Raw genomic sequence first — 57,671 nt, 5'->3', positions numbered from 1 at the left:
TTAAAAATAATTATGAGTTAGACTGATTTTTCTTTTGTATTGAAACAAAGAATCAGTTGTGAAACCATACATTTTTACCTTCATTTTATGTGCTTTTTTTCTTTCATGCACTAGGCATCAAGAAACCATTGTAAAGTTCACAAGCAAAATTCAGGAAATACAAGAGTACTCTGAAGATCAGTTTGTTGTCAATGTTTCAGACATAATAACTGTAGACCAAAACACAACTTTCATAATCGATCAAGGGATTTCCAAATTGATCAAAACTACCCCAAAGTTAAAAACATTCGAGGTTATTGGAAATCGTGGGATGGGACCAAAAGAGATGATGAGTCCAAGCATAGCAGTGAGTTCATCAAATGGATATATCTATATTTTCGACCAGCAAAAAATGAAGTTGCTTTCTTACAGTAAAAAAGAAGGTTCGATCACTGATGAAATACCATTAAATCAACCATTAATGAATCAGGCCCTCGCCATTAAAGACTCTGTATTACTATTTACGAGCCCCATCGATCAGGAAATAGATATCAAAAGGTTTGATTTGAAAAACAAGAAACTACTTACTGGAATATCTCTAAATAAAGAATCCGCTAAATCCTTTTTTGGAAAGAGCATTTTCTTGTTTAATGACGGATATGTAACTGTCAAAAATTTCGATACGCCAATTATAGAAACCTATGATAAAGATTGGAACCTAGAATCCACTTTAAACTTATCAGAAAATGATTTGATCAAGCATTTTTTAGAGTTCGACACAAAAGATGGTCTAAAGACAAACGCTCCCAAAAGTTCTAAGAAAGCCTCAGCCAAAATCGTGGTGAGAGCGGCCAAGGCAAACCAAAATAGTTTATACCTTCTTATTTATTCAGTAAATGGCCAATCTGAAGTCAAAAGCAATATCATTTTAGAATTCAATTATACTGATCATCATTGGAACCATGTGAGGAATATTCAATTGCCAGAAGAAGGTTCTTATCAAACCTTCTCCTTCACACCAGATCAATCTAAAATCATTGCATTTGAAAAAACGAATGGAGTCTTAGAACTTTTAGAGATTAATGAATAAGCTTAAACATCTATTTCTAACCTTACTGTTAGTATCCTCTTCTCCTTTATTTTGTCAATTTCCAGCGGCTGTTTTCACTATTAATGACAAGCAGAATGTAGAAATTCTCTTTATTAATGATTCTGAAAAATTAGTTTATTATAGTTCAAACGAAGGACAATTCGTATCGCTATATAATACTAAAAATCAAATAGTTGACTTACTAAAATTAGATGATCATAAACTAGAAGACAAGCCGAATATCCTTATTTACCCTCTCAGAAAGGATAGATATTTTTTATCGACTCCCAATTATAGCTACAATCTAAGAATTAATGATTCAAGGTTAAAACTCGAAGATAAGCGACCTATTCCTCAAGGGCCAGCAGGCTCCGTTAAAAACATGTACTTTTTTGATGGCAATAAAGAGGTTAAGGTATTTCTTAACGAAGTTGAACAGTATAATATTTACATTGATTCTGCTGGAAAAACACTCGAAAAGAAAGAGACCTTTAATACGCCTCATCTTGGCAACATTAACACCTTCATAAAAAGACCAGAAAATACCCCTGAATTCATTTATTCACCCGAAACTCAAGAACTCTTTTTCCATCTTCCTACTGACATTTCGTTTCTAAGTGTGGATTTAAAAAGAAATTCCATCGACATTGGATTGATATATATGGAATACAAACAGCCATATACCTTCAGAAGATATTTTGATCAAATTACAAGCAAAAGGTATGTTGTAAAGCAAAATGACTCTAAGAATGAGTTCTTTAATGTTTCATCTTTTGAAGTCATAACCTTTACTGATGATTACAGGTCGGACGTCTTAAAATCGCCAATTTCCTTTGTTCCATCACAAATAGTGAACGGCAAACTACTTCTGAAAAAGGAAACTAATAGAAACAATATATCTCAAACTTCCTTTTTTCTTGTGCCCTTAAATCAGGCAAAAAAATCTCCTTAACACTTAATAGATTTGGCTAAACCATATTTCTGTTTTGTATTTTTGACCAATGAACCTCCGTATTCCATTTTTTATTCTGAAACCTACTGAAGGTCGTATTAAACCTTTTTGGGCTTGGTTACTGATTTCCTTCTTCACCGCTTTTTTACTTACCATCGTATTTTTGATTGATGGAATACCGCTTCTTTTAGAAAACTATCAATACTTCTCTTACTTCATTTTCACTTTTGGCTACATGTTCTTTGTAAGTAGAATTGTGAACAACAGCCATCAAAAAGGTTTCGATGAATTGCTAAGGTTAGGAAATCTAACTGAAGAAGAAGCTCACAAATGGAAAGCTCAGTTTAAGGATAAAGGAAAGATGATTAGAGAATCTTTGCTTGCTTTATCTGTCGGACTGGTTCATGCTTACTTCGTCAGTTTAAAGTCATTTTTTGAAGGTCCTGTAAGCTATCCTGCATTTCAGATTTTCTCTGCACTATGCACCATTTTTATGTGGATGGTAATCACTCAAGCCAGCAGTTTATTCATTCGAAACATGAATGTAATGAACCAGTTTTCTCAACAAATTGAGATTGACATTTTAAACACAGAACAATTGATGCCACTCACCAAAGCCGGAATTTCAAGCATTTTGGGTTTTATAGGCGCCTATAGCCTTTTCATTGTTCAAGGCATCAACATTGCAGATTTGACCAATCCAGCGATTTTGGTTGTCTTTCCTTGCATTCTCTGGATGTTAACGACACCCTTAAAGCGGGTTCGACCTCGAATTATTGAAGCCAAAGAAAAGGAAATCGAACTGGTCAATCAGGCTATTGAAGGCAACAAAGTTGCTTTGAGCCATTCTAGAATTCGGAAAAACTTAGAAAACATCAATGTAATCGACTTAATCAATTACAAAAAAATGATTCAGCAGGTACCTGAAATACCCGTCAACATTCCGACTGCCTCACGCTTCATTTTTTACCTTATCATTCCCGTTTTAACATGGATTGCTGCTTCAATGGTCGATCGCCTCATTGACTTTTTGATTCTCTAAAGCACGAATTCCATTCCTATCGCAAACGTTTGTTATTCTGAATGTTCAGATAAGCTCGGAAATCGTTTCCATGAACTGGCATTATTGATTAGTTTTCAGCATAAATCATCAACAAGCCATGGAAAAGTCAGATTTTAAGCTTCTCATTCTATCAATCATTCTCTTTTGTTCTTTCAGCCTTCAAGCCCAAAAGAAGGGAACTGAAATTAAGATAGAGCCTCCATATTGGTGGGCTAGCATGCCTACACAAGAGCTTCAACTGATGCTTCATGGCGATGATATCGGGCATTGGAGAGCTTCCATAGAACATTCATCGATTAGCATTCAGCGCCAAGTAGCGGGAGATTCTCCGAATTACCTTTTCATCTATTTGAACATTGGAGCCGATACACCAGCAGGCAATCTCACAATCAAATTAAAAAATGGAAAGAAAGAGCAAGTATTGAATTATGAACTAAAAAAACGCCTTGCTGATACCAATCGCAATCTTGGCTTTTCCAGTTCCGATGTTATTTACCTCTTAATGCCCGATCGTTTCGCTAACGGAAATCCTAACAACGACACCGTTGAAGGTATGATTGAAGCTGCCAATCGCGATATTCCCAACGGAAGACATGGAGGCGATATTGCTGGCGTTCAAGAGCATTTGGATTACATTAAAAGTCTGGGAATGACGGCAGTTTGGCTTACTCCTGTTTTTGAAAATGATCAGACTGTAGCCTATCATGCTTACCATGGCTATGCCGCTACTGACATGTATAAAATCGATAGACGCTTTGGTTCAAATGATGAATTTGAAGCTTTTGTAAAAGCCTGTCACGACAAAGGTTTAAAGGTGATTATGGATATGATTCACAATCATATTGGCGACCAACATTGGTGGATGAAAGATTTGCCTTTCAAAGATTGGGTTCACGATCAAAAGGTATTCGGAAATACCAATTATCGAGGTGTGGTGGCTTCCGATCCCTATGCTTCAGAATATGATTTAGACAAATTGCAGAAGGGTTGGTTTGTAAATGAAATGCCTGATTTAGATCAAAGAAATCCTCAATTGGCCGATTATCTGATTCAGAATACACTTTGGTGGATTGAATCTTCGGGCATCGATGGCATCCGAATGGACACTTACGTTTATCCTTACCCTGAATATATGGCCCGTTGGGCGAAGGAAGTGCTACAGGCCTACCCTACTTTTAATATTGTAGGTGAATCTTGGGTAGAAACCGTTACGCACGAAGCATATTGGCAAGAAGACAAAGACGGTGAAGGCGATGGCTACAATTCGCATTTGCCCAGCGTTACAGATTTCCAGATCAATTTTGCTTTGCGCGATGCCTTCAATCAAGATTTTGGTTGGGATACGGGCATAATGAAACTCTATTACGCTCTATCTCAAGACAGGCTTTATTCTGACCCCATGAAAAATGTGATTTTTCTAGATAATCACGACATCTCGCGCTACTTCACCACGGTGGGAAACAACATGGACAATTTTAAAATGGCCTATACTTTTCTAATGACTACTCGCGGTATTCCCCAAGTGTATTACGGAACGGAGTTGGCCTTTTCACAAGAAAACTTCAGCAACGATGGTTACAAACGTGTAGATATGCCTGGAGGATGGGCTGGTGACGACCGAAGTGTTTTCACTTCTTCTGGCAGAACCGAGAAAGAAAACGAAGCCTTCAACTACATTTCAAAACTCACGAATTGGAGAAAATCAAGCGAAGCCATTCACCATGGAAAATTGAAGCATTTCCTACCAGAAAACAATATTTATGTGTACTTCCGATATACCGAAAACGAAAGGGTAATGGTGGTAATGAACAATAATGAGAAACCAGCGAATATTTCCAGAAACAGATTCATTGAAATGTTACGAGGCTTTTCTAGCGCTACCAATGTAATGACTCAAGAAAAAGTGGATATTAGCAAGGATTTTAGCGTGGCAGGAAAATCCGCAGCGGTATTTGTATTGAAATAAACACTGAATTTGGAAAGTCAAGAGTTTCAAAATAGTTGTAACGAAACCTTTTACGAACAGCTTTTTCGAAAATTAGCTCCTAGCCTAAGGAGCTTTTTGTATTTCAGGTTTAAGGATTTGGAACGAGCCGAAGACATGGTTCAGGAAGCCTTTCTTACCCTTTGGAAGAACTGCGAAAAAGTGCTGCCCAATATGGCCAAGTCCTATTTGTACAAAGTGGGGCTAAACCAAATGATGAAAGCGGTTGACAAAGACAAAACCAAGCAGAAGCACATTCATTTTGTACAGAAAACTGTAAATGAGGAAGATCCTCAGTTCGCTATGGAATTCACGGAATTTGACCTGAGAATTCAATCAGCAATCAACGATTTACCAGATGGCCAACGGGAAGTTTTTTTGCTAAATAGAATCGAGAAAAAGACTTATACAGAAATTGCTGAAATGCTAGAAGTAAGTGTAAAAGCCGTGGAAAAACGCATGCACAAAGCCCTACTCAAACTCCGTGAGGTGCATCAAGGAATTTGAAGAAATAGCACTGCCAATTCACCCTTCAACGCCAAATTTCCCGTCATTTCGACTGCAAGGAGAAATCTTCCACGTTGAAATTTTGCTTGCGATTGAGTACAAGATTTCTCTTTCGTTCCTCTCTCGAAATGACGGAGTAGAATGCTTTTTCTTTCAAACAAGCATTTATGATTAGAACACTATCTCTAAAAGGCTGATTTATAAAGCTAAATCTGTTTTATCGTCATTTCGACTGCAAGGAGAAATCTTCTATATAAAGAAGCTCCGACTGAATTTCTGAACATTCGCTTGCAGCAAGGAATTCAAAAAGCTTAATTGGAAGACACCAATCATTTAATGCAAAAAGGAAATCAAGTAATGACTAAAGGAAAGGCCTTTTTAGTTATCGATATGCAAAAGGGCTCTTTTACACCTCAAACTCCGCGTTTTGATACACAAGGAGTAATAAGTCGAATCAATGAACTTGCTTCCATTTGCAGAACACTGAGTTTCCCTGTGATATTTATTCAACATGATGGATCAGGAACTGGAGAATTCGAAAAGAACTCTGAATCATGGGAGATTTTAGATGAACTCGAACTTCTAAAGGGTGACCTACAGGTTGACAAATATGCTAATGATGTTTTTTATCGATCTGAACTTCAGTCAAAACTTGAAATGCACAAAGTTGAAGAGCTGATCATAACGGGTTGCGCAACGGATTTTTGTGTGGAATCAACCGTTCAATCTGCATTAACCAAGGATTATCACATTACCGTGGTCGCCAACGGACATACAACAGCGGATAGACCGCATCTAAATGCGGAAAAGATAATTGAACACTATAATTGGGTATGGCAAAACATGATTCCTACTCAAGAAAGCATTCAAGTAAATGCTGCAGAACAAATAAAAGCGGAGTTGAAACTTCTATCACAGCAAAAGGAAAATTGAGAGAGTCTCCTCATTCCTCTAGTCAATTTCCATTTTTTTCAGAACTTGGGTAGGGTAAAAATGTCTGTAACGTATTCAGAAGCAAGAATATTATAAATGAGCACTGCTTTTAATGATAAAGAAAATTTTCTGGCCAAATGGATCAATAATGAGTTGAATCCTGAAGAAAGGGCAGATTTTGAGCAATCAGAAGAGGGAAAGGCATATTTAAAGGTTATTGACTCTGCTGAAAAACTAGCCATTCCTTCCTATGATGTAGAAGCTGAATTGGCAAAGCTAAAGGCCAAGCGATTAGCTAAAAAGTCAGGCAAGTCAATCCAAATGACATCGATTTGGAAGTTTGCTGCTGCGGCCGTTTTTATTTTATCAGTAACCTTCTATTTCATTTTTAGAGGTTCTCAAATGGTGGAGATCGAGGTTCCAAAAGGAATGAGTTAGGTAATTGAGCTTCCCGATCATTCCAGAGTCACCATCAATGCTAATTCAGTTTTAAAGTACAATTCTAAAACGTTTACCGAAAATCGAGAGCTTTGGCTTAGTGGAGAAGCTTTTTTCGAAGTTACCAAAGGATTGAATTTTGAGGTGAAAACTGATCAAGGCACAGTTAAAGTATTGGGAACAAGCTTTAATATTTGGCAGCGAGATCAAAATTTCGATGTGATATGCTACACAGGAAAGGTAAATGTTTACAACGCTAATACCAATGAAAACCTGCTGCCTGGCGATGGTTTAAGAATTGAAAAAGGAATACTTACGAAGAATTGGCGAAGCATGAGTGACAACAGTCCAGCATGGATTCGCGGGAATACGCTTCTGAATGATGTAAGTTTACAAACTGCTTTGAACGAATTGGAAAGCATTTACGATATTGATATAATATCTGATATTGATATCCGTAATTTGAAGTACAATGGCGCGTTTCCGAATTCAAATATTACAACCGCCATTGCTTTGGTTTTGTCGTCAAATAACATTGAATACAGCTATAATCCAGAAGAGAAAGAACTTAGGCTCACAGGCTTTGAAAATCAATAGAAAGCCTGTTTTCTTATGTTTGTTTTGGCTCGTATCCTTTTTGTTAAATGCGCAAAACAGCCCAAATTCAAACTCTATTGAAAAACCACTTCGCCAAGTCCTAAGCCAAATAGAAAGGCAATTTTCAGTCTATTTCTCTTACAATCCTGACGAGCTTAAGAACCATTCTGCACTATATTCCGAAAAGGAAAAACTTGAAGATGCACTTCGCGAAATTCTTTTACACACTGATTTAGAATTTGAAAAAGTTCAAGAAGGGTTTTATGTAATCAAGCGTTCTGAATCTAAATTTCTCAGGCTTCATATTGAAGATGCTGAGTTGGGTTATCCCCTAGGTTTTGCTTCTGTCCATCTTAAAAACAGTAACCTAGGGCAGGTTGCCAACGAAAAAGGCCATCTGAATTTGGTGGTTTCACAACCTAAAGAAGCTGTTTTAGAAATTTCTTACTTAGGGTTTGAAGTCAGTGAAATTAAAGTTGCCGAAGTTGCTAATATGGCCAATCTGACCATAAAACTTCAACCAGAACCCATCGCATTAGATGATTTTGAAATTAAGGAATACATCAATGTTGGTATAGCTTCCGATCCCAAAGCCAACAGTTTTAAAATTTTACCTCAGGAAATGGAAATTCTCCCTGGGCTTTCTGAGCGGGATGTGCTTTTATCGGCTCAAATCATTTCTGGAGTTGGCTCTAATGACGAATCTGCTTCTGGCATTAATGTTCGTGGAAGCGCGCGCGACAACACTTTGCTCTATTGGAACGGCATTCCCATTTACCATAGCGCTCACTACTTCGGAAATATTTCCAGTTTTATCCCTTCTTCTATCGGCTCAATGGACATTTATAAAAACTTTATACCCGTTCGCTATGGAGGTGCTTCTGCTGGTCTTATTTCGGTGAATTCTAGAAACGAAATTGATCAAACTACTCATTTTGAAGGAAGCGTGAACATGACACATGCTGATGCTTATGTCAAAACTCCATTCTTAAAAAATAAGGGCTCGATGATGTTTGCGGCTAGGCGATCGTACAATGATTATGTGCCCACTTGGACTTTCAACTCTTATACCGACAAGCTTTTTGAAAGAGAAGTCAGGGATGGCGAAGGTCCATTGGCCAAGAACCTTTTCCAAAGTGACCTGAATTTTTCTGATTTCAATTTCCAACTCAAGTACAAGCCTTCAGGAAGAACATCCTTCCAAACCAGCTTAGTACGCAGCAGAAGCCATTTTGGCTATGATGAAGATGATCCTGATGATCGTAGCAATTTGGAACAAAGGCACAATATTCGAAGTGAAGGCTTAAATATTACGGGTGACTTTAGGCTGACAGACCATTACGCTATGCAAGCAAGTCTCAGCTTTTCAAAATACAACATGAGCTATTTGTTGAGAAACCAGCGTAATCAAAACGACCCCACTGATGATGACTTTGAAGAAAGAAGTAATGACATCCGCAATATGGAATTCCGACTTTCCAACCATTATAAAATCAACCCAAAAAGTACGCTGGAATATGGTTTTCAATACAACAAGCTTCATGTTGAAAATGTGATTCAAGAGGAAAATGTATTTGAAGAAAATGGAGATGAGGATATTGATACTGAAGGAAATATAGTTGCGGCTTTTGCGGATTATAACTTAAAATTAAGCCCAAAATTGGAAATGGTTTTCAGCGGTCGGGCGACCACAATTAGCTCCATCAAAAGGTCTTATTTCAGCCCTCAGTTTAAACTCAATTACAACTTAACACCTCAGTTTATTTTGAAATCGAGCCTTGGGATTTATCACCAATATATGAGCACGATTAAGGAATCGAGGTTTACGCTTTCAAACAGTGTGGAACAACATTGGCTATTGGCCGACTCCAAAGCCTTGGTTCCAGTGATTATCAATAAGCAGAAAACTTTGGGTTTTGTATTCAATCAAGAAGCTTGGCTCGTGGATTTGGATGTGTATCAAAAAGACATTTCAGGAATTTTGGCTCGAAACCTGGGCTTTGATATTCCCAAAGAACAAGATTTTGAAAGCGGAAATGAGAACATCTACGGTCTGGACCTCACGGTAAGACGAAGATGGAAATATTTTCGAGCTTGGCTCGGCTATAACTATCAGCATTCAGCTGTGCAGTTCAGTCAACTTTATAATGCGCAAAGCTTTGCTTCCACACTTAACCTAAAACATCAATTCAGGATTTCTGGCACTTACAACTTGGGCAAATGGGAATTTTCACTGGGATATATTTTCAAGTCTGGCGCTCCTTTTACTTCAACAGACAATCTGAGGCTAGTAACTAAAAAAGAAGACGATAGAGATCGGAACACCTATTCTATTCAATATAGAAACCCGAACAATAGCCGTTTACCAAATTACCAGAGAGTGGATTTCTCTGTCTGGCATCGCTTAAACAGCGAAAGCAAAAAACTCAGAGGCGAAATTGGCTTCAGCATTATCAACTTAACCAACCGAAAAAACCTCTTCAACATAAGTTACTATGTGGAAGAAAACAGAAGAGGTCAGGTGGAAATTCTAGAACAACGAAAGTTCTTTCTTCATTTCACACCTAACCTCAGTGTTAGGGCCTGGTTTTAAAAAGGGAACCTACCCCTCATTTTCTTCTTTCACAAAGTTCCCATCTTTATCAAAAACCAGAACCAAATTATTGGTCAACTCTACTTTGTATTCACCTCTACCTTCGTGGTAGTGAGCTTTCTCGATTGCCGCGTCTGGATGATTCTCTGATATATACGCAGTAATAGTGCTTGGCAGATCGCTTTCCGCTACATCTTTGCAATCTTCGCGTGGCCCCTCGCCTTCCTTAGGCTCATGAGATTCTACAAACGTTCCGCTGGCATCGAATACCAAAGCTACATGAGAATCAAGCAAAACTCCATACTCTCCATCTTCACTGGTAGCGGCCAATTCTATGGTTGCGTCAGGGTAATTCGAAGAAATATAATCAGTAACAGACGCTGGTAAATCTGCAATTTCGATTTGTGTCCAATCATCAAAAGGTCTTCTTTTTTCATGATCAGAACCTTTGTGTTCTTTATCATCACCTTCTCTTGGCTCCTTTTCTTCCACAAAGTTGTCATCTGCATCAAAAACAACTACAATTCCACTTTCCAATCTTACATGAGTTTCATCTTCGTGAATTCTGGCGCTTTCAATCGCATCATCAGCATAATTGGTAGCGATGTAATCTTTAATAGCCTGCGATAAATCCTCAATGGCAATTGTATCTCCTTTTTCTTCGTGGTGGCCTTTACCTCTGCCCTTACCTCTTTCAACTTCTTCAACGAATTCTCCAGAGGCATCGAACACAAGCACTGTGTGCCCAGTGAGCTTCACCACATATTCGCTTTCATCAGTAAACCATGATTCTTCAATAGTAGCATCCGGATAGTTTTCAGCAATGTAGTCTATCACCGACTGTGGCAGCGATTCTGAGGCTACTCCATCCCAATTTTGAGTGTCGGTTTCGCTCGGATAATCGAGGCTTAATGCCGCAGAAGCTTCATCTACAGCATCGGGTGAAACTGCTTCAGTACAGGACATTAGCCCTACGGTAAGCGCGGAAATAAACAATACAACTAGGTTTCTTACTTTTTTCATTTTTCTAAAATTTGCGTTGGAATACTTGTCAAAAAAATCTGCTGTATTCTTAGGTTAAGAAGTGATAGAAATGGCTCGATCGAAAGTTGGTACCATTAAAATCAGACCTAAATACGATTGGTAAGAAGTTACCCTACCCTCTTTTAGAAAATTGTTGAAACGGGGTGTATTGGAATTGAAAGGGAGAACCAAAATGACTTCAGTTCTCCCCGAAAATTATTCGTATCGCAATGAATCTACCGGGTTTAGACGGGCAGATTTGATGGTTTGAAAACTGACAGCAATAAGCGCCACTATGGCTACCGTTAAACCAACCGAAGCGAAAATCCACCAGCTTATATGAATTCGATTGGCAAAATTGGTCAACCATTCCTTCATAAAATACCAAGCTACTGGGCAAGCCAAAACGAAAGCCACGATAATCGATTTGAGAAATGAACTGCTCAATAACCAGAAAATGCTCTGTACTCTAGCGCCATTTACCTTTCGAATTCCAATCTCTTTGGTTCTTCTTTTGGTTTCATGAAAGGCAAATGTAAACAAGCCAATTGAAGATAAAAGAAGCGCAACTACACTCAATGCCAAGTAAATCTTCCCCATGCGTTCTTCCTTTTCGTATTGTGCATCAATCTTCAACTCCATAGTAGAATAAGTAAAGAAACCACCAGGGTTCACTTCAGCATAAAGGTTTTCAAGATCACTCACTACTTCTGCTTCGGAACCTTGCTTATACCTCACCAAAATATCGGAATCCATATTGGTATAGTATGACAAAATCAGTGGTCTGATTTTTTGAGAAAGGTGCTCATAATGGTAATCTTTCACCACGCCTACAATGTCAAAATTCAGTTGCTGGGCCGATCGCATGTTTGTGGTAAGCTTTGTAGAATTAATATCCTCAATACCCAAAAATTTCATTGCAGCTTCGTTAATCACCAATTTCTGGTCACCATTCGTTTCTAAGGAATCAGCAAAAAACCTTCCTTGAAGCAATTCTATACCGAACAGTTCTGCATATTCAGGGTCCACAGGCATTGTATTAATGGAACTGTATTCATTCGATCCTCCAACTATTTTCCATGAACTAGGAAAAGCCAAATCGATAGGCATAGCACCTTGAGAAAGAGCCACAACATTAGGATTCTTCTCAATTTGGCCCATTACATATTTATACTGATTTGTCATTCTCAACTGCTCCAAACTATCTTGAGAACCAGTGGGCATAAGTTCGAAAAAGTCCGTTTTCAGAATATTAGACTGATTAAGTCCCGTATCCATATTCAGCATATAGCGCACTTGCAAAAACACCACTGAAGTGGATACAAGCAGCAAAATGGTAACGCTATACTGAAGGGTTGTCAAAAATCTCTGCGAACGAGGAATTTTAAGTAAGCTAGTCTGACCCGAAATGGCCTGCATTGTTTTAATACGATACGTTTGAACCAGAGCAACAATGATAGAAACGGAAATAATCAGGCTAATTGAAATAAAGATATCAGTTAGGTCAGTCCATGGTTGGGCATCTATATCAAGATTTAGAGTAGATATATATTTAGGGAAAACCAGCTGATATAAACCAAAAGCTGCAGTTGTTGCTATTAGCAAATAGAACAAGCGACTGACAATAATTTCAAAACCTAAGTCGAAACGGTTGGCACCAATCATTTGTTTCACTCCAATTTTCTTGGCCAAAGTAAGCTGTAAAGTGGATTGCAAATTGACAAAACTGATGAGCGTGATTAAGAAAATAACCACAGCCACAATCTCCATAGTTTGAAAGTTAGATTGATCTCCGTACTTATCGAAAAGTGAGATGTGGAAAGGTTGTTGCTTGTAAACTGTATTTAAAGGAATGGTGGAAATCTCGCTTTCTGGAAAACGTTCATTTTGACGACCAACAGCTGCAATTTGTTGGTTAAAAACTTCTCTATCGAAGTTTTCACTCACCAAAATTAAGTCTTGCGGCATTCTTCGCCACATATTTTTAGACTGGCGAGGCACAATAAAGTCAAAGCCAATTGAGCTATTTGAAGGGATCTTTTTTGTAATAGCTCCTACTTTATACGTTCCCGTTTGGTCGCAGCGAATTTCTACCAATTTGCCAATGGCATCTCCTTCAGGAAATAGTTTATCCGCAAAAGTTTTGCTCAACACAACACTTGACGGATCTTCTAAAACATGTTTATCTCCTTGTAGCAACTTGAAATCGAAAAAGTCGAAAAAGGTGCTGTCCGCAATCAAAGCCTTGCCCCCATAAGCCACTTTATTCTTGATCATTTTGATTTCATCCTTGCCATAGGTATGGATGGTGAGGCTCTTTTGAATTTGCGGAAACTGTCCGTAATCCAAACCAAAAATCCGTTGCACATGCAAAGGCGTTAGCTCTGCTTTTGGGTTCAATCGAGCTACCGCAATATGAATTCGATTGGAATTACCATGGAATTGATCCATTGACTTTTCATTTTGAATCCAAGCGTAGATCAACTGAAAACACACCGTACCAAAAACCAACGTGAGCAAGCTCATAGTGGCGACCATACGATGTTTAAAATAATTTCTAATTGAAGTTTTGACCAATAATTTGAACATGCCATAAAAATTGAGTTGATAAGTGCCTGAAAACCTACGAAGCAGGTTTGGCCTTAATAATTTGAGTGTTTCAAAAATGTAATGTCTCCTGGCTTGTGAGGGACTGTGACCTTCGAGGTAATCGTAGAAGATTTCCTCCATATCCCCTTCTATTTCTTCCAAATAACTTGGCTTTACTACTTGCTTGAGGAGTTTCAGCGGCCATTTTGGTGGAGAAACAGACGCTTTAGAATTCATAGATAAGTGAAATTCAAAGATGCATTTGGAATAGCGCTCCAAAGTTGCGAACGAATGTCTTTCATTTCGCTGAGCACATTTTTACCAGAAGCTGTTACCGAATAAATACGCTTTCTTTTGCCTCCTCTTTTCTGAGTAGCTTCACCAAAAAGCGAATCCAGATAGCCCTTTTCCTCCAAACGCTTTAAGGCAGATTGAACAGAGCCAACGCTTAAAGATTCTTTCAATCTTTCTTCCAGTTCACGCTTTATCTCTACGCCATACGCATCTTGCTCTAACACCAAAACCGTTAAGAGAACAAGTTCTTCAAACTCACCAAGTTTCGTCTTCTTCATTTTATATTATTCGTAATTGCCGTAAATATAGATAAAACTATTTTATTCGCAATTGCAGTTTTAATGAAACAAAGTATTAACCCACTCTGAAAAGAAATGTATTTTTATGTGGTAATCTTTCGGAAGAGGTGAATGACTGCAGAAATAACAAACAGTGCTAGAAAGAAATAGAAGATATAAATCGCAATTTTTACGGCCAATATCACAAAGGCAAAAACAGCTGCAATTACAGCCAAAGCAAAAAAGGTTAGTGTCCAGCGTATCATATTTTCAAAGTGTTTTTCCTCACTTACCTTGAAAATTATGCCATGTGGAATTCATTACTCCACACAAGAAAACGCAACTGAAACCGTAGAAACAAAGCAACAAAATGGGGAAAAATGGCTAAGTAAAAATCCTTCAGAGCTCGATTTCTCCCCAGCCTTTTGGCACATTATAGAGCAATTCCCCTCTCCTAATTTCTAAAGGCGAATCGATATTATTATGGTACAATTGGCCTGTTCCTAATCCTTGGGGTAAATTTGGTTGATAGGTAGACGTAAATTGAGAAATCGCATTCAGGCCCACGTTAGCCTCTAACATGGAGGTCATCCACCAGCCAATTTCCATTTCCTCAGCAATGTTAATCCATTCTTTACATGAAAGAATTCCACCTACTAAGGAAGGCTTTAAAATGATGTACTTCGGCTTTATTTGCGCCAACAAATCTCTCTTTTCAGAAGCTTCATGAATACCGATAAGCTCTTCATCTAAGGCAATATCTAATAGAGTTTCTGCACATAAATGAGCCATACTTTGTCTTTGACCTTGCTTAATCGGTTGCTCAATGGAATGAATTTCTAGAGAAGCCAATTGCTCTAACTTATCCAGAGCTTCTTCGGGAAAAAAAGCGCCATTGGCATCTACACGAAGCGTAATGTCCTGAGCGGAATATTGAGCACGAATTCCCTCCAGCAATTCTATTTCGGTTTGAAAATCGATGGCACCAATTTTCAGCTTTATGGTATTAAAGCCTTGTTTGAGTTTCTCATCGATTTGCTTTTGCATGAAAGTCCGATCTCCCATCCAAATCAAACCATTGATGGGTATTCGGTATTTTCCTTCCGCAAAATCATTTTGAAAAAGCACCCTTTTGCCTCCGTTGAGTAAATCGAGTAAGGCAGTTTCAATTCCAAACCTTACTGAAGGAAGTTCAGAAGGAACATTCAACTTAATAAAGTTCAAAAGCTCTTCTTCCGATTCAGGAAAATCCAATGCGGAAAGTTGGTCTAAAACTCTTCTCAGTTGATCTTCATAGGTTTCGCTATAATCAATGCTGAGCCCTTTCAGCGGACTGGCTTCTCCCCAACCTTCAATGGAAGATTGTCCCTTTTTCCATGCCTTAATAAACCAAGTTTCTTTCTCTGTGAAACTGCCTCGCGAAGTACCAGCTTCGAATCGAAATCTTAAAACATGCGGAATTACCTTAAACTCGACCTTCATTATTTACCCAAAAGTCGCTTAACGTATTTGCCAATGATATCGAATTCCAAATTCACCTTATCCCCTACCTTCAACTGGTTAAAACTCGTATGTTCATAGGTATATGGAATGATTGCCACACGAAATTTCCCTTCTTCTGAATTGAAACAGGTCAGGCTTGTTCCATTTACGCATATGGAACCCTTTTCTACGGTTACATTGCCCAATGCAGGGTCGTATTCGAAATCAAAAAGCCAGCTTCCGTCCTGTTCTTTAACTTAAGTCACCGTTCCAATCTGATCCACATGGCCTTGAACTACGTGCCCATCAAAACGCCCGTTGGCAATCATGCAACGCTCTAAGTTTACCAATCGGCCTTCGCTCCAATCTCCAAGATTAGTTTTTTGAAGCGTTTCATCAATAGCGGTAACTACATGTTCATCATCGCCAAGCTGCACCACAGTGAGACAAACGCCATTATGCGATACACTCTGATCAATTTTAAGCTCTTTGCTGATGGTGCTACTTACGGTAAAATGAACGTTGGTTCCTTCCTTTTCTACCTTCTTAATTTTGCCGGTAGCCTCAATAATTCCGGTAAACATATCTGTGATTTTCTGATTCAAATTTAACATGCCTTACTTAACTCCTTGCTCAGGATATTTGCCTGTTTTGGTTCGATAGAAGGCTTTCATTTTTTCAATATCAGCTTCTACATCGCCAGAAGGCATAAACATTGGGCCCATACCGGCAATCTTATTCTTATAATCTAAGAATCCCATTACAATGGGAACGTTTGCTTTGATGGCCGTATAATAAAATCCTGTTTTCCAATCTTCCCTATACTTTCGGGTTCCTTCCGGGGTAACCATCACCGCTAAGGTTTCATATTGATCGAAAAGTTCGGCCATGGCATCCACTGTGCTTCTACGCGCATCTCCTTTTTTCTTGGGAGAACGATCAATGGCAATGGCTCCCATTCGCCTGAGTATCCAACCCAGCGGACCAATAAGCAGTTCCTTTTTAATGGTATAACTCAATGGAACATCGAGGATATAAAAAGCTGCTCGAGCGTGTACAAAATCCCAGTTGCTGGTGTGAGGAGCAGCCGTAATGACAATTTTTTTTATGCCCTTTGGAAATTCACCTTCAATTTTCCAACCTGTAATCCAGAACCAAAATCTGGACAATAATTTCATCATGAGGCCTTAAGATATTTCGTTTGAGTTTTGACTGATAGCGTCCAATAGTAATTCTACTGCTGGACTTTGCTTTTCTTCGAACATACGATGTGTCGATTCATAACCGATTTCATAAATCTCGTTTGCCTTTTTTATATCGAAGGTTCCGTATTGGCGCAAGGCTTTGGGCTCTATCAATAAATCGCACGAAAGCTTGCTAATGGCCACATTCGCACTGATGCTTACCATGGAAATACGCTCAAAAATTCGCTTAGCTCCGCTCAATTCTTCTTCCTTAATAATAGGAGCTACATTGACGCCAATTACTACATCGCAACTTTCGCGGAGCACTTCTGTAGGCATGTTGTTTACAATTCCACCATCAACATATAAGTGGTCACCAATTTTCACGGGATCGAAGATGAAAGGAATGCAGCTTGAAGCCATCATGGCCTTTACCAATGGGCCTTCTGAAAACACATGCTTAGAACCTTCATTCAAATCTGTTGCGATGATTTTCAATGGGATTTTAGCATTGTCGAAAGTCTCACCATCCAAATACGTATTGAAAACTTCTTCGCTCTTGCTCATATTCAACAAGCCCGAAAAGCTCCAAGCAGGCCAAATAATTTTGAAGAGGTTGGTTTTCGAAATGATGTCTAACGATTCTGTAGGAGAATAGCCATGAGCATAAAAAGCACCTGCTATGGAGCCAGCGCTTGTGCCCGAAATTTCATCAATTTTGATTCCGATTTCGTCAAGCGCCTGCAATACGCCAAGGTGTGCAAATCCTCGGGCTCCCCCACCCGACAAAGCAATTCCTACTTTCATTTTAAAGAATTTCTGACAAAGGAAAAGTTCTATCCAACCTTACTCCCTTTTCTGTCTGTTTCACTGTGCAACACTCGTTTTGCGCATCATGTTCAAGAAAAAGTATGTATTCATTTTCAGCCGCTTCTTTCAAAAATTTCTCCTTTTCCGAAAGGGTTAATAAAGGTCGAGTATCATAGCCCATCACATAAGGCAAAGGAATGTGCCCGGTTGAAGGAAGCAAATCGGCCATAAACACGATGGTTTTATCCTTATACTTAATTTTAGGGAGCATCTGTTTATCCGTATGACCATCGGCCGTCAGAATTTCGAATTGTTCAAAAGGCGAAGAACCGTTTAAAGGAACAAAATTCAGATGTCCACTCTGTTCCATCGGTAGAATATTTTCTTTTAGGAACGAAGCCTTTTCTCTCGCGTTCGGAACAGTCGCCCATTGCCAATGATCTTGATTGCTCCAATATTTTGCATTAGGAAAATGAAGGTTCAACTTTTCTTTATCCTCGCCTACATAATCTACACCACCGCCACAATGATCGAAATGAAGGTAAGTCAAGAACATATCTGTTATCTCATCAGGAGAAAAACCTGCCTTCTTCAATGAACCATCCAAGCTGTCTTCTCCATGTAAATAATAGTGACTGAAGAATTTAGCGTCTTGTTTATTGCCAATACCATTATCAATTAAAATCAAACGATCGCCATCTTCTATCAAAAGACAACGCATGGCCCAAGTACAGAGGTTATTTTCATCAGCTGGGTTTGTTCTAGACCAAAGGGATTTTGGCACCACTCCAAACATTGCTCCACCATCGAGTTTAAAAAATCCTGTGTTGATTATGTGTAATTGCATGCATGCAATTTAACGAATCGGCTCGAAGGTAGAACTTGTAAAGCTGAGTTTTCCAAAGAGAAGCTTAGCGTTTCAACTCGCTGGCAATAGAATCTCTTAATGCAGTAGAATTCGACTTTACAGTTTCGTAGATCGAAATACGTTTTCTCATAAAATTCCAATAGCTGCCAATAAGGTTTATGGCGAGGTTTGTTTTTAGAGGTTCAATATTATCAACTCCGCCATCTCCCATCCTAAACCGAATATTCTCCAACATATATGGATAAATCTGATTGCTGGTTAGTTCTTTTAAAAAGTCGTCTATGAATTGAATTTCATCATAATCCACATTATATAAATCGGTTAATGCAGATCTGATCTCATAATTTTCGATAAGCCCAAGAGAGCCTGAGTTTACTAGTGAATGAAAAGTACCATCATTAGGATTGAAATAAGGAGCTGTATAAGTACTGGTTATGTAATCTTTTTTCAAACTATCAATAGGCAAGGCGCCATAAATAAAACCGAACAAAGCATAACTATTATCCCTCAGTACTTTGGAAGAATCGATGATAACTCCCATACTTTTGATGTCTTCGGTAAGGTCTTTCTTCAATGATTCCAGATAGTTGCGTTCCGTATCTCTATCTCTTTGATTTTCGCCCCATCTTTCTAAGCCAAAAGCTATACTGATACCGATGACCACTACCAAAAGTTCCAAAAAATAGTTTTTCCATTGGGTTTTACGTCCTGAAGCCATTTTAAAAAGTGTTGATGGTTGAATTCGGTTTTAAGCAATCATGGCTTTTACCTTACGGAAAATAGTCAAAAACAAAAAGACCACAAAGCAGTGCCTTGTGGTCTTAAATTCTTATATCAAAAATCAACTTATTCGATTACTTCTCCCATTCCAGAGAATTTCTCGATTCTGTTGTTGATTCTTTCCGTTGCATCTTGTGCTAAAAGAGGCTCTAGTTCTTTCAAAATGGTATTTTTCAGCTCATTGCACATCCATTTGATATCGCGATGCGCACCACCTAATGGTTCACTGATAATACCATCAATAAGACCGAAGCCTTTCATGTCGTCTGCAGTAAGCTTTAAAGCCTCTGCTGCTTGCTCCTTGTAATCCCAGCTTCTCCAAAGAATTGAAGAGCAAGATTCAGGAGAAATCACAGAATACCATGTGTTTTCCAACATTAAAACCCTGTCGCCAATGGCAATTCCCAAGGCTCCACCTGAAGCACCTTCACCTATAATGATACAGATTACAGGCACTTTAAGCATGAACATATCGCGAATATTGCGTGCGATTGCTTCGCCTTGTCCGCGTTCTTCTGCTTCAAAACCAGGATAAGCACCAGGAGTGTCAATTAGCGTAACGATAGGCACATTGAACTTTTCGGCCATTTTCATAAGCCTCAAAGCTTTTCTGTAACCTTCAGGATTAGCCATTCCAAAGTTTCTCATTTGGCGCTGCTTGGTGTTTCTACCCTTCTGCTGCCCAATAAACATTACGGTCTGGCCATTTACAGTACCCAGTCCGCCTACCATAGCCTTATCATCCTTCACCGTTCTATCGCCAAAAAGCTCGATAAAATCATCGGTGATACTATAAATATAATCAAGGGTATAAGGTCTTTCAGGATGGCGGGAAAGTTGTACTTTTTGCCAGCGGGTAAGGTTTTTATAGGTTTCCTCTTTCAGGGTTTGGATTTTCTTTTCCAAACTCTTAATGTCATCGCTCACATCTACCTTACTGTTTTCAGCCAACTGTTTCATTTCAGCCAGCTTCTCTTCTAGATTTACAATTGGTTGTTCGAATTCCAAAAGCATTGAATTAAAGATTGAAGGTACAAAATTAATATTTATCGCTAAGCCACCTTGTTAAAAGGTAATTTTTCGTCCGACACTCTCGATTTCTTCATTTTTGACTAATTTCAGCTAAATCTTTGACCATGCTTGCGACTAATCATCTTGCCACAATCAAAAATATTCTACTCTTTTTTATGGCCATCGTTATTGTGATGGTGATTAAAGAGTTGGCAGGTTTGCTTATTCCTTTGGCTTTCGCCCTATTTACCGGAATTCTTTTACAACCTGTTATCGCTTATTTAGATCGAAAGAACTGGCCCTACATGCTCAGCATTGTAGTGATAACGGTAATATCAATCGGTTTTATATTTCTGATTACCCTTATCGTTATCGACACGGGTTCTCAAATTGTCGATCAAAAAGATAAACTCCTTGAACAAATAGGAAACCGAGTAAACAGCCTAGTTGTTCAATTTGAAGGCATTCCAGGTTTCGACAGCCTTAAAGAAAGAGATTTCAAAGAAACTTTCTCCAGCATTCTTTCTGCTGAAGCTATGCTGAACACTTCTGGTCAATTGGCCAGCCAAGTGGGTACCTTCACTTTCAATTTTATTCTTTCCGCTATCTATTTAGTAGCTGTTTTGGGCAGTATTGTTCGCTATGAAAAATACATCAACTATTTAGAAGGCGATGATGATATTGGAAAACAAAGATTAACCAAAGCCTTTATTGAGGTTAAAGATGCCATTGGAAGTTATATGAAAGTGAAATTTTTCACCAGTTTGTGTACAGGGCTTTTCTTCTCACTCATCTGTTGGCTGTTCGGTATCGATTTCGTTCTTTTCTGGGGTTTCTTTGCTTTTATGCTCAATTTTATACCCACGGTAGGTTCTATTACCGCTACCATACCTCCTATTTTACTTGGGCTTATTCAAATTGATAGTACAGGAAGTTACATTTTCTTTATTGTACTACTTATTGCCACCCAGTTTGTTTGGGGCAACGTGGTAGAACCTTTTATGATGGGTTCTTCATTAGCATTGAATACGGTTACCGTAATTCTAGGCCTTGTAGTTTGGGGCTATATTTGGGGCGTTGCCGGTATGTTGCTTTCTGTACCTTTGATCGTTCTAGCACGTGTAATCCTGGCTCAAATTCCAGATGCAGATATGATTGTAAAGCTCATGGGACGAAGCCAAGTTAAAGAGTAAAAACTCTTTAACTTATGCGTAAACATGTAGAAAATCTCCGTCTTGATCTACATTATAGATAGTTAAGCCATTTCGGGCATCACTGTTTAAGCCAGAACCAGAAAGAGAAAATCGCGCACCATGTTCAGTGCAATACCATTCATCGTTTCGTAACCTAATCAGTTTCCTAGCTTCATGTGAGCACAATCGAGTTGCCGCTACATAACTTCCACTTGTGGTTCTGCCCACCACCACTTGGTTATTTACAACAATGTAGCCTCCATCTTGAAGTAAGTTGGCATTGGAAGTTTCTGTTAAATCCAGTGTAAAATCTACATTTTGAGCGCTTTGATCTGGCGTAACGTTATCGGTGGCGCATCCGCCCAAGCAAGTTGCTGTCAATGCAAAAGCGGCTCCAGCTCCCAATTGCTTTAAGAATTCTGATCGGTTCATTTTCAACAATTTTAAATTTTCACTTAAAAACTAAAGTTGACTCCAAGGCTGAAAATATTAGCACTCAAACTCGGAGATCGGGTATAGTGACCATATTTGAAGTCAATTTCCTTCCAAACCACTGTTCGATTTTTCTTCCCTACATTCTTGTAAGTTTTGATTCCATTAGCCGGACTGTAGCGAATTCCTAAACCATAATTATGGCTTTCCAAAGCTGATAAATCATAATCCGAAGTGTAATATTGGTCCGTTGTAATATGGGTTCCGTAAGCGCCAAAGTAGTTGGCAGCAGCTTGTGTGTGGTATCTGTAGAAAGGATAAACAGAGAAGAAGCGGTTGATTTTAACCGGAATTTCTAAAGAGGCGGTGTGCGATTCAACACCCCAATCATCCCAATAATATCGGTAATATGCTCTGAACAAAAAGAGATCGCTGGCATAATAATTCAATCGAAAGCCAATCGGAATTTTGATTCTATTGAAAGGTAGTTTCTCAACCTTCGGGCTTGCTTGATCAGAAAAGTAGACTCGGTGAAAAGGAGTGCTTAACAAACCTGATTGACTCACAAAATCTACGGAAACGCTGGCCTGCATTCTCTTATTAATTACCTGAGAGTAACTGGCCGAAACACTATATGACCTTCTCTGATCGCTATTTACCCATTGTTGGCTGCGTAACTCTGCTGGATAAATGAGCACCCATTTATCGATAAATGCTTGGCCAGATAAACCAAAGCTGCTATTTCCATCTTTAGAACTTCGATTGATGTAGCCTGAAAATTGAAAGGAGGTATAATCGTATTCCTTAGAGCCTCCAACTTTAAAACCGTATGTGGTTTGAAGATTCGGGGATTTGTTCCATCCGAAATTTCCATGAACGCGAACATCACTGCTTGAAGCAGATGAAACGTAGGCATCAATTTTATCGGTAGAAGCCGAGGAATAATAATCGAAGCCACCATCAAAACTTATGGTCGTGGTTTCATTCACCGGAATGTTCACAATCACTTTTGAAGTAACATCCGTGAGCTGTTCCGTACCAATACCACCTGTAACAGGTGAATTATTACCATCCTGAGCATAATAACTAAAGAGAACAGAAAGATCTGATTCCTTCAGTTTTTTTATCTCAAAAGCCGTAGTATCCTTTTGAGTATTTTGAGCCGACAGTTGCTGCGCTAGAGCAAATAAGGCTATAATAACAGGAAACTTTCTCATCAATTGCAGCCGCATCCTCCCCCAACTTTACCACCATTTGCACCTGATGCTCCTTCTCTATAAGACTGATAATTGATGCAGAAATAATCGATTTTACGTGCCGCCAAATCCATTTCCTGATCATTGAGATACACTTTTTGATAAGCCTTTACACTTGTGCAGGACTGAGCAGTGGCCATTGCCACTAAAATCAACAATCCCATTATGGTTCTTTTTTTCATAGCTTTTGATTCAGTTCTAAGTTTTCAGAAGTTTTTATCTGGTCTTGATCGGTCACAATCAGGCATTCCACTCCTTTCAGCTGATTGATCAGGAATAGTCCTCGTTCTACGCCCAACACAAACACACTCGTAGCTAAGGCATCGGCCAATTCTGGATTTGAAGTGATGATTGTAGCGCTTTTGATTCCCGTGGTGGGATAACCAGTTCGAGGGTCAATGATGTGTGCATAACGAACACCATCGAACATAACAAAGCGCTCGTAATCGCCAGAAGTAACTACGGCTCCATCGGCCACGGTAAGCCACGAAAGCACCTTGTTCTTATCTTTTGGGTCAGAGATAGCCACTTTGAAGGGCTCTCCTTTTTCATCTTTTCCCCAAGCAATCAAGTCACCAGCTGCATTTACAACTCCATTTTGAATGCCCAATGCCTTCATTTTTTCTTTGGCCCTTTGCGCTGCATACCCTTTTCCGATAGCACCAAAGCCAATTTTCATTCCTTCTTCCTTTAGAAAAACAGACTTTTCAGTTTCGTTTAAAATGATGTTTTCATAATTGATTTTTGAAGCGGCTGTTTTTACCAGTTCAGGACTTGGAAGCTTTTTCATCGATCCATCAAATTTCCAAATGCGATCCATGGAAGCGAAAGACATATCAAAAGCGCCATCCGTAATTTTTGAAATCTGCTGCCCCCTTTTGATCAGTTGAAAAAGTTCATCAGAAACAACAACAGGTTGAATGCCTGCTTGCCTGTTGATTTCGCTCGTTTGAGAAGATGGATCCCAAGAAGAAATCAACTTTTCAATTCTATCAATTTCTAAAATGGCTGCATTAATGGCCTTCCAAGCCTTGTCGACATCGGGATCAATAGCCGTGATCTCGAACCTCGACCCCATCAGTTTAAGTACTTTTTGATGCTTAAGCTGCTGCGCATAAGACACCATAGAAACCAAAAGCCCAATTACCACTAATGCTTTTTTCATGGTAATAAGGTTTTGAATTCGGAAATGTAATCTTGAGCACTTTTGGTTTTATCAAAGCCAAATTTGCCAATCACTTTTCCTTCAGCATCGATAAATAGAGCTAGGGGAAAAACGCCATCAGAATTATACTTTGCAGCTAGCTTTTCATTCAAAGCAGTTTGTTCAGCCGAAAGTTGATTCTTCTTTTTATAAGGAAAATCGGCTTTCACCAGAACAAGTCTTTCTTCAGCGAAAGCCACAAAGTCTTCCGTTTCGAAGAGTTGCTGATGAAGTTGAATGCAGGGCTTGCACCAATCTGAACCAGAGAATACGAGAAGAACAATCTTATCTGACTTTGAAGCTTTATGCAAAGCATTATCAAAATTAAAAGTCCAATGAGGTTCGGCTTGAAAATGGAAAAGGAAGCTTCCAAGTATAAGTAGGTATTTCATGACACACTGATTTATGTGCCTCAATACGATTCGGTAACCATCACCCTACCCCCAAAGTTGAAAGATTTATAAATTCTATTTATTCAGGGCACAGCAGTAAAGCCGAACTGACTTTACTAACTTTACAAGAAATTCATCCGCCAAACTTTATGACCGAAATCATTACCAAACTACTCTTTCTTATTGCTGTTATCGATCCTTTGGGTTCTGTTCCAGTGTATTTGGAAGCCACTAAACATCTTGATGTTACTCATAAAAAGAAAGTAGCAAAGCGAGCTTCGATTGTAGCTTTTTGTGTGCTTATGTTCTTCATTATCATTGGTCAGGTGATTTTAGAAGGCATGCAAGTCTCGCTAGATGCGTTTCAAATCTCAGGCGGAGTTATTCTTTTTCTGTTTGCGCTTACCATGATTTTCGGAGATGGAAAGCCTGAATCTGAAAAACACCTTATTAAAGATTACAAGCACGTTACCATTTTTCCCGTGGCTATACCTTCTATTGCATCGCCAGGAGCTATTATGGCAGTTGTATTGATGACTGATAACCACGTTTACTCTATTCAGCAACAGGCCATAACTTCTTTTCTGGTATTGGTGGTAATCGCTCTTACCTGCCTTTTATTGCTCACCGCTCGTTTGGTTCAAGAAAGAGTTGGAGAATATGGAATTACCGTAATCAGTAAAATTATGGGACTGATTTTAGCCTCATATGCGGTACAAAGTATTCTTTCAGGATTGAAAGATTTCTTTACTGGCAACCCACAGTTTACAGGGATTTAACCAATTAAACTCCCACAAAAACAGAAAGGGCATTCAAATCAAATTGAATGCCCTTTCTGTTTAATGTAAACCTCCCTCTTATTCCGCTCCTTTGAAAATGCTTTCAAGTTTCCTTTCGAGCTTTCTTCCTCTCAGGTTTTTACCAATTACTTTTCCTTCTGGGTCGAGCAAAAGGGCGAATGGAATGGCATTTACCTTGTACGTAATAGCCGCTTCTGATTGGAAATATTTAAGATCAGAAACGTGATTTGGCCAAATCAAACCATCTTCCTTAATGGCAGCTAACCATTGGTTTCTGCTTCTATCCAGCGAAACACTCATTACTTCGAAACCATCCTTGTTGTACTCGTTATACATGCGTACTACATTAGGATTCTCCTTACGACAAGGCCCACACCACGCAGCCCAGAAGTCTAGTAGCACGTATTTTCCTCTTAAATCAGAAAAACTCATAGTAGTGCCATCTGGTTTTGGAAGCGTGAAATCTGGTGCAACTTCGCCAATGCTTACGGCTGGCTTAAAGTAAGGTAGGTTCTCTACAAACATTTTCACGTGGCTAGATTCAGGCAATTCTTTGGTCAATTTTGTACCTAAACTGTCCAAAAATGGATACTCTTCTTCCTTATTGGTGAAGTAATCCGTGATTAGAATTGGCACAATGGAATCTTCCATTTCCCAAGCCATTGACTTTAGTTTATTTACTTTTTGAGCTTCCAAAGCCATTCCTTCATCAGTAAGCTCTTCCATTTTAAGGTTATCGCCAGACTGTTGTGCAGTTTTATATTTTTGGTTGAAGTCTTGAACTACTTTTGAGTATTCGCCCAAATAATCCATTACTTCGGCCAAGTAAGTCATATCCTTAGAACCTTTCGCTTCTATAAAATTACCACCTTGACCATCGGCATTCACCGTAATATCTTCATCATCTAATACAAGAATTTCGAATTGCTGACCATAAACATTGATTCGATAAAAACCAGGTTCGGCCACTGGAGTCACAATTTCAAATTTGCCATCATCATCGGCAGAAACTGTTGCTACATGTGTAGTTTGGCCTACTTCAAACTTTTCAAGAATGATTTCACCTTGAGGAATTGGGTTATTAATTTTCCCCGAAATTTTTACTGAACCATCAGGAGTACCGCAGCCCCAAACCGCAAAAACTACCAACAGCAAAAAAACAATACTTCTATTTTTAGTCATGATTTATGAAAGTTCTTTCTCTAATAATGATTTCACTTTTTGTGGGTCGGCTTTTCCAGAACTCTTTTTCATTACCTCTCCCATAAAGAGCCCCAACAGACCCTTTTTCCCTTTTTTATAAGCAGCCACTTTATCGGGCATTTGCTGTAAAACTTCTTTCACAAAGTTCAACAATTCATCTTCATCACCAACCATTAACAGGTTTAGTTCTGTTGCCAATGTTGACGCAGTTTTTTCAGAGTCTAACATGGCAGGCAATATGCGTTGCGAAGCCATTGAAAAACTGACTTTATTTTCTTCAACCAAGTTGATTAAACCAGCCAAACGTTCAGGGGAAAGGTTGATTTCTTCAATGGAAGAATTTCTTTCATTCAAAAGTCCCTTTAATGGCCCATTCAACCAATTTGCGGCCGCTTTATAGTTAGTGGTTAAACCACAAAGTGTATCAAAATAATACGCTATCTCTTTCTCTTCAGCCAAAAGCCAAGCATCGTAATTCGTTAATTCATAATCAGTTATGAATTTTACTCTATACGCTTCTGGCAAAGTGGGCATCTCATTCTTTATAGAAGAAAGCGCACTTTCGTTGACGATTACAGGAGGCAAATCAGGGCAAGGAAAATAGCGGTAGTCATTCATGGTTTCTTTAAAACGCATGCTTGCCGTTTTTCCAGAATCAGGATCGAAAGTTCTGGTTTCTATCACAATTTCTTCATCATTCAAAGCAAGCTCAAGCTGCCTTTCTATTTCGTGATCGATTGCCTTTCTGACATTGTTGATGGAATTCATGTTTTTGACTTCCACCTTGTTCCCCAATTTATCTGCGTTCAAAGGCATAATGGAAATATTGGCATCGCAACGCAACTCTCCATTTTCCATATTTCCACCACTGATTTCCAGAAAACGAACCAATCTTCGGATTTCTTGTAGGAAAGCTGCCGCTTCCTCCGACCAACTCATATCAGGATCAGTTACGATTTCGATCAGAGGCGTTCCTGCCCTATTTAAATCGATGAGCGTATCGGGGCCCTCATCATGAATGGATTTTCCTGCATCTTCTTCTAAATGAATATGATGAAGTTGAGCGTATTCTTTTTGCAAATCTTCACCCACAAGGGCCACCTGTCCACCTACACAAATCGGAGTTTTATCTTGAGTAGTTTGGTACCCTTTCGGCAGATCTGGATAGAAATAATTCTTTCTGGCAAAGTGGTTCAACTCGGTAATTTCGCAATGGCAGGCCAATCCCATTTTGATGGCCTTTTCCAAAACCGCCTCGTTTAAAACCGGCAACGTTCCTGGGTGTCCCAAAGAAATCGGGCTAACATGGGTGTTAGGTTCACCACCAAAATCGTTAGGATCAGAGGCAAAAATCTTAGATTCAGTATTCAACTGAACATGCACCTCTAAACCTATAACAGCCTTATAACCTGATTGATATAATCTATCTTGAATACTATGCAAGGTCAGCAAGTTTTGTTTTGGCTTCAGCAACAACCTGATCCAAACCTGAAACATCTTTTCCTCCAGCAGTAGCGAAGAAAGGCTGACCTCCCCCGCCTCCTTTGATGTGCTTGGCCAAATCGCGAACAATTTGACCAGCATTCAATCCTTTGCCCACAACATCATCAGTCAACACAACTGAAATCTGAGGGCTTCCATTGATATCTGCAGCCAAAACCGCGAAAAGGTTTTCTACTTCATTTCTCAGTTCGAAAGAAATCTTCTTAAGTGCATCGGCATTAGGCAAGCTCACTTTTTGAATGATTACATTCAGTCCATTTTCTTGACTAACATTCGACAACAGACCTTCTTTCAACTGGCCTGCTTGTTTATTATGAAGCACTTCAAGTTCTTTTGAAAGCTTTTTGCTTTCATCCATCAAACTTTGAATGGCTTTTGTAAGGTCTTTCGGGTTCTTCAATAAATCCTTAACCTCCCGCAAAAGCTTATCTTGACCGCTAACGTATTCGAATGCTTTCGGACCAGTTAAACCTTCAATTCTTCTAACACCAGCAGCCACGGCACTTTCTGAAACGATCTTCAATAAACCGATTTGGCCTGTTGCGGCCACGTGAGTTCCTCCGCAAAGCTCTACAGAGTATTCAGGATCAAATGTAATTACACGAACAAACTCTCCGTACTTTTCACCAAAAAGAGCGGTAGCACCCAACTTTTTGGCTTCTTCAATCGGAACATTTCTTTTTTCGTTCAGCTGAATATTTTGGCGAATATGATCATTGACAATTTTCTCAATCTGCTCGATTTGCTCTGGTTCAACCTTGGCAAAATGAGAGAAGTCGAAACGCAAAACATTATCAGAAACCAATGAACCCTTCTGCTGAACATGATCTCCCAAAACCTGTCTTAAAGCAGAATGCAAAAGGTGAGTAGCGGAGTGATTGTTTTTGATCAACTCTCTCCTGTTTGCATTAATTTCTGCGGTGAATTCAGCATCAGGTTGAGCTGGAATTTTATCCGTAAAGTGAACGATTAAATCATTCTCTTTTTGAGTATCTATTACTTTGATGGTTTCTGAATCATTCTTCAGAATACCCTTATCTCCTACTTGACCACCACTTTCGCCATAGAATGGTGTTTTATCGAGAACAATCTGATAAATCGTTCCCTTCTTCTCTTTAATCTCGCGGTATTTGATGATTTTGGCTTGGGTTGAACTATGATCATAGCCAACGAATTCAGAAGTTTCTTCATCCGCTACCATAATCCAGTCTCCTTTCTCTTGAGCGGCATCGGCCTTTGAACGCTGCTTTTGCTCAGCCATAGCGGCATTAAAACCAGCTTCATCAATACTCAAATCATTCTCTCTGGCAATCAATCCCGTTAAATCCACCGGGAAACCATAAGTATCGTAAAGTTCGAAAACTACTTGACCATCAATCACAGTTTCTCCAGAAGCTACCATGTTTGATTTTACTTGGTCGAGTTTTTTCAAACCATTTTCCAAAGTTCTTAAGAAAGACGATTCTTCTTCCTTAATCACCTTAGCGACAAATTCTTGTTGACTTACTAATTCATCGAAAACACCAGTAAACTGCTCCGCCAAAACTGGAAGTAATGCGTATAAGAATGGCTCTTTCAGATTCAAGAAAGTGTAGCCATAGCGCACTGCTCTTCTTAAAATTCTACGAATTACATAACCTGCTTTATTGTTTGAAGGCAACTGGCCATCGGCAATGGCAAAAGAAATCGCACGAATGTGGTCTACGATAACACGAATCGCAATATCTGTCTTCTCATTTTCTCCATACTTCACTCCTGATTGCTTAGAAACAAACTCAATCAATGGTGTGAAAACATCGGTATCATAAGTTGATTCTTTCTTCTGAAGTGCCATGGAAAGGCGTTCAAAACCCATCCCAGTATCAATATGTTGAGCAGGTAAGTTCACCAAGCTTCCATCTGCCTTTCTATCGAATTGCATGAAAACGAGGTTCCAGATTTCAACTACTTGAGGGTGGTCATTATTCACCAAATCTCTTCCCGAGACTTTGGCAACTTCGTCTTCTGGTCTAAGGTCGATATGGATTTCAGAACAAGGTCCACATGGCCCTGTATCGCCCATTTCCCAGAAGTTATCTTTCTTATTTCCGCCAATGATTCTGTCTTCGCTTACATGGGCTTTCCAGAAGTCAGCAGCTTCTTGATCGTACTTTAAATTCTCCGCTTCATCTCCCTCAAAAACAGAAACATATAATCTGTCCTTTGGTAGACCATACACATCAGTGAGTAATTCCCACGCCCAGTCAATGGCTTCTTTTTTAAAGTAATCTCCAAACGACCAGTTGCCTAACATTTCGAACATGGTGTGGTGATAAGTATCAATCCCCACTTCTTCCAAGTCGTTATGCTTTCCTGAAACGCGCAGACATTTCTGGCTATTGGTGGCTCGTGTATAATCGGCTTTGCTATTGCCCAAGAAAAGATCTTTAAACTGGTTCATCCCCGCATTGGTAAACATCAACGTAGGGTCGTTTTTAAGCACTAATGGCGCTGAAGGCACAAAATGGTGGCCTTTCGATTTAAAAAATTCAATGAATTTTGATCTGATTTCTTTGGACTGCATCTTGTCTAAGTTATTTGCGTATAAGCTAAAGCTTAAATTTTTCGTACCTTTGAAAATCTTTGCGTTTTCAAACGTAAGGGCACAAAATTAGGAGAATTTCAAAAAGGATTCTTAATGTCAAAAATAAAATATTACTACGACACCGAGACTTGCAAATATGAGCGTATCAAGGTCAGAAAACGCGATGTTGTCATCAATGCTCTCGGTTTTATTTCATTATCTGTGGTTTTGGCAGTTGGCATTGTTGTTATACTCAGCCAATATTTCGATTCACCGAAAGAAGTAGCGCTTCGCGAAGAAAATGAAGAGCTAAAGCTTTATTACGACTTGATGCAAGAACAGGTAGACAACATGGATAAAATGTTGGGTGTTCTTCAAGAAAAGGATGATAACGTTTATCGTGTGGTTTTCGAAGCTGAGCCCATCCCCGAAACAGTTAGAGAAGCAGGAACAGGAGGCGCGCTACGTTACAGAGAATTACTGGAAAGCGACTTAGAGAATAAAAACCTCGTAGTTAACACCTTAGAGAAGATTGATAAAGTAAAAAAGAAGATGTACATCCAAACCAAATCTTATGATGAAATCATGGATTTAGCCTTGGATAAAGAAGAATTCTATGCTTCAATGCCTGCCATTCAACCGGTATCAAATAAGGAATTAAGAAGGCTTTCTTCTGGTTTTGGCATGCGAACTGACCCTATTTTAAAGGTGAAGAAAATGCATTACGGAACAGACTTTTCCGCAGAACAAGGCACGCCAATTTATGCTACTGGAGACGCGACAGTTAAACGCGCTACCAAAAGTTTTACGGGTTTCGGTAATCATGTGGTTTTAGATCATGGATTTGGTTATGAAACACTTTATGGTCACATGAGCCGTTTCATTGTTAAGCCAGGTCAGAAGGTGAAGCGTGGTGAAATTATTGGTTATGTAGGAAATTCCGGAAAATCAACCGCCCCTCACTGCCATTACGAAGTTCACATCAATGGTGTAGCCAAAGACCCGGTGAACTATTTCTATAAAGACTTGAATCCAGAAGAGTACGAAGAGATCCTAAGGCTTTCTTCAATCGAAAACCAGTCTTTGGCTACTTATTCTAACCGTTAATTCATTTATGAAATTGACTAAAATCACGGCTCTTTTGAGCCTTATTTTGCTATGCTCTTTGGCTAATGGCCAAACTCTACGATTAAAAGCAGTTGGCGATATTATGCTAGGCTCTAACACCCCTCGCCCTGCCCTTCCACGTGGTAATGGAGAGGTGTTTGCTGATTCTATTGCCATCTATTTGGACAGCGCAGATGTGACTTTTGGAAACTTAGAAGGCGTATTTGTTACTAAGGATATCAAACCACAAAAGTGCAGTGCCGCATCGAGAGAAGCCGGCAGATGTTATGAATTTGGCATGCCCGATAAACTCGCTCCTGCCCTTAAGGATATGCACTTTTCGGTGTTGAGCATGGACAACAATCACAACTCTGACTATGGAGATGAAGGCGTTCTTTACACCAAAAAAACTTTGGATGGCATTGGCATTGACTATGCAGCCAAAATGAAGCCTATCATCATAGAAGTGGATGGTAAAAAAATTGGCGTTGCGGCTTTTGGTCATTCTGGCAATTCTTATCGCGTTTCAGATTTGGCTACTGCAAAGCGCGTAATCACTGAACTCAACGAAAAATGTGATTTAGTTATGGTTTCCTTCCATGGTGGAGCCGAAGGAAAAACAGCTCAGCATGTTAAAGACACCACAGAAATGTTTTATGGTGAGAATCGTGGCAACTTGGTTCAGTTTACACATACTGTAATTGATGCAGGTGCTGATGTGGTAATTGGCCATGGTCCACACGTTTTAAGAGCTATCGACATCTATAACAACAAGCTCATTGTATACTCTCTTGGCAATTTCTTAACTCATGGAAATGTGAATATCAGAGACGTAATGGGGCAAGCAGCCATTATGGACATTGAATTAGATAAAGAAACGGGAGATTTTGTGAGTGGCAAAATCATTCCAACCAAGCAAGTTGGGCGTGGTATTCCCGTTTATGATGCTTCTGGCCGTTCAATTCAAATCATCAAAAACTTGTCTGAAACGGATTTTCCTGAGTTAGCATTAAGCATTAGTTCCGAAGGAATTCTAAGCCTTAAACAATAAGGAATTTGTGATATGGAGCTTTCTCCAAAAAAGCTTATTATACATTACTTTTGAAAGCATAGCATTTCCACCTAACTTAAAGTAATTCTTTTACTTTTGCTTATAACACACTGATATGCCCTACAAAGAGAAACCCATAGAAAAGAAATATTTCACCATTGGCGAAGTCGCAAAAGAGTTAGGTGTAGCTACTTCACTGATTAGGTTTTGGGAAACTCAGTTCGATTTTATCAGTCCGAAAAAAAATAAAAAAGGCAACAGAAAGTATACTCAGGAAGACCTTAAAAAACTCAAGCTGGTTTATCATTTGGTAAAAGAGAGAGGTTTCACTTTACAAGGAGCACATGAGCATATTAAAGCTCATAAAGATGGCATTGAAACGGAAACCGAAATGATTGCTTCGCTGAAAAAGATCAGAGACTTTTTAGAAGAAATGAAAAACAGGTTGCCATGACCGAAGACAAGTTGTATCAAGTTGCGCTTTCGTTGGTTCCCAAAGTTGGCCCTACCCTTTCAAGGCAATTGATCAACTACTTTTCAACCCCACAAAACATTTTCAATACGCCCAAAGGCAAATTAGCCAAGGTGCCCGGAGTTGGTGAAAAGCTTGCTTCTCTTATCCCTAACCAGAAAGAACTTTTAGTCAAGGCAGAAGGAATACTAGAGAGTTCAATTAAGAAAAGCATTTCCGTTCATTTCTATAAAGAAGAAAACTTCCCTAAGCGATTGGTAAGCATTAGTGATGCCCCAATTGTGCTTTATAGTCGAGGCAACATCGATTTAAACCCTAAGCGGAGTATTGGTATTGTAGGCACGAGAAAAGCTACTAAATACGGCCTCAACATTACAGAAGAAATCATTAGGGAAATCAAGCCACATAAAGCCTCCATCATTTCAGGCTTGGCCTATGGCATTGATGTAAAAGCTCACCAATCTTCGCTTCAAGAAAACACACCAACCATAGCCGCGATGGCTTGTGGTTTAGATAGAATTTACCCTTCAGGAAATAGAAGCACTGCTGAGAAAATGTTGGAACAAGGTGGTTTGATTAGCGAATATCCTATTGGAACCGAAGCCGATCCTAGATTTTTTCCTGCCAGAAATAGAATAATTGCGGCAATGTCAGATGCTGTCATTGTTGTTGAAGCGGCTAAAAAGGGAGGCGCATTGATTACAGCCGATATTGCAGACAGCTACAATCTTCCTGTTTTTGCTGTGCCCGGAGAATTAGGCAAAACCTATTCCGAAGGTTGCAATTGGTTGATTAAATCTATGAAAGCGCAAATATTCACTTCATTCAGAGATGTAGTAGAAGTGCTTAATTGGGACGTTCATGCAACGGCCATTACTCAAAAGCCAGAGCTTAAGTACCAAAATCTTGAAGGCACTGAAAAACAAGTTGTCGAGGTACTTTTAAAGAACGGCCAGCAAATGCATATCGACCAATTATGCTGGCAAAGCGAACTTACTATGTCAGCTTTGGCCTCTATTCTACTTCAACTGGAATTTGCTGGCTACATCAAGCCCTTGCCGGGCAAAGAATACCGTCTGCTTTAACTATTGCTAATTTCTTCCCAAAGTATAACCACCTTTTTCCAACAGGTTGTAAACCAAATTGTGAATATTAGGACGCACATTCAAATCGTAAATCTTGCTATTGTAACGTGTCGGATGCACTCTATTTGAAAGAAAGACAAATAGCAATCCATTGGCAGGATCGGCCCAAACTAACGTGCCAGTGTAGCCTGTATGACCGAAACTTTCGGAGCTAGCTTTTTGCGCTACACTACTGGCAGAAAAACTATAGTTGATCAATGGCTTATCGAAACCCAGGCCTCTCCTATTGCCCGTTTCGCAAAACTGACATTTTGTGAATTCCTTAATCGTTTCAGGGCTCAAGTATTGCTGGCCGTCATAAATACCACCATTCATCAGCATTTGATAAACCTTGGCTAAATCTCGAGCATCAGAAAACAAGCCAGCATTGCCTGAAACGCCCAACATCATAGCCGCACCTTCATCGTGTACCACACCATGAAGCGTTTCCATTCTAAAGAAAGTATCGACTTCCGTGGGCACAATTCTTTCTAAAGGAAACTTCTCTCCAGCCTTAAACCCCAATGTTTCAGCACCTAAAGGAGTATAGAATTCATCATACAGAAATTGATCAAATGCCTTTCCAGATTCACGCTCAACTAATTCAGGAAAAAGATAGAAAGGTAAACCAGAATACAAATATTCCTTCTTATCGCTGACCTTACTGCGTTTGATCATCTTGTAGATTTTCTTCACTTTGAAGTCCTTATATAAGTACAATGGAGCATCTGAGATGCGGTAAGGAAACTTTCGGGAAGAATCAGACTTCACTGTATTCCATTTGTAATGACCGTTCTTACGTTGAGATTCAGACCAATATGGGATCCAAGCTTTTAAGCCAGCCTGATGAGCCAAAACATCTCTAATTGGTAAATCAGCTTTGTCGCCCTTTGCTATTTTGGGAAAGTAGTCACCAAAAGTCTTATTTAGGTCGAACTTACCTTCATCGTGAAGCTTCATGAGTGCCAAAGTAGCCGCTGTTGTTTTGGTAACCGAAGCTAAATCGTAAAGATCCGTATTCTGAACGGGTCTTTCATTGGCATATGTATGATAACCAAAGGATTTCTCGTAAAAGACGATACCGTCTTTAGCAATCAAAATTTGGCAGCCTGGAAAAGCTCCAGAATCCAAAGCTTGTTGAATGATTGAACTAATACCAGCCTCAAGCGCAGCACTATTAATTCCAACTTCTTCAGGCTTTCCATCGATTAGTTTATCGCTGATTCGTTCGAACTTTCGTTGAGGCAACTCCTTGGATTGAAACTGGGCTGACAGATTCAGAGACAGCAATAATAGCAGAAGGAAGAAAGGCTTGAAAAAATTAGTCATAAGCGAAGATACTAAGGCTAACGATAGCTACAAATGAAATTAAAGGGCACTTAAACTGTCCTTCAGCAATGCCATATGTTTTGTGTTTTCTCCGAAAGTTACTCGAGATCGATTAAAAGGATTTGTAAAACTTTTGATTAGCAAACCATCTCCTTTAGCCAAAACCACTATTTCATACCCCAAACTTCCTTTAAAGAAGTTTCGTGCTCTAAAATGCAGAGACATTGTGAGTTTTAAATTCTACTCTCCAAGCTTCTTGATTTGCTAAATTTAGGAGTGCCTTAAAAGCTTCTGATCTTTTGCCAGAAACATGCACTTTCTCCATTTTCAATCTGCTTCTTTGAAATAAAAAGACTAACAATGCTAGCGACAAAAAGCCAAGCATCAACCAAAGCAAGTCGATTGGAAATGCTAACGGTTTGCCAAGAATGATTTGTTTGAGAGGAATAATCAATCCAATTACCAATGTTGGTACAGCTAGAAAAATGGAAGGCGCAAAGTACATCAAGCCAAGCACGCCCTTTAAACACACTCTTTCCCTTTCAATAGATTTATCAAAATCGATGGCACTCATTAAGCGTATTTCGGAAATAAGTCATTGGCCATTATTAGGCTCTCTTTCAATGCTTGTTGGTTCAATCCCAACGACTCATTTTCACTTTGTAAAAAGTGAAGTAAAACTTCAGTGGCAATATTCCCGGTAAGATCATCTTTAGCCATTGGGCAACCTCCAAACCCTTTGAGAGCTGAATCAAATCTTCTACAGCCAGCCTGATATGCTGCTTCAATTTTTTCATTCGCTTTTAATGGGGTAGAATGGAAATGAGCACCAATTTCGGTAGTTGGGTATGCGGTTATGCTATTTTTAAATATTTCTTTAATCAACTGTGAATCAGCTACTCCTATAGTATCTGCTAAACTAATAATTTCAATATCGATATCGAGAAGTTTCTCTATAAACTCTGCCACAACACCAACATCATATGGCTCATTATATGGATTTCCGAAGCCCATAGAAATATAAGTAACCAGCACTTTTCTATTCTTTAAACATAGATTTTGAATTTCTTTCAATTGATCTAAAGCTTCTTGAATCGACTTGTTAGTGTTTCTTTTTTGAAAGGTTTCAGAGATGGAAAGTGGAAAACCCAAATAGGTGATTTCATCAAATTTCACAGCGTCCTCCGCTCCTCTTAAGTTAGCTACAATGGCCAAAAGCTTGGAGCGGCTACTTGATAAATCCAGTTGGTTAAGCACCTCTGCCGTATCCTTCAATTGAGGAATGGCTTTGGGTGAAACAAAGCTGCCAAAGTCAATGGTATCAAAACCAACTTTCAGCAATTGATTCAAATAATCAACCTTTATTTCGGTAGGAATAAACTCATGCAGGCCTTGCATGGCATCCCTCGGACATTCCACAATCTTCATAATTTCCTCCTTTTCTGGTTTTCGAGTTAAGACTTTTGAATTGAAAAATAAAGCCTTTCTACATTAAGCTTTTTAAGGCTTACTTCTTCCGTAGAAAACCCTGAACAAAAGTTTGAGAAGTTGTAGCGGATTCACTTCCTCCTTCAGGCTCTAATGTTACCACAAACGAATCAACAACTCCCGTAATCTCCTTTAGAGCTTGCACTTTTCTATTACAATCAAAAACACCAACATTTTCAGCCGTGCCTTCATTCACTGCCCACAATTGATATTGATAGCCTGATGGCGGTTTGGGCAATTCATCTGCACAAATTGAAACCTGTTGAGTTTCGTTATTCCAGAAAACGCTTGCCATGGCCTTGGGATGTCCATCAAGGCCTTCTAAACGAATGTGCGTATTATTTTGATTGAGCAAGTGAGAAATTCTAACGCTATCGGTTTGATATGACTGTTGCACGTTTTCAAAGCTTGATGAAAGTCTACTATTGTCTTCCAAAACGCCTTGAATACTTTGCCTGCTCTGTTCTAGTTGAAAGAAAAGGTAAATATTTAAAATAATGCTGAAGACAAAACCTGCTACAATCCATTTGATCCAGCTAGGCAAGAACCTTAAATTTCGAAGCGCAAGCTCATCGTTTGATTCCAAAATTCTGAGAAAATCTTCTCGCTCATCTTCTCGAATGTGATTTGAAAATGTTTCAGGAATTGTTCTTTCAGAATCCCCTCGCCTCATCGCGACTGTTTCCAATTCCTTTTTCAGAATATCTAAATGTGCTTTAACTTCTGGGTAAAGAGCCACAATCCTTTCCACTTCAAGCTCTTGTTCTTTATCAAGCTTTCGCGCCAAATACGACTCTAAAATTCCAGACGCTATATACTCCTTTACATTCATTCCCTATGTCTGACCTTTTCTCTTCAAAAAACTCACCCCAGCTGCTTTGCTCTAAAAATTGACACGGAAAGCCAAGTTGAGGAATTAAAATATGTTGAGCTTCAATTCTTCAACAGACTTCAAATGCAAATGTTTGAAAATCTTTCCAATCAATGAAAAAAGCGATCAAAATCTGACACAGATTCTCCTCACGCTTATGATCCGTATGATTCAAGTGCAAATTGATTTAAAATCCATTCAGCTGATGTCTCAATTCAAGCCGAATAGGTTATTTTGCCATCATGGATTTGAACGCGCTGAAATCTTCGCTTGAAGGAGAGTTATTTACCGATAATACGACCAGACGACTTTACGCTACAGACGCTTCGGCATATCGGGAATTACCAAAAGCTGTTGCCGTGCCCACAGGCAAAGAAGACCTCGTGAAGTTGGTGAACTACGCAAGAGAAAATAAAACATCGATCATTCCAAGAACTGCCGGAACTTCATTGGCAGGTCAAGTGGTGGGCAATGGCATTGTGGTAGATATTTCGAAGCATTTTCATCAAATCCTAGAAGTTAATGCTGAAGAAGGTTATGCTTGGGTAGAACCAGGCATTGTTCGCGATGATTTAAACAAGCACCTTGCTCCTCACGGATTTTTCTTTGCGCCAGAAACGTCTACTGCCAACCGTGCTATGATTGGCGGAATGATTGGCAACAATTCCTGCGGAAGTAACTCTGTGGTTTATGGCAGCACCCGTGAACATCTGCTCGAAGTAAAAACCATTTTGGCCGATGGAACCGAAGCTTGGTTTGGTCCCGTAGATAGTGGAGCTTTTTTAGATCGATGCAATGGCCTTTCGACATCGGGTCTGCTCCATAATCAGGTTTATTTTGAAACCCGAGAAATGCTCAAAAAACCTGAGCACCAAAAATCCATTGTTGAAGGCTTTCCTAAAGCTGACATTCCTCGAAGAAATACAGGTTACGCGCTCGATATGTTGCTACGCCACCAGCCATTCAACACTGACGGAACTGATTTCAATTTCTGCTCTCTGATTGCTGGTTCTGAAGGCACTTTATGCTTGGTTACAGCAGCAAAAATCAAACTTACTCCCCTTCCTCCCAATCACAAACAATTGGTTTGCATCCATTCTGAAACCATAGACGATTCATTAAAAGCTAACTTAATAGCACTTAAATACGGACCATCGGCTTGCGAATTGATGGATCACTACATTTTGGAAGCGACCAAGAGAAATGCCATGTATAAGGCAAATCGATTTTTTGTAGAAGGCGATCCTCAAGCCATTTTGGTGGTAGAATTAAATGGTGAAACTGAAGCTGAAACCAACCTTAAAGTAGAAAAGCTGATAGCCGATTTAAAAAGCTCTAATCACGGGTATGCGTACCCGATTGTAAAAGGAGAAGAAATCAAGCTAGTTTGGAACTTACGTAAAGCAGGTTTAGGCTTATTATCCAACATTCCTGGAGATGCTAAACCAGCACCCGTCATTGAAGATACCGCTGTTGATGTAAAGGATTTGCCAGCTTACATTGCTGAGTTCAACGAAATTCTGAAGGAAAACGGGCTCTATTCGGTCCATTATGCACATGCTGGTTCAGGAGAGCTTCACTTGCGTCCCATTCTCAACCTTAAAACAGCCGAAGGTCAAAGGCTTTTCAGAAAAATTGCAGAAGACATTGCCACTTTGGTAAAGAAATATAAAGGATCGCTTTCTGGCGAACATGGCGATGGCAGACTTAGAGGTGAATTTATTCCTCAAATGCTGGGTGAAGAAAATTATGAGTTGGTAAAGCAGATGAAACGCATTTGGGACCCAGAAAACATTTTCAACCCTAGCAAAATCGTAGACACTCCGCCTATGGATACCTTTCTCCGGTATGAGAAAGATCAAGAAACGCCAGAATTCAACACAACTTTAGATTTTAGTGAGCACGATGGCGTTTTACGTGCCGCAGAACTTTGTAATGGCTCGGGCGATTGTCGAAAAACTGAATTAAGCGGAGGAACAATGTGCCCGAGCTACATGGCTACTCGCAATGAGAAGGACACTACTCGAGCTAGGGCTAATATGCTTCGCGAAATGCTCACCCGATCCAAAGAAAGCAATCCATTTGCGAGCGAAGAAATAAAAGAAGTCATGGACTTATGCCTTTCTTGTAAAGGCTGTACTTCGGAGTGCCCTTCCAATGTAGACATGGCCAAACTGAAAGCAGAATGGCAACATCAATATTATAAAACCAACGGAATTCCATTCAGAACCAAACAAATCGCACATTTCTCCAAAAGCATGAAATTGGCGAGCAAGGCACCTTGGGCTTATCGTTTTGTTTTCGGAAATAAAGTTACTAGCAATTTAGCAAAGTCAGTTGCAGGTTTCGCTAAGGAAAGAAGTATGCCTGAACTTGCATCTCAACCATTAGAGAATTGGCTTAGAAAATCTTTTACCGCTACCAAATCCCAACGAAAGGTCTATTTCTTCTGCGATGAATTCACCAATTATAACGATGTAGAAATTGGTAAAACTACCGTTCAATTGTTGGACAAACTTGGCTATGAAGTCTTATTTGTGACTCATAAAGATTCGGGACGACCTCAACTTTCGAAAGGACTTTTGGATGAAGCCAAGCTTTTAGCTGAAGCCAATGTGAAAATCTTTAGCGAACTCGTTTCCGAAAAAGTACCTTTAATTGGAGTTGAACCATCTGCCATTCTCACTTTTCGTGATGAATACATAAGTCTCACCAGAGGTTCTGTGCAAGAAAAAGCCAAACAATTGGCCAAATACGTATTCACGATTGAAGAGTTTCTTGCTCGAGAAATGGACAAAGGAAACATTGCTTCAGACCAATTCAGCGAAACAAAAAAGCTGATCAAAGTTCATGGCCATTGTCATCAAAAATCGCTTTCCTCAATGGTTCCCACCAAGAAAATTCTTTCATTACCTAAAAACTATGACGTTCATATGATTCCATCAGGATGTTGTGGTATGGCTGGCTCTTTCGGCTATGAAAAGGAGCATTTTGATGTTTCGATGAAAATCGGAGAATTAGTACTCTTTCCAACGGTCCGACAGCAACCCGAAGAAGTTATTATTGCTGCTGCGGGGACCAGTTGTCGCCATCAAATTAAAGATGGCACGGGAAGAAAGTCACTTCACCCAGTTGAAATTTTATGGGAAGCCATTCAATAACTTATCACTAAACTTTCAACCATGTTAAAGTCAACCCAACAATTGCTGGAATACCTTCGTGAAGGTGGAAATTCACATTTTCTTGCTTCAGCTTTTGCCGATAGCATTATACAAAATGGAGATGTTTCTGATGCTTCAGAGATTCTTGAATGGCTGAAGACTTCTCCAGAACACACTTTAGCCACCAGCCTGTTTCCTATCATCTCGCATTTAGGGAACCCAATTATAGCTAATGGTTTCTACCAACTGTATTTTAATGATCAGAAGCTTAAGTTCAAAAACACGGAAGAAGCACTTGAAGTAGTTGGGAAGCTTCGGCTAGAAGAAGCAGAAGCAGCTTTGCATTTCTATGCATTTGAAAGTGAAAACCATTACCTCAATAAATATGCGGTGTTCGGCTTGCTACACTTCGATTGTACAAATATTCAGGATAGGATTTTAACAGAAATCGAAAATTGCTATGATAGAAATTTATTCCCTGAGTTCACCCCAGCTTTGGTTTGTAAGCTAGAGGAAAGAACCAATGAATTAGAAAAACTATACGAACTGGGTGACGAAATATGCTCCACTGATTGCAACGCTGGTATTATTTTAGGCTTTTCCCTCTGTGGAAATGAAGGTCTTCCCTACTTCAAAAATGCAATCAAATCTCCAAACTGGGAAGCTGACAGTTCCGCCACCGGAACAGCAAGAATAGTCTATTCTGGCTTAAAAAATTTGGGACTTACTATTACTTATCTATTTCATGAAGCGCTTGAACTCAGTGATGTTAATGAACAAAAACAGCTTCTTTGGACCATTTTCTCAATGATTGAGCTCAAAACTCAAGACTTCTCACAACAAAACGAAAGCTTTCTATCGCTCTATAAAGAGTTGTTCCAACCCAAACCTGAAGGCACTCAAAATCTCTTCGACTTAGCAGAAAAATTCGAGGTTCTGCAAAGGGTTTACGAATTAGAAAGCCTAATAGAATTCAGAATTCGGGAAGAAATCGGCTAACACATTCGAACTTGAATTTAGGATGAATTACTATTTCATTCTGAAAACAACTATTTTTGCACAATTGGTGTTACCCAATTTCAAAATCAAAAAACATGGCGAAAAGAGTTGTTGTTGGACTTTCAGGAGGTGTTGATTCAAGCGTAACTGCTCACTTATTAGTTGAGCAAGGTTACGAGGTCATCGGCATGTTTATGCGCAATTGGGTTGACGATTCAGTTATTATTTCTGACGAGTGTCCTTGGGTAGAAGATAGTAATGATGCCTTGGCGGTGGCTGAAAAGCTCGGCATTCCCTTCCATGTGATTGACTTAAGTGAGCAATACAAAGAGCGTATTGTTGATTATATGTTCAGGGAATATGAAAATGGAAGAACACCAAATCCGGATATTCTCTGCAATCGCGAAGTCAAATTCGATATTTTCTTAAAAGCAGCTTTGAAGCTAAAAGCCGATTATGTGGCTACTGGGCATTACTGCCAAAAAGAAACGATTGTTGAAAATGGAAAAGAAATTCACAGACTTTTAGCCGGGGCTGACAAAGGCAAGGATCAGAGCTATTTTCTATGTCAATTGAATCAAGAGCAACTGGGTAGAGCTTTGTTTCCGATTGGCCACCTTCAAAAACCAGAAGTTAGAGCCATTGCCAAAGAAGCTGATTTGATTACCGCTGAAAAGAAGGACTTGCAAGGGCTCTGCTTTATCGGGAAAGTACGTTTACCTGACTTTCTTCAACAACAATTGGCACCCAAAAAAGGTGAGATTCGTGAACTGGCAATTGATGCACCCAATTTTCAATCTACTTTAGAGAAACCCGAGTTTACTTCTAAAAAAGAAGAACTCGAATTTCTTTCACAACCATTTGAATACACGCCTACTGATGGAAAAATAGTAGGAGAACATAATGGAGCTCACTATTACACCATTGGCCAAAGAAAGGGTTTGGGTGTTGGAGGAACTCCTGAACCACTTTTCGTAATAGAAAAAGACACGGTGAACAATGTGATTTACACGGGTCAAGGAGAAGAACACCCTGGTTTATTGCGCAAAGGGCTTTTGGTAAAAAAGGAAGATGTGCATTGGGTAAGACCAGATTTAGCGCTTCAGCCGGGAGAGTCGAAAGTTTTCGATGCCAGAATTCGATACAGGCAACCATTAGAAAAAGCTGAGCTTTTTATGGAAGCAGAAGGTTTGTACGTGATTTTCGAAAATCACCAAAAAGGCATTGCTCCAGGCCAATTTGTAGCTTGGTACGATGGTGAAGAGCTGATTGGTTCAGGCGAAATTAACTGATATTAAGACATAAAAAATGGGCTAACTTTTTCAAAGTCAGCCCATTTATTTTCTACCCCTTTCTATTTTTCTGAGGTATATTTTTCTTTCACCAAATCGGGAAAGTGCTTCTTAAACTTTTTCACCTTCGGAACGGCCACACTAATAATGTATGGATTGCCAGGATTCAATTCATAATAATCTTGATGGTAATCTTCGGCCTTCCAGAAAGTCTTGAATTTCGTCACTTTGGTCACAATGGGCTTATCGTATTCGCCCGACTTGTTTAGTTTGTTGATGTAAGCCTCTGCCAATTCCTTCTGATGATCATTATGATAAAAGATCTCAGGTCTGTATTGATGTCCAATATCTGGACCTTGTCCATTGGCCTGTGTAGGATGGTGAGCCACAAAAAACACTTCTAACAGCTGTTGATAAGTAATCACCTTCGGATCATAGTAAATCTGAACCGCCTCGGCATGCCCTGTCTCACCATAACTCACTTGCTTATAAGTAGGTCGTTTTTCATCGCCTCCTGTGTAGCCAGAAACCACATCTTCAACTCCCTTAACACGTTCAAAAACTGCTTCTGTACACCAAAAACAGCCCCCCGCAAACGTAGCGACTTCCAATCCTTGCTGTCTCAGCGCTTCGACATCCACTTCGCTTTGTTGTTCTGATCCACTTGCTGAACAACCTGTCATGGTTAGGTTGATCAAAAGTGTCATCAGAATAGAATACATAGTATGCATTATAATTTTATAGGTTTAGTACAGTATGACAAACGAAGTGAGTAGCAGGATGGTTTTTACAGATTGTCGGCTAATATACCCTTTAGGTCAGCTGGTGAATAATTTACCGACTTAAGCGTTTTACTGTCAGCTTTTCTATACACCAAAAAATGACCGTCTGACTCCTCTATGTAGCTTTCGGTTCCATCCTTATCCATGTAATGCTTTTGAGTAGCCAAAGCTTCTTCCATGTTTTTGCAGGTTTTACTCATGTTTGAGCGCTGAACTTCGTCAAAAAGCTCTTTGAATTTTTCACCTAAACCAAACTCTAGAATAGCTCCTGAAAGCACATATTGAATATCGCAAAGGGCATCGGCTACTTCTACTAAATCCCTTTGCTGAATGGCTTCTTCCAACTCTTTCAGCTCTTCTGCAATAAGAGCAACTCTCAGTTTACAACGGTCTTCCGAAGGAATTTGAGGAGTTTCCAGAATCGGGTGTTTGAATGTTTTATGAAATTCTGATACTGAATTTAATGGTTTTGGTTCTTGCATAGGAATGAATAAAAAAGGCCTGTTGAATAACAGGCCAATGTTAAATAATTATTTGCTGTTGATAAACTAGTTAATGTCTTTTTTGAATTTTGGAGGCTCTTCCCCTTCAGGAACAAAGATCAAAGCAGCTGAATTCAAACAATATCTCAAACCTGTTGGAGCTGGGCCATCTTCAAAAACATGACCTAAATGAGAACCCGTTTTACTATCTACGACTTCATATCGAAGCATTCCCATGCTCTTGTCTTCCACCAATTTAATAGCGTCATCTGAAATTGGCTTCCAAAAGCTTGGCCATCCGCTTCCCGAATTATACTTGGTTTTGCTACTGAAAACTGGTTGCAAGCTGGCTGCAGAATAGTATGTTCCATTCTTATAAAACTTATCGTACTTTCCAGTAAAAGCTCTTTCGGTTCCTCTTTCTCTTAAAACATAAAATTGTTCAGGAGAAAGTCTCTCCTTCCACTCTTTCTCGGAAAGCTGAACATCGTATTTGGCATTTTCGCTCTTAACCGTGTCTTGGTAAATGGCTTCTTCATGCCCGGTTTGACTCTTTAATGAAATCAAACTTGTAGCCAGTAAAATCACCAACCCCGCTATCAACATTATTCTTGTTTTCATTTTTCCTCTGTTTGGTTTGCTAACCTTATGAACGATAAAATGGTTTGTAAAGATTAAACTCAATTATGAGAATTGTCTTCCAAACGATGCATTTCTTGAAAAATCTGATGTTTCTCCTTTTTGTGGTTGGCTAATGGGGTGAAAATGAATGGTTGGAGATTTGATTTTCTTCCATGGAGTCAACACGTTCAATGTTTTTTTGGAAAGCTGTTCAGTTTTCATTTTAGTTTTGGCATAAAGCGGTTGAGACTGATCAAACAAAATCACACAGGACCCTTCTCCTTTCAAACACCTCTTAATTTCTTGATAAGCCAAAATCTGAACTTCCTTTTCGTAATGATTTAAGAAATCAAAAGAAAATAGACCATCTATAGAATCTTCCTTAAAAGGTAATGCGTCAATATCGCCTAAAATAAAAGTGGTTCTGGCAGGCAGTTCCTTTTTTAAGGCTTGAATTCTGTCAAATGAAAACTCCATATGAAACTTATGTTCATATGCCTTTCCATAAGTTAGGTTATGAACGGAATCAACTTCTTGGGCAGCCAAACTCACAAAAACACGTCCGGAATTTGGCAAAACATTCGCCAGTTCTTTTAACTGTTCTTGATTAAGTACACTTTCGGTTTTCTTTACTGAATCTGATGAAATCTCAGATTTTCCAAAACCATATTTCTCGTAAAAAGCGTTGATCTTACTTTGGCTAGTTCTTTTTAAAGGATCTTCAATTCTGTTTTCCGAAACTATGGCAGTTTCCTTTTTCAGAAGAATCACATCATCTATAATAGGATAAATAAAAACCTGATTTTCAGTAACTAGCGCCTTTTCTAAATGAATATTAACAGGCGCTCCAGGATAAAAAAATAGCTGACCTTGATTAATTTTAGTTTGAACAGCATCTAATTCCTTAGGTGTCATTGGCCTAAGTGCTCGATTTGAAAAGGGGCAAATAAGAATTTCTTCCATCATATTCAACACACACAAGCAAGTTTACGCTATTCCTATACACTAACGTAAATAATTGCCCTACCAGATTTACATTATTGCCTGCGCTCATAAGAGCACAAAAAAAATTCCCTATTGGGAATTATGATGCAAAGATATAAATATTTTAACAAAAAGAAGCTTTTGGCATTTTCTTATGCCTGACCTTCTTGCTCGACCTTGATAGATTTATGACCAGCCATAAGCATGCTAGAGTAAATCAATTCTCTACCCACTGTGCTTACTTCGCTCATATATTTAACTAATCGCTCCGATTTTGCCTGCAACTCTTGAAGACGCCCTTCTGCGTATTTCAAAAGTCTCCCTCCTAATTCTTTTGTTCTTTTCATGGTCTTTTTGTAGTTAGTTTAATTCCAATTACCTAATCGATATAGGCTCCAAATTGTTTCAGATTACTTCGTATGTTTCTAACAATTACGTGAGCGGTTTACCATTAGTCAAAGTATGAGATTTTCGTATAACAGCGGAATACCCAGTTAGTGGTATTTTACTCGTTGTTAACTAATTACAGATACGATAAAAGAATGTGAGAGGATTTTCTTGATGTACAGAATTATGCAAAAAGTCCATATCCAATGGATTTAGGCTCACTTTCGAAATGAAGCATTTTGCGTTTGGCAAAGAACTGATTAATGATACGATGAATATCTGGCGTATCTGGATACTTTGTGATGATCGACCGAACATCTTCAATTGAACTGAAGCTCATTTCATGATCGTAGAAACCAAAGCCCAAGTACTTTCCGTTTTCTACCAAAGCCACCGACTTCTCGCTGGGGCTTCTACCCTGCCCAAGTAAACAATATGACTGAGAATCATCTTTGATCGCCTGAATAGCCTTAGCAAATCGCTGATTCTGTTCTTTTTGATCTTCGCCTCCCGTTTTAATAGAATAACCGAAATAGAGCATCATATTAGCTGGCAAACTGCAGAGTTCAGGATTCAACTCATGTTCTTTCACTAGTTCTATCAAATAATTTCTAGCTCTATCAAAAGAAGTAAAGCTTATTAAAGGAGGATTTCCCTTTACCATTTTCCCAATAGAAAGCCTCTGAAAACCGTTTCCATCTTGATAATGATAAAGACCATAGCGAGCCGATGAGTATTTCTGAGCCTTATTAAATACAGGAAAATACTTTTTGATTTCTGACGATTCCAGCAAAAATGCGATCATTTCATCTCCGCATTCTTCATAGGAAATATTATAGAGTTTATCCTTGAGCCCTTGTTTATAAACAACATCGGTGCTGGCAAAATGCCCTCGAACCCTCTTCTTTATATTGTTGGCTTTACCGACATAGAGAATTCGGCCATGTTCATCGTGGAAATAATAAACGCCTGTGGTTTCGGGTAAATTGTCGAATATTTCGCGCGATAAATGCGGAGGCAAATCCGCTTCTTTAGAATTCTTTTTCAGAAACGCATCAATATGACCTTCATCGCTAGCCAGAATTAAATCCATCAGTTCTGCCGTAGCTCTCGCATCTCCCATTGCCCGGTGGCGAGCATAATTAGCAATATTGAAATGATCGCACAACCGACCGAGGCTATAACTTTTCAAGCCAGGAAAGACTTTTCGTGAAAGCCTGACCGTACAAAGTTTTTTCAGGTTAAGATTCCCTCCCAACTCTTGAAATTCCCTTTTCAGAAATGAATAGTCGAAATTGACATTATGCGCCACGAAAATATTGCCTTCCAACATTTGATAAATTTCTTTGGCCACTTCGAAAAACCTTGGAGCATCGGCAACCATTTCATTTGAAATACCCGTGAGGTTGGTAATCCCCATGGGAATTCCCCTTTCAGGGTTAATCAAAGATTGAAATTCATCCACTACACGCTTGCCATCATGTATCAGTATTGCCACCTCTGTAATTTTTCCATAATTGGCAGAACTTCCTGTCGTCTCTATATCAACTATCGCGTACACAATTTCAAATTAGTGAAGATTTATTTTCAATTCGTATTTTCAGGCATATGAATGATATCCTTATCAAAAAATATTCTGGCGAACTGGTTCCTTTCGAACCACAGAAGTTAGAAAATTCCCTTTTCAAAGCAGGTGCAAGCCCAGAGTTAATTGCTCAAATTTTGGACAAAGTAAAATTGACTTTGAAAGAAGGAGTTTCAACTCGCGAAATTTACAAAAAGGCATATGCCGAACTCAGAAAATCATCGCTAGCGCTGGCTGGCAGATATAAACTCAAAAAGGCGATTATGGAACTTGGACCTTCAGGATATCCATTTGAGTCCTTTGTTGGGCATTTATTCAGCTATCAAGGCTTTAATGTTGAAGTGGGCATCACACTTAACGGAAAATGTGTTACTCACGAAGTAGACGTTTGGGCTGAAAAGGAAAACCTGGTCTATTTTATGGAATGCAAATACCATAGCCGACCGACTTATAAATCAGATGTAAAAGTGGCCTTGTATGTTCATTCGCGCTTCAACGACCTTGTGGCAGCCTACAAAAATCCCGAACACAAAACCTTCGCTGGCTGGCTGGTTTGCAATACCAGCTTTACAAGCGATGCCGTTCAATATGCAGAATGTAGCGGATTGAAGGTTATGTCATGGAATTACCCAGACAAGGGTAGTTTGAAAGATAGAATTGAAATCTCAGGCCTCTATCCTATCAGTTGTTTGGCTACATTAACACAGAAAGAAAAGCAAATTCTGCTGAGTGAAGACATTGTACTTTGTAAAGAGCTGCTAAATTCGCCTCATGCCTTAGAGCTTATCGACCCCAAAAAACGACATAAAGTCATAGAAGAATGTGAGTCGATCATTTAACCAATCCCGTTGTATGAAAATCTCAAAAAGTATAAAAACAGCATTTATCTTCAGCTTACTCACCTGCTACCTTACTAGCTGTAGTTCCTCTGTTACCGAAAGCCCGAATATGAATGAAATTTCAGAAGCTTATGTAAAGTTGGTGTTGAAAACTGGCCAATATGACTCCGACTTTGTGGACGCATATTATGGGCCTGAAGAGTGGAAACCAACTGAAGAAGTTTCTTCAGAAATACCTCCTGAATCATCTGTTCAAGAAGCAGATCAATTGTTAAATGAATTAGATCAAATTAATGCTAGCTCATTTTCTGATTTAGAAAAAGCAAGGTTTGGAATGTTGAAAAAGCAACTGACCGCTGTTCGCACCAAAATAGAAATGATGCGAGGGAAGAAGTTCGACTTTGATACTGAGGCCAAGCTTTTATACGATGCTGAGCCACCACATTATAGTACCGCACATTTCGACAGTCTTTTGGCTAATTTAAATGAGGCTTTACCAGGAAAAGGCTCAATCTCTGACCGATATGCTGAATATGCAAAGCAATTTGTGATTCCAAAAGACAAGCTAGATACGGTTTTTAAAGCAGCCATTACCGAAGCGAGGAAAAGAACCGATAAACATTTCAACCTTCCAGAAAATGAGAATTTCGTTTTGGAATATGTTACTGATAAATCATGGTCGGGCTACAATTACTATCAAGGAAAAAGTCAAAGTTTGATTCAACTCAACATTGATTTCCCCATTTATATTGAAAGAGCCATCGATTTGGCTTGCCATGAAGGCTACCCAGGTCACCACGTATTCAATGCTTTGCTGGAGCAAAACCTTGTTGACAGCAAGGGTTGGAAAGAATTCTCCGTTTACCCTTTATTCTCACCTCAATCACTTATTGCAGAAGGTAGCGCTAACTATGGCATCGATGTCGCTTTCCCAGGAGCTGAACGTATCAAATTCGAGAAAGAAGTTCTTTTTCCTTTAGCCGGAATTGATCCAGAAAAGGCAGAAAAATACTATGAAATTCAAGATTTGAGAGCAAAGTTAGATTATGCCGGGAATGAAGCAGCTCGTGCTTATCTAGATGGCGAAATCAGTAGAGAAGAAGCCGCAAAGTGGATTGAAAAATACTTGCTTTATGAACCGGACAGAGCTCTTCAGCGCACGCGTTTCTTTGATCAATACCGCAGTTATGTAATCAACTATAACCTCGGAAGAGACTTGGTGGGTGAATACGTTAAACATAATGGTGGAACAGTAGACCATCCCGAAAAGCGTTGGGAAGTTTTTAAAATACTTCTTAGCACACCCAATACCGCAAGTACTTTGAAATAGCATGCTTTCACTTGGAATTTGATTCTTTGAAATTATTTAGGTCCGAATCTATTGATAAATATTTGACTAGAAATAAACCCTACATTATATTAACTACAAAATTTAGCAAAACTAAATTTTGTAGTTAATTTTGATTTATGAATCGATCAGGACATGCTGATTTACCTCTTCATTATGGCACAGTGCCAAAATGGTTAGTCAATCGCATGACCGAACTTGGCCGCGCTATCACTGAGGTAGTAGTGATTGAGTACGGAACCACTGCGTTTATTGAAAAGATGAGTGATCCGCTTTGGTTTCAGTCTCTAGGTGCGGTAATGGGTATGGATTGGCATTCTTCTGGAATCACCACATCGGTGGTAGGTGCCTTAAAACGAGCCATTAATCCGATTTCGCACGAATTGGGAATTTACGTATGTGGTGGCCGAGGAAAATACTCCAGAAATACGCCTCAAGAACTGATTGATGTCGGTCTAAAAACAGGATTGAATGGGGACGAACTGGCCAAATCGAGTCGCTTAACTGCCAAAGTAGACAACACAGCAATTCAGGATGGGTTCAACATTTACCTTCATTCGTTTTTTGTCGAAAAAAACGGAAACTGGACTGTGGTGCAGCAAGGCATGAACGATAAAACCGCTTATGCAAAACGATACCACTGGCATTCTCAGGCATTTAACGACTATCTCAATTCACCACACACTTCTATAATCGGAAACCATCAAGGACAAATTCTCAACCTAACGGATAATGCTTCGGAGCCTACCAAAGCAGCCATTATTTCCATTTCGAAAGAGAAGCCTCAATTGATCCAAAAGGAAATTCAACGATACATTTGCATGCCTGCTCATCACGATGTTCGCGCAAAAGACATTGATCTAAAAAGATTGGGAAGCGTTTTGGCTCTAGCTCACGATTCAGATATCAGTAATTTTCAAGAACTACTTTTGTTACAAGGAGTTGGTCCAAGAACCATTCAATCTCTGACTTTAGTAAGTGAGGTTATTCATGGAACCCCATCTCGTTTTAATGACCCTGCACGTTTTTCTTTCGCCCATGGCGGAAAAGATGGACATCCTTTCCCAGTCCCTCTGAAAGTTTATGATGAAACCATAAACGTGTTGAAAAATGGAATTGAAAAATCAAAAATTGGTCATTATGAAAAACTAAAAGCGATAAAAAGCCTATCGAACATTGCTCAAAAGTTTGAAAACAACTTCAATCCAAACGAAGAAATGTTCGAAAAAGTGATCCAAAAAGAGCGAAATGAAAGCTACAAACATGGCGGAATGACCGTAAATGGGCCCGCACTTCCTCCGAAATCAGAACAGTTGAGTTTGTTTTAATTCTCTTTTATAAAAGCGGCCGTATCTTGATTAAACGCCTTCATCAAACCTTTGTAGAGTTCGGGATGCTTACGCTTTAGCTCATGGGGCTTTTCAAAAAAGTATTCTCCTGCCACAGCAAAAAAGTCCTGTTGACTGTTGCTGGCATAAGATCTGAACTCAGAATCCCCAGCTCTTACCTTCTCTATTTTCGAATAGATTAGCTCAAGCCATGGCAAAGCATAGCTTTTGTCTTCGAAACCAAGAGGTACTCCATCAATAAATCCATTCTCCTTGTCAAAAATATGAATGAACTCGTGCAAACCCACATTTTGCCCTAGGCTCTCTGGTTCAAATCCAGCGTGTAAGGCAGGTTGAGAAAGAATCATTTTATTTTCTAAAATCCCCGCCCCCACCATACCAGAAAATGCTTCATTCGGGTCGTCTAATTCAAAGTTGCTGTTGAAATTTGAAGGGTAAATAATAACCTCCTCCAGATGTTTATAAGTGCATTCTGGAAAACCAAAAAGGGGAATAACTCCACTGCTGGCAACCAAAATATGATCTTCAATCGTTAGGTTTACCTTTACACCAGTAATGGTCACTGAAGCTAAAAACTCACGTATATCTTCTTCAAATCGTCTTTGCTTAAGTGGACTTAGGTGTTTATAAAAATCTACTTTCGCATTTAGCACTTCCTTCCATTCCTCAGGAATAGGCACTTTTCTTACAAAATGACTAAAAAGACGCTCTCTGAACAAATAGAAAGAAAATCCACCGACCACACTTACACCAACAATAAAAATCTTAAGCATAAAAAAATCTTCTGATCTGAAGTTAAGGCAATTTTAGAATAATGGGATAATCATTTTACGCTTCTTATTGAAATTCAATCCTGTTTCGGTCATTCCTACCATCGAGAGAAATCTTCTATATTGAAATTTTGCTTGCGATTGAGCACAAGATTTCTCGCTCCTTCCTCTCTCGAAATGACAGAGTAGATAGTTTATTTCTTAAAAGAATCATTTTGGCTACAGTAGTAAAGTCCACCAAATTAAAAAAAGCTATGAAGCCTGCTTAACCGTCATTTCGACTGCAAGGAGAAATCTTCTACGATGGAATTTTACTTGCGATTGAGCACAAGATTTCTCGCTCCTTCCTCTCTCGAAATGACAGAGTAGATAGTTTATCTCTTTAAAAGAGATCATTAGCTGTTACAGTAAAGTGTGCCAAAGAATTAAAAAGAAATGAAGCCTGTTTAACCGTCATTTCGACTGCAAGGAGAAATCTCATACATTGAAATTTTGCTTGGGTTTAAGTACAAGATTTCTCTTTCGTTCCTCTCTCGAAATGACAGAGTAGATAGTTTATTTCTTAAAAGAATCATTTTGGCTACAGTAGTAAACTCCGCCAAAGTATAAAAGAGAAATGAAGCCTGTTTAACCGTCATTTCGACCAAAGGAGAAATCTGAAAAGAAAAAATTAAAACCTAATAATACCATCTTCTGGAGGCCAGGAGATAATCTCATTATTAAGAAAGTTCCAGTCTGGATTGAATTCGCTAATAAGGTTCTCCTTCTTTTCTCTACGCCATTTCTTTATTTCCTTTTCTCTCATTATCGCACCTGAAGACGAATGATGATATTCATACCATAAGAGGTAATAGCAATAATATCGACCGGTGAACGATTTGTGATTCCCTCTTTTATTATAATGTTCAACTAGTCGAATAGCTAAATCATTAGTCATACCTACATACAAAACAGATTTTGTCGAATTGGTCAATATGTAGACATGGCATCCCATAATATTTAAATGGATTTCAATATAAAACTATTCTAATTTTGATGGCATATTCATACTCAAAGTCATTTTGACCAGAGGACATTGAAATTTCACTTGCGATTGAGTACAAGATTTCTCGTTCGTTCCTCTCTCGAAATGACAGAGTAGACAGTTTATCTCTTTAAAAGGATCATTAGCTGTTACAGTAAAGTGTACCAAAGAATTAAAAAGAAATGAAGCCTGTTTAACCGTCATTTCGACTACAAGGAGAAATCTTCTACAAGAAAGCCTTCACTGCTATACTCAATTTGACAACTCAATGAGTTCAAAAAAAACCCGGACTTGGTTAACCTAGTACGGGGTTTCATATAAAAGGAGTTTCTTTTAAAAATCTCGATACTGAGAGTCAAGGTAAACATTGGCAGCTTCTTCTTTAAACCTTGCATTCTGGCTATCCCAATGCAATTTTTTATTCGGGAAACGCCCAGCTATGGTTCCTAACAGAATAGTTTCCGTTAAACGAGAAGCGTATGCAAATGGCGCACTGGTTTCTGCCTTGCCCATGCACGCATCAACAAATTGGTGGTAATGTTTCTTGCCCTCTTGTTCATAATTTCTCACAGGTTCACCCACATATTGAAAATCGGTCAGATCCAATTCCTGATATTCTCCCTTAACAATATGTCTTGGCAATTCCATAAAGTGAGGCAAGAGCAACCTTCCTTTTTCACCTATAAACATAGCTCCTTGGTCGGGCAGTTTATCACCATTAGGCAATCTCAAGTCCTTATGATCTTTCGGTGCGCCTTCCCCATCGTACCAAACCCATTTGAATTTCTTCGTGGTGTATTCTGTACCTGGAAATTCGTAGGTCACAATGTTGTGTTCTGGAAAACCAAAGTCATTGGGCTTTCTACATTGGTTTCTAATCGTTTTTGGAATATCCAAGGCTAAGGCATTATAAGGCGTATCAAAAATATGTACACCCATATCGCCCAAAGTACCACAGCCATAATCGACAATCTTTCTCCAATTCCCAGGGTGGTAGAAACCTTCTTTATAAGGTCTTTCAGCTGAAGTCCCAAGCCATAAATTCCAATCTAAGGTAGAAGGAACCGGATCGCTGCCTTCAGGAATTGGCCCATCGTAACCCCAGTTTTTCGGAGACCAAGCTCTTACTGTTTTTACCTTACCGATAATTCCAGAACGAATAAGTTCAGTAGCCAATTTATAATCGTAAAAGGAATGTACTTGAATTCCCATTTGTGTTACAAGATTCTTATCAGCAGCCAGTTTTTTCATGGCGCGTGCCTCTGTAACATGATAAGTCAGCGGTTTTTGGCAATACACCGGCTTGTTCATGTTCATGGCCATCATGGAAGCTGGCGCATGGGTATGATCTGGAGTTGATACTACAACAGCATCTATACTTCCACCCATTTCTTTGAGCATTTTGCGATAATCACTGTAAGTTTTCGCATTTGGATGCATCTTTTTAGCAGCCGCCAAATTATTAGCATCAACATCGCAAAGCACAGTTACTTCTACCGATGGATGCGAAGAAATGGCCTTCAAATCTTCCATTCCCATTCCGCCAACACCAATATGGGCAGTTCTTAGCTTATCGGCTGGCCCCAAAGCCCAAACAGAAGACGGCAAAACCGAAGCCGTTGTGATTAGTGCTGCGTTCTTTAAAAAATCTCTTTTATTCATTTTAACTGAATTGAAGTTTAAAGCTTTCTAATCTTAATATTTTTAAACCAAAGTGGACTGTCGTGGTCTTGTAAACCGATATAGCCTTTTTTGAAAGAGCCGTATTTCGGTGAATTCTTCCATTTACCAGCCGCTTTTCTTTCATACCAGTCGTCAGACCAAGGCACAAACGAAAGTAAAAGCTTTCCATTTAGCCAATGCTCCACTTTTTCTGGAGTGAAAACGATTCTTGAAGTATTCCATTCACCAGCAGGTTTCACGATTTTCTGTGTGGTATCAGGAACGTGCATAGCGTAGTCAGCACCTGTTTTTTGCCATTCTTCCAACTTGGCATTGTTGATTTCTTCCCACTTTAAATCATCCAATAATTGATACTCAGGAGAAATTTCTGCAGGCCCGCCTTCTTCATTTTCTTTTAAATGGTAGAAAATACCGCTATTTCCTCCTTCAGGAATTTTCCATTCCAATGACAATTCAAAATTATCGAACTCTTCTGCCCCGTAAATAATGTCATTTCCACCCTGCATGTCTTCCTCAAGGCGCTTTTCTGTATCGAAAGTCAAGGCTCCTTCTTCATCAATCGTCCATTGAGGTGGTAATTTATCTCCATTATATGCTCGCCATCCGTCAGTGGTTGTGCCATCGAACAGGTAAATCCAGCCATCATCTTTAGGTTTTTCAGTAGTAGCTTCTTCTGTCTTTGTGTTTCCAGAACCACACGAAAAAACCACAGCAGAGCATAAGGCGAGTAGAAAAGTTTTTTTCATCTTTTAAGTATTAGTTTTCGGTTATAGTTATCAAAAATTGAGATAGTATTTAAGCTTGATTTTATTCGCTGATTTCCTTCAGCTTGATGTTTTTCCAGCGCACTTTGATTCCGCCTCCATCGTGGATTTGTAAGGCAATACCGCCTTTTCCCTCTCCAATTTTCTCATCTACCAGATGTACCATTTCAGTACCATTCAACCACGAGGTAATCTCATCACCCACCACTCTAATCTTCATCGTATTCCACTCTCCCATCTTCAAAGCATCATCTTTTTCCGGTTCAGGCTGAATTAACCAGCCACGACCATACAACTCATAAATTCCGCCCGTGTGGCTTCCCGGAGGTGCCACCTCAACCTGCCAACCGCTTACAATAGTGCCATCTACCGTAGAGCGAATAAACACGCCACTATTGCCATTGGCTTCTTGTTTAAAATCTAATGTAAGCTCGAAATCATCGTAGAATTTTTCTGTAGAAAGGTAGCCATACTGCGCAGAAGGACCACTTTCGCAAATCAGTTCGCCATCTTCTACATACCATTTTTCTTCACCATTATTCACCCAACCGTCAAGGTTTTTACCGTTAAAAAGTTCTATGGTGTCTGATTTTTTGCTGCAGCCCAACTGAAATAGGGCTAAGAAGAGCAAAAAAATGGATGCTCTTAGCGGAAGTTTTACATTCATTAGGTTAAAATTTAGAAAGCTCAAAAAATTGCCGTGCTCAATCTAAAAAATAACTTGTTATAAACCGAGACACCATAAAAGAATTGACTGAATGGATATTCAAAGAATGATCTTTTGGCCTTACAGAGGAAAACAAAATTCAATGAAGAATTTTCACTTTGAAATTTCGAGATATTCCAAAATCGGTTTCCACTCGCTTTTTGCGAGAAAACAAAAAGGCCATCAGAAACTGACGGCCTTTTGCACTTTGAATCACCAGTGAATTATAATGTTTATTTGAGCAAGTCTTGTAAGAGAGTTTTAAAATCATTGGATTGATACATGCCTTGCCCATCGTGGCCAATACCATCCACTACGACTTTTGCAGAATTATGCTGACCACTATACTGACTTTCTAGCCAAGCAAAAATATGTTCTCCCCTCTTAAAACGGGAAGAGCCCAAAAGCACAGCACCACAATCATTCATATTTAATGCAGGATCGGCTTGCGT

56 protein-coding genes and 1 pseudogene (1 of these 57 running past the window's edge) are annotated in these 57,671 nt (G+C 39.2%); 21 read left to right on the top strand and 36 right to left on the bottom strand.

From position 1 onward, the window contains the following. Window positions 1–58: 58 nt before the first annotated feature. From ACXACJ_RS06925 to ACXACJ_RS06885, 9 genes are all read left to right on the top strand, one after another. Window positions 59–1,069, top strand: a complete 1,011-nt coding sequence (locus ACXACJ_RS06925) for a 6-bladed beta-propeller (protein ID WP_475133614.1) — start codon at window positions 59–61, stop codon at window positions 1,067–1,069. Next, window positions 1,062–2,021 (top strand): hypothetical protein, encoded by a 960-nt coding sequence (locus tag ACXACJ_RS06920; protein WP_475133613.1) that lies wholly within the window; start codon window positions 1,062–1,064, stop codon window positions 2,019–2,021. The genes ACXACJ_RS06925 and ACXACJ_RS06920 overlap by 8 nt, the downstream gene beginning before the upstream one ends. A 49-nt stretch (window positions 2,022–2,070) precedes the next feature. After that, on the top strand, window positions 2,071–3,063 hold the full coding sequence (locus ACXACJ_RS06915; RefSeq protein WP_475133612.1) for a hypothetical protein: 993 nt from the start codon (window positions 2,071–2,073) through the stop codon (window positions 3,061–3,063). Window positions 3,064–3,181: 118 nt separating this feature from the next. Next, window positions 3,182–5,050, top strand: coding sequence for a glycoside hydrolase family 13 protein (locus ACXACJ_RS06910; RefSeq protein ID WP_475133611.1), 1,869 nt, complete (start codon window positions 3,182–3,184; stop codon window positions 5,048–5,050). A 9-nt stretch (window positions 5,051–5,059) separates the two neighbouring features. Continuing rightward, window positions 5,060–5,575, top strand: a complete 516-nt coding sequence (locus ACXACJ_RS06905) for an RNA polymerase sigma factor (protein WP_475133610.1) — start codon at window positions 5,060–5,062, stop codon at window positions 5,573–5,575. Between the two features lie 315 nt (window positions 5,576–5,890). Further along, window positions 5,891–6,508 (top strand): isochorismatase family protein, encoded by a 618-nt coding sequence (locus tag ACXACJ_RS06900; RefSeq protein WP_475133609.1) that lies wholly within the window; start codon window positions 5,891–5,893, stop codon window positions 6,506–6,508. Between the two features lie 96 nt (window positions 6,509–6,604). After that, window positions 6,605–6,946, top strand: coding sequence for a hypothetical protein (locus ACXACJ_RS06895; protein WP_475133608.1), 342 nt, complete (start codon window positions 6,605–6,607; stop codon window positions 6,944–6,946). Between the two features lie 3 nt (window positions 6,947–6,949). Beyond that, a complete protein-coding gene (locus ACXACJ_RS06890; RefSeq protein ID WP_475135075.1) occupies window positions 6,950–7,543 on the top strand; it encodes a FecR family protein in 594 nt (197 codons plus the stop codon). Next, window positions 7,530–10,136: a TonB-dependent receptor gene (locus ACXACJ_RS06885; RefSeq protein ID WP_475133607.1), complete on the top strand. Its 2,607-nt coding sequence runs from the start codon at window positions 7,530–7,532 to the stop codon at window positions 10,134–10,136. The genes ACXACJ_RS06890 and ACXACJ_RS06885 overlap by 14 nt, the downstream gene beginning before the upstream one ends. A 9-nt stretch (window positions 10,137–10,145) precedes the next feature. Here ACXACJ_RS06885 and ACXACJ_RS06880 read toward each other — a convergent pair whose 3' ends face one another. The 11 genes and pseudogenes from ACXACJ_RS06880 to ACXACJ_RS06830 all read right to left on the bottom strand — a co-directional run bounded on the left by ACXACJ_RS06880 (window position 10,146) and on the right by ACXACJ_RS06830 (window position 20,458). Further along, complete coding sequence (locus ACXACJ_RS06880) at window positions 10,146–11,159, bottom strand: PepSY-like domain-containing protein (protein ID WP_475133606.1); 1,014 nt, start codon at window positions 11,157–11,159, stop codon at window positions 10,146–10,148. A 216-nt stretch (window positions 11,160–11,375) separates the two neighbouring features. Then, the gene (locus ACXACJ_RS06875; RefSeq protein WP_475133605.1) at window positions 11,376–13,985 is read right to left on the bottom strand and encodes an ABC transporter permease; all 2,610 of its coding nucleotides are present in this window, start codon (window positions 13,983–13,985) and stop codon (window positions 11,376–11,378) included. Next, the gene (locus tag ACXACJ_RS06870) at window positions 13,982–14,320 is read right to left on the bottom strand and encodes a PadR family transcriptional regulator (protein WP_475133604.1); all 339 of its coding nucleotides are present in this window, start codon (window positions 14,318–14,320) and stop codon (window positions 13,982–13,984) included. The genes ACXACJ_RS06875 and ACXACJ_RS06870 overlap by 4 nt, the downstream gene beginning before the upstream one ends. Window positions 14,321–14,424: 104 nt before the next feature. Further along, entirely contained in the window at window positions 14,425–14,586 is a 162-nt protein-coding gene (locus ACXACJ_RS06865; RefSeq protein WP_475133603.1) for a DUF1328 domain-containing protein, read from the bottom strand. Between the two features lie 133 nt (window positions 14,587–14,719). Further along, on the bottom strand, window positions 14,720–15,802 hold the full coding sequence (locus tag ACXACJ_RS06860; protein WP_475133602.1) for an o-succinylbenzoate synthase: 1,083 nt from the start codon (window positions 15,800–15,802) through the stop codon (window positions 14,720–14,722). Next, window positions 15,802–16,386, bottom strand: a pseudogene (locus ACXACJ_RS06855) (riboflavin synthase). Before ACXACJ_RS06855 ends, ACXACJ_RS06860 begins: the two are co-directional and overlap by 1 nt. Window positions 16,387–16,419: 33 nt before the next feature. Continuing rightward, on the bottom strand, window positions 16,420–16,983 hold the full coding sequence (locus tag ACXACJ_RS06850) for a 1-acyl-sn-glycerol-3-phosphate acyltransferase (protein WP_475133601.1): 564 nt from the start codon (window positions 16,981–16,983) through the stop codon (window positions 16,420–16,422). 6 nt (window positions 16,984–16,989) lie between these two features. After that, window positions 16,990–17,793, bottom strand: a complete 804-nt coding sequence (locus ACXACJ_RS06845; RefSeq protein ID WP_475133600.1) for a patatin-like phospholipase family protein — start codon at window positions 17,791–17,793, stop codon at window positions 16,990–16,992. Between the two features lies 1 nt (window position 17,794). Further along, complete coding sequence (locus ACXACJ_RS06840) at window positions 17,795–18,643, bottom strand: MBL fold metallo-hydrolase (protein ID WP_475133599.1); 849 nt, start codon at window positions 18,641–18,643, stop codon at window positions 17,795–17,797. A gap of 64 nt (window positions 18,644–18,707) precedes the next feature. After that, window positions 18,708–19,382, bottom strand: a complete 675-nt coding sequence (locus tag ACXACJ_RS06835; RefSeq protein ID WP_475133598.1) for a DUF6090 family protein — start codon at window positions 19,380–19,382, stop codon at window positions 18,708–18,710. Window positions 19,383–19,510: 128 nt separating this feature from the next. Then, window positions 19,511–20,458, bottom strand: a complete 948-nt coding sequence (locus tag ACXACJ_RS06830; RefSeq protein WP_475133597.1) for an acetyl-CoA carboxylase carboxyltransferase subunit alpha — start codon at window positions 20,456–20,458, stop codon at window positions 19,511–19,513. 122 nt (window positions 20,459–20,580) lie between these two features. On the opposite strand from ACXACJ_RS06830, the gene ACXACJ_RS06825 reads away from it, so the two are divergent. Continuing rightward, complete coding sequence (locus ACXACJ_RS06825; protein ID WP_475133596.1) at window positions 20,581–21,648, top strand: AI-2E family transporter; 1,068 nt, start codon at window positions 20,581–20,583, stop codon at window positions 21,646–21,648. A 12-nt stretch (window positions 21,649–21,660) separates the two neighbouring features. On the opposite strand, the gene ACXACJ_RS06820 is transcribed toward ACXACJ_RS06825, so the two are convergent. The 5 genes from ACXACJ_RS06820 to ACXACJ_RS06800 are packed head-to-tail and all read right to left on the bottom strand — an operon-like array spanning window position 21,661 to window position 24,932. Continuing rightward, window positions 21,661–22,080, bottom strand: a complete 420-nt coding sequence (locus tag ACXACJ_RS06820; RefSeq protein ID WP_475133595.1) for a Rieske (2Fe-2S) protein — start codon at window positions 22,078–22,080, stop codon at window positions 21,661–21,663. Between the two features lie 23 nt (window positions 22,081–22,103). Continuing rightward, window positions 22,104–23,297: a DUF3570 domain-containing protein gene (locus ACXACJ_RS06815; RefSeq protein ID WP_475133594.1), complete on the bottom strand. Its 1,194-nt coding sequence runs from the start codon at window positions 23,295–23,297 to the stop codon at window positions 22,104–22,106. Beyond that, window positions 23,297–23,518, bottom strand: coding sequence for a DUF4266 domain-containing protein (locus tag ACXACJ_RS06810; protein WP_475133593.1), 222 nt, complete (start codon window positions 23,516–23,518; stop codon window positions 23,297–23,299). Before ACXACJ_RS06810 ends, ACXACJ_RS06815 begins: the two co-directional genes overlap by 1 nt. Further along, on the bottom strand, window positions 23,515–24,501 hold the full coding sequence (locus tag ACXACJ_RS06805) for an FAD:protein FMN transferase (protein ID WP_475133592.1): 987 nt from the start codon (window positions 24,499–24,501) through the stop codon (window positions 23,515–23,517). Before ACXACJ_RS06805 ends, ACXACJ_RS06810 begins: the two co-directional genes overlap by 4 nt. Further along, a complete protein-coding gene (locus ACXACJ_RS06800) occupies window positions 24,498–24,932 on the bottom strand; it encodes a thioredoxin family protein (RefSeq protein WP_475133591.1) in 435 nt (144 codons plus the stop codon). The genes ACXACJ_RS06805 and ACXACJ_RS06800 overlap by 4 nt, the downstream gene beginning before the upstream one ends. A 149-nt stretch (window positions 24,933–25,081) precedes the next feature. On the opposite strand from ACXACJ_RS06800, the gene ACXACJ_RS06795 reads away from it, so the two are divergent. Then, window positions 25,082–25,711, top strand: a complete 630-nt coding sequence (locus tag ACXACJ_RS06795) for a MarC family protein (RefSeq protein ID WP_475133590.1) — start codon at window positions 25,082–25,084, stop codon at window positions 25,709–25,711. A gap of 78 nt (window positions 25,712–25,789) precedes the next feature. On the opposite strand, the gene ACXACJ_RS06790 is transcribed toward ACXACJ_RS06795, so the two are convergent. From ACXACJ_RS06790 to alaS, 3 genes are read right to left on the bottom strand one after another with little or no spacing between them, the layout of a single operon-like run. After that, window positions 25,790–26,914, bottom strand: coding sequence for a TlpA family protein disulfide reductase (locus ACXACJ_RS06790; RefSeq protein ID WP_475133589.1), 1,125 nt, complete (start codon window positions 26,912–26,914; stop codon window positions 25,790–25,792). 3 nt (window positions 26,915–26,917) lie between these two features. After that, on the bottom strand, window positions 26,918–28,378 hold the full coding sequence (gene gatB, locus ACXACJ_RS06785; RefSeq protein ID WP_475133588.1) for an Asp-tRNA(Asn)/Glu-tRNA(Gln) amidotransferase subunit GatB: 1,461 nt from the start codon (window positions 28,376–28,378) through the stop codon (window positions 26,918–26,920). Further along, a complete protein-coding gene (gene alaS / locus ACXACJ_RS06780; protein ID WP_475133587.1) occupies window positions 28,371–31,001 on the bottom strand; it encodes an alanine--tRNA ligase in 2,631 nt (876 codons plus the stop codon). The genes gatB and alaS overlap by 8 nt, the downstream gene beginning before the upstream one ends. A 114-nt stretch (window positions 31,002–31,115) precedes the next feature. On the opposite strand from alaS, the gene ACXACJ_RS06775 reads away from it, so the two are divergent. The 4 genes from ACXACJ_RS06775 (at window position 31,116) to dprA (ending at window position 34,716) form a co-directional block, all read left to right on the top strand. Beyond that, window positions 31,116–32,108, top strand: coding sequence for a peptidoglycan DD-metalloendopeptidase family protein (locus ACXACJ_RS06775; protein ID WP_475133586.1), 993 nt, complete (start codon window positions 31,116–31,118; stop codon window positions 32,106–32,108). A 7-nt stretch (window positions 32,109–32,115) separates the two neighbouring features. Continuing rightward, a complete protein-coding gene (locus ACXACJ_RS06770; RefSeq protein ID WP_475133585.1) occupies window positions 32,116–33,159 on the top strand; it encodes a CapA family protein in 1,044 nt (347 codons plus the stop codon). A gap of 115 nt (window positions 33,160–33,274) precedes the next feature. Then, complete coding sequence (locus tag ACXACJ_RS06765; RefSeq protein WP_475133584.1) at window positions 33,275–33,613, top strand: MerR family transcriptional regulator; 339 nt, start codon at window positions 33,275–33,277, stop codon at window positions 33,611–33,613. Continuing rightward, window positions 33,610–34,716, top strand: coding sequence for a DNA-processing protein DprA (gene dprA, locus ACXACJ_RS06760; RefSeq protein WP_475133583.1), 1,107 nt, complete (start codon window positions 33,610–33,612; stop codon window positions 34,714–34,716). The genes ACXACJ_RS06765 and dprA overlap by 4 nt, the downstream gene beginning before the upstream one ends. A 6-nt stretch (window positions 34,717–34,722) precedes the next feature. Here dprA and ACXACJ_RS06755 read toward each other — a convergent pair whose 3' ends face one another. The 5 genes from ACXACJ_RS06755 to ACXACJ_RS06735 form a co-directional block, all read right to left on the bottom strand. Next, window positions 34,723–36,084 carry a serine hydrolase domain-containing protein gene (locus tag ACXACJ_RS06755; RefSeq protein ID WP_475133582.1) on the bottom strand — a complete coding sequence of 454 codons (1,362 nt, stop codon included), beginning with the start codon at window positions 36,082–36,084 and terminating at the stop codon, window positions 34,723–34,725. Between the two features lie 39 nt (window positions 36,085–36,123). Next, window positions 36,124–36,309 (bottom strand): hypothetical protein, encoded by a 186-nt coding sequence (locus ACXACJ_RS06750; RefSeq protein WP_475133581.1) that lies wholly within the window; start codon window positions 36,307–36,309, stop codon window positions 36,124–36,126. Further along, window positions 36,293–36,658, bottom strand: a complete 366-nt coding sequence (locus ACXACJ_RS06745; protein WP_475133580.1) for a hypothetical protein — start codon at window positions 36,656–36,658, stop codon at window positions 36,293–36,295. Before ACXACJ_RS06745 ends, ACXACJ_RS06750 begins: the two co-directional genes overlap by 17 nt. Then, window positions 36,658–37,512: a hydroxymethylglutaryl-CoA lyase gene (locus ACXACJ_RS06740; protein ID WP_475133579.1), complete on the bottom strand. Its 855-nt coding sequence runs from the start codon at window positions 37,510–37,512 to the stop codon at window positions 36,658–36,660. The genes ACXACJ_RS06745 and ACXACJ_RS06740 overlap by 1 nt, the downstream gene beginning before the upstream one ends. A 79-nt stretch (window positions 37,513–37,591) precedes the next feature. Further along, window positions 37,592–38,404, bottom strand: coding sequence for an anti-sigma factor domain-containing protein (locus tag ACXACJ_RS06735; RefSeq protein WP_475133578.1), 813 nt, complete (start codon window positions 38,402–38,404; stop codon window positions 37,592–37,594). A gap of 281 nt (window positions 38,405–38,685) precedes the next feature. On the opposite strand from ACXACJ_RS06735, the gene ACXACJ_RS06730 reads away from it, so the two are divergent. The 3 genes from ACXACJ_RS06730 (at window position 38,686) to mnmA (ending at window position 43,895) form a co-directional block, all read left to right on the top strand. Beyond that, on the top strand, window positions 38,686–41,604 hold the full coding sequence (locus ACXACJ_RS06730) for an FAD-binding and (Fe-S)-binding domain-containing protein (RefSeq protein WP_475133577.1): 2,919 nt from the start codon (window positions 38,686–38,688) through the stop codon (window positions 41,602–41,604). 21 nt (window positions 41,605–41,625) lie between these two features. After that, the gene (locus tag ACXACJ_RS06725) at window positions 41,626–42,603 is read left to right on the top strand and encodes a hypothetical protein (RefSeq protein ID WP_475133576.1); all 978 of its coding nucleotides are present in this window, start codon (window positions 41,626–41,628) and stop codon (window positions 42,601–42,603) included. A gap of 95 nt (window positions 42,604–42,698) precedes the next feature. After that, complete coding sequence (gene mnmA / locus ACXACJ_RS06720) at window positions 42,699–43,895, top strand: tRNA 2-thiouridine(34) synthase MnmA (RefSeq protein ID WP_475133575.1); 1,197 nt, start codon at window positions 42,699–42,701, stop codon at window positions 43,893–43,895. A 62-nt stretch (window positions 43,896–43,957) separates the two neighbouring features. Here mnmA and msrA read toward each other — a convergent pair whose 3' ends face one another. From msrA to ACXACJ_RS06690, 6 genes are all read right to left on the bottom strand, one after another. After that, window positions 43,958–44,626, bottom strand: a complete 669-nt coding sequence (gene msrA / locus ACXACJ_RS06715; protein WP_475133574.1) for a peptide-methionine (S)-S-oxide reductase MsrA — start codon at window positions 44,624–44,626, stop codon at window positions 43,958–43,960. A gap of 56 nt (window positions 44,627–44,682) precedes the next feature. Continuing rightward, window positions 44,683–45,159 (bottom strand): pyrophosphohydrolase domain-containing protein, encoded by a 477-nt coding sequence (locus ACXACJ_RS06710; RefSeq protein ID WP_475133573.1) that lies wholly within the window; start codon window positions 45,157–45,159, stop codon window positions 44,683–44,685. Between the two features lie 66 nt (window positions 45,160–45,225). Beyond that, complete coding sequence (gene msrB / locus ACXACJ_RS06705; protein WP_475133572.1) at window positions 45,226–45,780, bottom strand: peptide-methionine (R)-S-oxide reductase MsrB; 555 nt, start codon at window positions 45,778–45,780, stop codon at window positions 45,226–45,228. Window positions 45,781–45,843: 63 nt separating this feature from the next. Next, entirely contained in the window at window positions 45,844–46,695 is an 852-nt protein-coding gene (locus tag ACXACJ_RS06700; RefSeq protein ID WP_475133571.1) for a class I SAM-dependent methyltransferase, read from the bottom strand. Between the two features lie 221 nt (window positions 46,696–46,916). Beyond that, window positions 46,917–47,111 (bottom strand): hypothetical protein, encoded by a 195-nt coding sequence (locus ACXACJ_RS06695; RefSeq protein ID WP_475133570.1) that lies wholly within the window; start codon window positions 47,109–47,111, stop codon window positions 46,917–46,919. Window positions 47,112–47,335: 224 nt separating this feature from the next. Continuing rightward, window positions 47,336–48,712, bottom strand: coding sequence for an exonuclease domain-containing protein (locus tag ACXACJ_RS06690; protein ID WP_475133569.1), 1,377 nt, complete (start codon window positions 48,710–48,712; stop codon window positions 47,336–47,338). 47 nt (window positions 48,713–48,759) lie between these two features. Here ACXACJ_RS06690 and ACXACJ_RS06685 point away from each other — a divergent pair, with 47 nt between their 5' ends. From ACXACJ_RS06685 to ACXACJ_RS06675, 3 genes are all read left to right on the top strand, one after another. Continuing rightward, window positions 48,760–49,575, top strand: coding sequence for an ATP cone domain-containing protein (locus ACXACJ_RS06685; RefSeq protein ID WP_475133568.1), 816 nt, complete (start codon window positions 48,760–48,762; stop codon window positions 49,573–49,575). A gap of 13 nt (window positions 49,576–49,588) precedes the next feature. Beyond that, window positions 49,589–50,905: a hypothetical protein gene (locus tag ACXACJ_RS06680; RefSeq protein ID WP_475133567.1), complete on the top strand. Its 1,317-nt coding sequence runs from the start codon at window positions 49,589–49,591 to the stop codon at window positions 50,903–50,905. Between the two features lie 137 nt (window positions 50,906–51,042). Further along, window positions 51,043–52,251 (top strand): DUF763 domain-containing protein, encoded by a 1,209-nt coding sequence (locus ACXACJ_RS06675; protein ID WP_475133566.1) that lies wholly within the window; start codon window positions 51,043–51,045, stop codon window positions 52,249–52,251. Here ACXACJ_RS06675 and ACXACJ_RS06670 read toward each other — a convergent pair. The 6 genes from ACXACJ_RS06670 to ACXACJ_RS06645 form a co-directional block, all read right to left on the bottom strand. Beyond that, on the bottom strand, window positions 52,248–53,045 hold the full coding sequence (locus tag ACXACJ_RS06670) for a M90 family metallopeptidase (protein ID WP_475133565.1): 798 nt from the start codon (window positions 53,043–53,045) through the stop codon (window positions 52,248–52,250). The genes ACXACJ_RS06675 and ACXACJ_RS06670 overlap by 4 nt on opposite strands. A gap of 667 nt (window positions 53,046–53,712) precedes the next feature. Further along, entirely contained in the window at window positions 53,713–54,036 is a 324-nt protein-coding gene (locus ACXACJ_RS06665) for a GIY-YIG nuclease family protein (RefSeq protein ID WP_475133564.1), read from the bottom strand. Between the two features lie 363 nt (window positions 54,037–54,399). Continuing rightward, window positions 54,400–55,728 (bottom strand): Gfo/Idh/MocA family protein, encoded by a 1,329-nt coding sequence (locus ACXACJ_RS06660; RefSeq protein ID WP_475133563.1) that lies wholly within the window; start codon window positions 55,726–55,728, stop codon window positions 54,400–54,402. 17 nt (window positions 55,729–55,745) lie between these two features. Then, on the bottom strand, window positions 55,746–56,495 hold the full coding sequence (locus tag ACXACJ_RS06655) for a 3-keto-disaccharide hydrolase (protein ID WP_475133562.1): 750 nt from the start codon (window positions 56,493–56,495) through the stop codon (window positions 55,746–55,748). 61 nt (window positions 56,496–56,556) lie between these two features. Continuing rightward, window positions 56,557–57,180, bottom strand: coding sequence for a 3-keto-disaccharide hydrolase (locus ACXACJ_RS06650; RefSeq protein ID WP_475133561.1), 624 nt, complete (start codon window positions 57,178–57,180; stop codon window positions 56,557–56,559). A 272-nt stretch (window positions 57,181–57,452) separates the two neighbouring features. After that, window positions 57,453–57,671, bottom strand: partial view of an Ig-like domain-containing domain gene (locus ACXACJ_RS06645; protein WP_475133560.1) — the 3' portion only. Its footprint extends 1,170 nt past the window's final position; the window shows 219 of its 1,389 coding nt (coding positions 1,171–1,389); the start codon falls outside the window, past its right edge — the gene reads right to left on this strand; its stop codon occupies window positions 57,453–57,455.

The sequence above is a fragment of the Roseivirga sp. AWQ4_251 genome, assembly GCF_056158225.1.
The sequence above is the reverse complement of the archived record's forward strand: the minus strand, read 5'-3'. Positions and strand labels throughout refer to the sequence as shown.

Bases quoted from the DNA above. Each gene is read 5' to 3' on its own strand.
- ACXACJ_RS06920 (WP_475133613.1), top strand. From the start codon at position 1,062: ATGAATAAGCTTAAACATCTATTTCTAACCTTACTGTTAGTATCCTCT.
- ACXACJ_RS06915 (WP_475133612.1), top strand. From the start codon at position 2,071: ATGAACCTCCGTATTCCATTTTTTATTCTGAAACCTACTGAAGGTCGT.
- ACXACJ_RS06910 (WP_475133611.1), top strand. From the start codon at position 3,182: ATGGAAAAGTCAGATTTTAAGCTTCTCATTCTATCAATCATTCTCTTT.
- ACXACJ_RS06895 (WP_475133608.1), top strand. From the start codon at position 6,605: ATGAGCACTGCTTTTAATGATAAAGAAAATTTTCTGGCCAAATGGATC.
- ACXACJ_RS06880 (WP_475133606.1), bottom strand. From the start codon at position 11,159: ATGAAAAAAGTAAGAAACCTAGTTGTATTGTTTATTTCCGCGCTTACC.
- ACXACJ_RS06875 (WP_475133605.1), bottom strand. From the start codon at position 13,985: ATGAATTCTAAAGCGTCTGTTTCTCCACCAAAATGGCCGCTGAAACTC.
- ACXACJ_RS06870 (WP_475133604.1), bottom strand. From the start codon at position 14,320: ATGAAGAAGACGAAACTTGGTGAGTTTGAAGAACTTGTTCTCTTAACG.
- ACXACJ_RS06865 (WP_475133603.1), bottom strand. From the start codon at position 14,586: ATGATACGCTGGACACTAACCTTTTTTGCTTTGGCTGTAATTGCAGCT.
- ACXACJ_RS06860 (WP_475133602.1), bottom strand. From the start codon at position 15,802: ATGAAGGTCGAGTTTAAGGTAATTCCGCATGTTTTAAGATTTCGATTC.
- ACXACJ_RS06850 (WP_475133601.1), bottom strand. From the start codon at position 16,983: ATGATGAAATTATTGTCCAGATTTTGGTTCTGGATTACAGGTTGGAAA.
- ACXACJ_RS06845 (WP_475133600.1), bottom strand. From the start codon at position 17,793: ATGAAAGTAGGAATTGCTTTGTCGGGTGGGGGAGCCCGAGGATTTGCA.
- ACXACJ_RS06840 (WP_475133599.1), bottom strand. From the start codon at position 18,643: ATGCAATTACACATAATCAACACAGGATTTTTTAAACTCGATGGTGGA.
- ACXACJ_RS06835 (WP_475133598.1), bottom strand. From the start codon at position 19,382: ATGGCTTCAGGACGTAAAACCCAATGGAAAAACTATTTTTTGGAACTT.
- ACXACJ_RS06830 (WP_475133597.1), bottom strand. From the start codon at position 20,458: ATGCTTTTGGAATTCGAACAACCAATTGTAAATCTAGAAGAGAAGCTG.
- ACXACJ_RS06825 (WP_475133596.1), top strand. From the start codon at position 20,581: ATGCTTGCGACTAATCATCTTGCCACAATCAAAAATATTCTACTCTTT.
- ACXACJ_RS06820 (WP_475133595.1), bottom strand. From the start codon at position 22,080: ATGAACCGATCAGAATTCTTAAAGCAATTGGGAGCTGGAGCCGCTTTT.
- ACXACJ_RS06815 (WP_475133594.1), bottom strand. From the start codon at position 23,297: ATGAGAAAGTTTCCTGTTATTATAGCCTTATTTGCTCTAGCGCAGCAA.
- ACXACJ_RS06810 (WP_475133593.1), bottom strand. From the start codon at position 23,518: ATGAAAAAAAGAACCATAATGGGATTGTTGATTTTAGTGGCAATGGCC.
- ACXACJ_RS06805 (WP_475133592.1), bottom strand. From the start codon at position 24,501: ATGAAAAAAGCATTAGTGGTAATTGGGCTTTTGGTTTCTATGGTGTCT.
- ACXACJ_RS06800 (WP_475133591.1), bottom strand. From the start codon at position 24,932: ATGAAATACCTACTTATACTTGGAAGCTTCCTTTTCCATTTTCAAGCC.
- ACXACJ_RS06795 (WP_475133590.1), top strand. From the start codon at position 25,082: ATGACCGAAATCATTACCAAACTACTCTTTCTTATTGCTGTTATCGAT.
- ACXACJ_RS06790 (WP_475133589.1), bottom strand. From the start codon at position 26,914: ATGACTAAAAATAGAAGTATTGTTTTTTTGCTGTTGGTAGTTTTTGCG.
- alaS (WP_475133587.1), bottom strand. From the start codon at position 31,001: ATGCAGTCCAAAGAAATCAGATCAAAATTCATTGAATTTTTTAAATCG.
- ACXACJ_RS06775 (WP_475133586.1), top strand. From the start codon at position 31,116: ATGTCAAAAATAAAATATTACTACGACACCGAGACTTGCAAATATGAG.
- ACXACJ_RS06770 (WP_475133585.1), top strand. From the start codon at position 32,116: ATGAAATTGACTAAAATCACGGCTCTTTTGAGCCTTATTTTGCTATGC.
- ACXACJ_RS06765 (WP_475133584.1), top strand. From the start codon at position 33,275: ATGCCCTACAAAGAGAAACCCATAGAAAAGAAATATTTCACCATTGGC.
- dprA (WP_475133583.1), top strand. From the start codon at position 33,610: ATGACCGAAGACAAGTTGTATCAAGTTGCGCTTTCGTTGGTTCCCAAA.
- ACXACJ_RS06755 (WP_475133582.1), bottom strand. From the start codon at position 36,084: ATGACTAATTTTTTCAAGCCTTTCTTCCTTCTGCTATTATTGCTGTCT.
- ACXACJ_RS06750 (WP_475133581.1), bottom strand. From the start codon at position 36,309: ATGTCTCTGCATTTTAGAGCACGAAACTTCTTTAAAGGAAGTTTGGGG.
- ACXACJ_RS06745 (WP_475133580.1), bottom strand. From the start codon at position 36,658: ATGAGTGCCATCGATTTTGATAAATCTATTGAAAGGGAAAGAGTGTGT.
- ACXACJ_RS06740 (WP_475133579.1), bottom strand. From the start codon at position 37,512: ATGAAGATTGTGGAATGTCCGAGGGATGCCATGCAAGGCCTGCATGAG.
- ACXACJ_RS06735 (WP_475133578.1), bottom strand. From the start codon at position 38,404: ATGAATGTAAAGGAGTATATAGCGTCTGGAATTTTAGAGTCGTATTTG.
- ACXACJ_RS06730 (WP_475133577.1), top strand. From the start codon at position 38,686: ATGGATTTGAACGCGCTGAAATCTTCGCTTGAAGGAGAGTTATTTACC.
- ACXACJ_RS06725 (WP_475133576.1), top strand. From the start codon at position 41,626: ATGTTAAAGTCAACCCAACAATTGCTGGAATACCTTCGTGAAGGTGGA.
- mnmA (WP_475133575.1), top strand. From the start codon at position 42,699: ATGGCGAAAAGAGTTGTTGTTGGACTTTCAGGAGGTGTTGATTCAAGC.
- msrA (WP_475133574.1), bottom strand. From the start codon at position 44,626: ATGCATACTATGTATTCTATTCTGATGACACTTTTGATCAACCTAACC.
- ACXACJ_RS06710 (WP_475133573.1), bottom strand. From the start codon at position 45,159: ATGCAAGAACCAAAACCATTAAATTCAGTATCAGAATTTCATAAAACA.
- msrB (WP_475133572.1), bottom strand. From the start codon at position 45,780: ATGAAAACAAGAATAATGTTGATAGCGGGGTTGGTGATTTTACTGGCT.
- ACXACJ_RS06700 (WP_475133571.1), bottom strand. From the start codon at position 46,695: ATGACACCTAAGGAATTAGATGCTGTTCAAACTAAAATTAATCAAGGT.
- ACXACJ_RS06695 (WP_475133570.1), bottom strand. From the start codon at position 47,111: ATGAAAAGAACAAAAGAATTAGGAGGGAGACTTTTGAAATACGCAGAA.
- ACXACJ_RS06685 (WP_475133568.1), top strand. From the start codon at position 48,760: ATGAATGATATCCTTATCAAAAAATATTCTGGCGAACTGGTTCCTTTC.
- ACXACJ_RS06680 (WP_475133567.1), top strand. From the start codon at position 49,589: ATGAAAATCTCAAAAAGTATAAAAACAGCATTTATCTTCAGCTTACTC.
- ACXACJ_RS06675 (WP_475133566.1), top strand. From the start codon at position 51,043: ATGAATCGATCAGGACATGCTGATTTACCTCTTCATTATGGCACAGTG.
- ACXACJ_RS06670 (WP_475133565.1), bottom strand. From the start codon at position 53,045: ATGCTTAAGATTTTTATTGTTGGTGTAAGTGTGGTCGGTGGATTTTCT.
- ACXACJ_RS06665 (WP_475133564.1), bottom strand. From the start codon at position 54,036: ATGGGATGCCATGTCTACATATTGACCAATTCGACAAAATCTGTTTTG.
- ACXACJ_RS06660 (WP_475133563.1), bottom strand. From the start codon at position 55,728: ATGAATAAAAGAGATTTTTTAAAGAACGCAGCACTAATCACAACGGCT.
- ACXACJ_RS06655 (WP_475133562.1), bottom strand. From the start codon at position 56,495: ATGAAAAAAACTTTTCTACTCGCCTTATGCTCTGCTGTGGTTTTTTCG.
- ACXACJ_RS06650 (WP_475133561.1), bottom strand. From the start codon at position 57,180: ATGAATGTAAAACTTCCGCTAAGAGCATCCATTTTTTTGCTCTTCTTA.